Source organism: Cupriavidus sp. 10L43_2 (assembly GCF_056395265.1).
The window spans coordinates 55558-110075 of record NZ_JBFTJE010000015.1 but is presented as its reverse complement, the minus strand read 5'-3'; the positions used below and the strand labels follow the sequence as shown (position 1 = coordinate 110075).

56 protein-coding genes, 1 tRNA gene and 2 riboswitches (1 of these 59 running past the window's edge) are annotated in these 54518 nt (G+C 68.2%); of the genes, 36 read left to right on the top strand and 21 right to left on the bottom strand.

The features are described from left to right. Positions 1 to 102: 102 nt before the first annotated feature. Both gcvT and AC1DEL_RS20170 read right to left on the bottom strand, forming a co-directional pair. The gene (gene gcvT, locus AC1DEL_RS20175; RefSeq protein WP_092300279.1) at positions 103 to 1230 is read right to left on the bottom strand and encodes a glycine cleavage system aminomethyltransferase GcvT; all 1128 of its coding nucleotides are present in this window, start codon (positions 1228 to 1230) and stop codon (positions 103 to 105) included. 92 nt (positions 1231 to 1322) lie between these two features. Beyond that, a riboswitch (glycine riboswitch) is annotated at positions 1323 to 1445 on the bottom strand. Between the two features lie 21 nt (positions 1446 to 1466). Beyond that, positions 1467 to 1554: riboswitch (glycine riboswitch) on the bottom strand. A 120-nt stretch (positions 1555 to 1674) separates the two neighbouring features. Further along, positions 1675 to 1896, bottom strand: coding sequence for a glycine zipper 2TM domain-containing protein (locus AC1DEL_RS20170; RefSeq protein ID WP_092300425.1), 222 nt, complete (start codon positions 1894 to 1896; stop codon positions 1675 to 1677). 253 nt (positions 1897 to 2149) lie between these two features. Here AC1DEL_RS20170 and AC1DEL_RS20165 point away from each other — a divergent pair, with 253 nt between their 5' ends. From AC1DEL_RS20165 to AC1DEL_RS20155, 3 genes are all read left to right on the top strand, one after another. Beyond that, positions 2150 to 4258: a UvrD-helicase domain-containing protein gene (locus tag AC1DEL_RS20165; RefSeq protein ID WP_092300276.1), complete on the top strand. Its 2109-nt coding sequence runs from the start codon at positions 2150 to 2152 to the stop codon at positions 4256 to 4258. A 349-nt stretch (positions 4259 to 4607) separates the two neighbouring features. Next, positions 4608 to 5339 (top strand): response regulator, encoded by a 732-nt coding sequence (locus AC1DEL_RS20160; protein WP_092300273.1) that lies wholly within the window; start codon positions 4608 to 4610, stop codon positions 5337 to 5339. Positions 5340 to 5399: 60 nt separating this feature from the next. Further along, positions 5400 to 6596 (top strand): ATP-binding protein, encoded by a 1197-nt coding sequence (locus tag AC1DEL_RS20155; protein WP_255370965.1) that lies wholly within the window; start codon positions 5400 to 5402, stop codon positions 6594 to 6596. A gap of 24 nt (positions 6597 to 6620) precedes the next feature. Here AC1DEL_RS20155 and AC1DEL_RS20150 read toward each other — a convergent pair whose 3' ends face one another. Then, positions 6621 to 7781 (bottom strand): ABC transporter substrate-binding protein, encoded by a 1161-nt coding sequence (locus AC1DEL_RS20150; protein WP_477108231.1) that lies wholly within the window; start codon positions 7779 to 7781, stop codon positions 6621 to 6623. Between the two features lie 200 nt (positions 7782 to 7981). Between AC1DEL_RS20150 and hemN the strand changes: the two genes are divergently transcribed. After that, positions 7982 to 9421: an oxygen-independent coproporphyrinogen III oxidase gene (hemN, locus tag AC1DEL_RS20145; RefSeq protein ID WP_441593521.1), complete on the top strand. Its 1440-nt coding sequence runs from the start codon at positions 7982 to 7984 to the stop codon at positions 9419 to 9421. Positions 9422 to 9546: 125 nt separating this feature from the next. Here the strand turns inward: hemN and AC1DEL_RS20140 are convergent, their stop codons facing one another. Then, positions 9547 to 10458, bottom strand: a complete 912-nt coding sequence (locus tag AC1DEL_RS20140; protein WP_441593522.1) for a c-type cytochrome — start codon at positions 10456 to 10458, stop codon at positions 9547 to 9549. A 323-nt stretch (positions 10459 to 10781) separates the two neighbouring features. Here AC1DEL_RS20140 and AC1DEL_RS20135 point away from each other — a divergent pair. Then, positions 10782 to 10857, top strand: a tRNA-Arg gene (locus AC1DEL_RS20135). A gap of 111 nt (positions 10858 to 10968) precedes the next feature. Here the strand turns inward: AC1DEL_RS20135 and AC1DEL_RS20130 are convergent. Further along, on the bottom strand, positions 10969 to 11880 hold the full coding sequence (locus tag AC1DEL_RS20130; RefSeq protein WP_477126168.1) for an SDR family oxidoreductase: 912 nt from the start codon (positions 11878 to 11880) through the stop codon (positions 10969 to 10971). Positions 11881 to 12118: 238 nt separating this feature from the next. Here AC1DEL_RS20130 and AC1DEL_RS20125 point away from each other — a divergent pair, with 238 nt between their 5' ends. The 5 genes from AC1DEL_RS20125 (at position 12119) to AC1DEL_RS20105 (ending at position 19928) form a co-directional block, all read left to right on the top strand. Then, positions 12119 to 13510, top strand: coding sequence for an FAD-binding oxidoreductase (locus AC1DEL_RS20125; RefSeq protein ID WP_477126167.1), 1392 nt, complete (start codon positions 12119 to 12121; stop codon positions 13508 to 13510). Positions 13511 to 13581: 71 nt separating this feature from the next. Continuing rightward, a complete protein-coding gene (arfB, locus tag AC1DEL_RS20120; RefSeq protein WP_092300419.1) occupies positions 13582 to 13986 on the top strand; it encodes an alternative ribosome rescue aminoacyl-tRNA hydrolase ArfB in 405 nt (134 codons plus the stop codon). Positions 13987 to 14172: 186 nt separating this feature from the next. Further along, positions 14173 to 17376, top strand: a complete 3204-nt coding sequence (locus AC1DEL_RS20115) for a bifunctional cytochrome P450/NADPH--P450 reductase (RefSeq protein WP_477126166.1) — start codon at positions 14173 to 14175, stop codon at positions 17374 to 17376. 262 nt (positions 17377 to 17638) lie between these two features. Then, a complete protein-coding gene (locus AC1DEL_RS20110) occupies positions 17639 to 18850 on the top strand; it encodes an MFS transporter (RefSeq protein WP_477159163.1) in 1212 nt (403 codons plus the stop codon). 52 nt (positions 18851 to 18902) lie between these two features. Beyond that, positions 18903 to 19928 (top strand): GlxA family transcriptional regulator, encoded by a 1026-nt coding sequence (locus AC1DEL_RS20105; protein ID WP_477110524.1) that lies wholly within the window; start codon positions 18903 to 18905, stop codon positions 19926 to 19928. A gap of 27 nt (positions 19929 to 19955) precedes the next feature. On the opposite strand, the gene htpX is transcribed toward AC1DEL_RS20105, so the two are convergent. Together htpX and AC1DEL_RS20095 are read right to left on the bottom strand one after the other, a co-directional pair. Then, entirely contained in the window at positions 19956 to 20834 is an 879-nt protein-coding gene (gene htpX / locus AC1DEL_RS20100) for a protease HtpX (protein ID WP_477126165.1), read from the bottom strand. Positions 20835 to 20954: 120 nt separating this feature from the next. Continuing rightward, positions 20955 to 21290 (bottom strand): hypothetical protein, encoded by a 336-nt coding sequence (locus tag AC1DEL_RS20095; protein ID WP_092300244.1) that lies wholly within the window; start codon positions 21288 to 21290, stop codon positions 20955 to 20957. A 176-nt stretch (positions 21291 to 21466) separates the two neighbouring features. Between AC1DEL_RS20095 and AC1DEL_RS20090 the strand changes: the two genes are divergently transcribed. The 4 genes from AC1DEL_RS20090 (at position 21467) to AC1DEL_RS20075 (ending at position 23384) form a co-directional block, all read left to right on the top strand. Further along, complete coding sequence (locus tag AC1DEL_RS20090) at positions 21467 to 21901, top strand: Cd(II)/Pb(II)-responsive transcriptional regulator (RefSeq protein ID WP_092300241.1); 435 nt, start codon at positions 21467 to 21469, stop codon at positions 21899 to 21901. Positions 21902 to 22026: 125 nt separating this feature from the next. Continuing rightward, complete coding sequence (locus tag AC1DEL_RS20085; RefSeq protein WP_177220001.1) at positions 22027 to 22173, top strand: hypothetical protein; 147 nt, start codon at positions 22027 to 22029, stop codon at positions 22171 to 22173. Positions 22174 to 22336: 163 nt separating this feature from the next. Then, positions 22337 to 22765, top strand: a complete 429-nt coding sequence (gene rnk, locus AC1DEL_RS20080; protein WP_092300238.1) for a nucleoside diphosphate kinase regulator — start codon at positions 22337 to 22339, stop codon at positions 22763 to 22765. Positions 22766 to 23030: 265 nt separating this feature from the next. After that, a complete protein-coding gene (locus tag AC1DEL_RS20075; protein WP_092300235.1) occupies positions 23031 to 23384 on the top strand; it encodes a hypothetical protein in 354 nt (117 codons plus the stop codon). Between the two features lie 146 nt (positions 23385 to 23530). On the opposite strand, the gene ypfJ is transcribed toward AC1DEL_RS20075, so the two are convergent. From ypfJ to gcl, 6 genes are all read right to left on the bottom strand, one after another. After that, positions 23531 to 24415: a KPN_02809 family neutral zinc metallopeptidase gene (gene ypfJ / locus AC1DEL_RS20070; protein WP_092300232.1), complete on the bottom strand. Its 885-nt coding sequence runs from the start codon at positions 24413 to 24415 to the stop codon at positions 23531 to 23533. Positions 24416 to 24550: 135 nt separating this feature from the next. After that, entirely contained in the window at positions 24551 to 26035 is a 1485-nt protein-coding gene (pyk, locus tag AC1DEL_RS20065; protein WP_477126164.1) for a pyruvate kinase, read from the bottom strand. Between the two features lie 61 nt (positions 26036 to 26096). Beyond that, a complete protein-coding gene (locus AC1DEL_RS20060) occupies positions 26097 to 27428 on the bottom strand; it encodes a glycerate kinase type-2 family protein (RefSeq protein ID WP_477126163.1) in 1332 nt (443 codons plus the stop codon). Between the two features lie 89 nt (positions 27429 to 27517). Next, positions 27518 to 28441 carry a 2-hydroxy-3-oxopropionate reductase gene (gene glxR / locus AC1DEL_RS20055; protein WP_092300223.1) on the bottom strand — a complete coding sequence of 308 codons (924 nt, stop codon included), beginning with the start codon at positions 28439 to 28441 and terminating at the stop codon, positions 27518 to 27520. Positions 28442 to 28498: 57 nt separating this feature from the next. Next, a complete protein-coding gene (gene hyi / locus AC1DEL_RS20050) occupies positions 28499 to 29281 on the bottom strand; it encodes a hydroxypyruvate isomerase (protein WP_092300220.1) in 783 nt (260 codons plus the stop codon). Between the two features lie 17 nt (positions 29282 to 29298). Beyond that, positions 29299 to 31083, bottom strand: a complete 1785-nt coding sequence (gene gcl, locus AC1DEL_RS20045) for a glyoxylate carboligase (RefSeq protein WP_092300216.1) — start codon at positions 31081 to 31083, stop codon at positions 29299 to 29301. A gap of 295 nt (positions 31084 to 31378) precedes the next feature. On the opposite strand from gcl, the gene AC1DEL_RS20040 reads away from it, so the two are divergent. Then, complete coding sequence (locus AC1DEL_RS20040; protein ID WP_092300213.1) at positions 31379 to 32059, top strand: hypothetical protein; 681 nt, start codon at positions 31379 to 31381, stop codon at positions 32057 to 32059. A 63-nt stretch (positions 32060 to 32122) separates the two neighbouring features. Next, positions 32123 to 33040 (top strand): LysR family transcriptional regulator, encoded by a 918-nt coding sequence (locus AC1DEL_RS20035; RefSeq protein ID WP_092300210.1) that lies wholly within the window; start codon positions 32123 to 32125, stop codon positions 33038 to 33040. Between the two features lie 183 nt (positions 33041 to 33223). Here AC1DEL_RS20035 and AC1DEL_RS20030 read toward each other — a convergent pair whose 3' ends face one another. Further along, positions 33224 to 33916: a GntR family transcriptional regulator gene (locus AC1DEL_RS20030; RefSeq protein WP_477126162.1), complete on the bottom strand. Its 693-nt coding sequence runs from the start codon at positions 33914 to 33916 to the stop codon at positions 33224 to 33226. 62 nt (positions 33917 to 33978) lie between these two features. Beyond that, entirely contained in the window at positions 33979 to 35400 is a 1422-nt protein-coding gene (locus AC1DEL_RS20025) for a C4-dicarboxylate transporter DctA (protein ID WP_477105914.1), read from the bottom strand. Between the two features lie 290 nt (positions 35401 to 35690). On the opposite strand from AC1DEL_RS20025, the gene AC1DEL_RS20020 reads away from it, so the two are divergent. Together AC1DEL_RS20020 and AC1DEL_RS20015 are read left to right on the top strand one after the other, a co-directional pair. Next, a complete protein-coding gene (locus tag AC1DEL_RS20020) occupies positions 35691 to 36959 on the top strand; it encodes an allantoate amidohydrolase (protein WP_092300202.1) in 1269 nt (422 codons plus the stop codon). A gap of 84 nt (positions 36960 to 37043) precedes the next feature. Next, positions 37044 to 38294, top strand: coding sequence for a M20/M25/M40 family metallo-hydrolase (locus tag AC1DEL_RS20015; protein ID WP_477105938.1), 1251 nt, complete (start codon positions 37044 to 37046; stop codon positions 38292 to 38294). 89 nt (positions 38295 to 38383) lie between these two features. Here the strand turns inward: AC1DEL_RS20015 and AC1DEL_RS20010 are convergent, their stop codons facing one another. Next, positions 38384 to 38890: a MarR family winged helix-turn-helix transcriptional regulator gene (locus tag AC1DEL_RS20010; RefSeq protein ID WP_092300196.1), complete on the bottom strand. Its 507-nt coding sequence runs from the start codon at positions 38888 to 38890 to the stop codon at positions 38384 to 38386. 90 nt (positions 38891 to 38980) lie between these two features. Here AC1DEL_RS20010 and AC1DEL_RS20005 point away from each other — a divergent pair, with 90 nt between their 5' ends. Genes AC1DEL_RS20005 through AC1DEL_RS19995 form a run of 3 tightly spaced genes read left to right on the top strand, consistent with a single transcriptional unit; the run spans position 38981 to position 40539 of the window. Continuing rightward, a complete protein-coding gene (locus tag AC1DEL_RS20005; protein WP_092300416.1) occupies positions 38981 to 39445 on the top strand; it encodes a carboxymuconolactone decarboxylase family protein in 465 nt (154 codons plus the stop codon). Next, positions 39442 to 39897, top strand: a complete 456-nt coding sequence (locus AC1DEL_RS20000; protein WP_092300193.1) for a GNAT family N-acetyltransferase — start codon at positions 39442 to 39444, stop codon at positions 39895 to 39897. The genes AC1DEL_RS20005 and AC1DEL_RS20000 overlap by 4 nt, the downstream gene beginning before the upstream one ends. A 3-nt stretch (positions 39898 to 39900) precedes the next feature. Further along, positions 39901 to 40539 carry an FMN-dependent NADH-azoreductase gene (locus tag AC1DEL_RS19995; protein WP_477159162.1) on the top strand — a complete coding sequence of 213 codons (639 nt, stop codon included), beginning with the start codon at positions 39901 to 39903 and terminating at the stop codon, positions 40537 to 40539. On the opposite strand, the gene AC1DEL_RS19990 is transcribed toward AC1DEL_RS19995, so the two are convergent. Beyond that, positions 40540 to 41097 (bottom strand): GNAT family N-acetyltransferase, encoded by a 558-nt coding sequence (locus AC1DEL_RS19990; RefSeq protein ID WP_255370964.1) that lies wholly within the window; start codon positions 41095 to 41097, stop codon positions 40540 to 40542. It lies immediately after the preceding gene. A 123-nt stretch (positions 41098 to 41220) separates the two neighbouring features. Here AC1DEL_RS19990 and arsC point away from each other — a divergent pair, with 123 nt between their 5' ends. Then, positions 41221 to 41580, top strand: a complete 360-nt coding sequence (arsC, locus tag AC1DEL_RS19985) for an arsenate reductase (glutaredoxin) (RefSeq protein WP_441593532.1) — start codon at positions 41221 to 41223, stop codon at positions 41578 to 41580. A 97-nt stretch (positions 41581 to 41677) separates the two neighbouring features. Here arsC and AC1DEL_RS19980 read toward each other — a convergent pair whose 3' ends face one another. From AC1DEL_RS19980 to AC1DEL_RS19970, 3 genes are all read right to left on the bottom strand, one after another. Next, a complete protein-coding gene (locus tag AC1DEL_RS19980) occupies positions 41678 to 41905 on the bottom strand; it encodes a hypothetical protein (RefSeq protein WP_092300182.1) in 228 nt (75 codons plus the stop codon). Between the two features lie 105 nt (positions 41906 to 42010). Next, the gene (locus tag AC1DEL_RS19975; RefSeq protein WP_441593533.1) at positions 42011 to 42682 is read right to left on the bottom strand and encodes a 3'-5' exonuclease family protein; all 672 of its coding nucleotides are present in this window, start codon (positions 42680 to 42682) and stop codon (positions 42011 to 42013) included. A 10-nt stretch (positions 42683 to 42692) separates the two neighbouring features. Next, positions 42693 to 43343: an MBL fold metallo-hydrolase gene (locus AC1DEL_RS19970; protein ID WP_477113452.1), complete on the bottom strand. Its 651-nt coding sequence runs from the start codon at positions 43341 to 43343 to the stop codon at positions 42693 to 42695. Between the two features lie 408 nt (positions 43344 to 43751). Between AC1DEL_RS19970 and AC1DEL_RS19965 the strand changes: the two genes are divergently transcribed. Further along, complete coding sequence (locus AC1DEL_RS19965) at positions 43752 to 44417, top strand: septal ring lytic transglycosylase RlpA family protein (protein ID WP_454757482.1); 666 nt, start codon at positions 43752 to 43754, stop codon at positions 44415 to 44417. A gap of 77 nt (positions 44418 to 44494) precedes the next feature. On the opposite strand, the gene rsmI is transcribed toward AC1DEL_RS19965, so the two are convergent. Further along, complete coding sequence (rsmI, locus tag AC1DEL_RS19960; RefSeq protein ID WP_092300173.1) at positions 44495 to 45430, bottom strand: 16S rRNA (cytidine(1402)-2'-O)-methyltransferase; 936 nt, start codon at positions 45428 to 45430, stop codon at positions 44495 to 44497. A gap of 15 nt (positions 45431 to 45445) precedes the next feature. Here rsmI and AC1DEL_RS19955 point away from each other — a divergent pair, with 15 nt between their 5' ends. From AC1DEL_RS19955 to soxB, 13 genes are all read left to right on the top strand, one after another. Continuing rightward, the gene (locus AC1DEL_RS19955; protein WP_092300170.1) at positions 45446 to 45847 is read left to right on the top strand and encodes a YraN family protein; all 402 of its coding nucleotides are present in this window, start codon (positions 45446 to 45448) and stop codon (positions 45845 to 45847) included. 30 nt (positions 45848 to 45877) lie between these two features. After that, a complete protein-coding gene (locus AC1DEL_RS19950; protein WP_092300167.1) occupies positions 45878 to 46465 on the top strand; it encodes a phosphoheptose isomerase in 588 nt (195 codons plus the stop codon). A gap of 186 nt (positions 46466 to 46651) precedes the next feature. After that, positions 46652 to 47467 (top strand): BON domain-containing protein, encoded by an 816-nt coding sequence (locus AC1DEL_RS19945; RefSeq protein ID WP_255370963.1) that lies wholly within the window; start codon positions 46652 to 46654, stop codon positions 47465 to 47467. 21 nt (positions 47468 to 47488) lie between these two features. Next, positions 47489 to 47893, top strand: a complete 405-nt coding sequence (locus AC1DEL_RS19940; RefSeq protein WP_255370962.1) for a c-type cytochrome — start codon at positions 47489 to 47491, stop codon at positions 47891 to 47893. Positions 47894 to 47903: 10 nt separating this feature from the next. Beyond that, positions 47904 to 49196 (top strand): FCSD flavin-binding domain-containing protein, encoded by a 1293-nt coding sequence (locus tag AC1DEL_RS19935; RefSeq protein WP_477126161.1) that lies wholly within the window; start codon positions 47904 to 47906, stop codon positions 49194 to 49196. Positions 49197 to 49246: 50 nt separating this feature from the next. After that, entirely contained in the window at positions 49247 to 50140 is an 894-nt protein-coding gene (locus AC1DEL_RS19930; RefSeq protein ID WP_477126160.1) for an EamA family transporter, read from the top strand. Positions 50141 to 50366: 226 nt separating this feature from the next. Then, positions 50367 to 50693, top strand: a complete 327-nt coding sequence (locus AC1DEL_RS19925; protein ID WP_092300152.1) for a c-type cytochrome — start codon at positions 50367 to 50369, stop codon at positions 50691 to 50693. Between the two features lie 120 nt (positions 50694 to 50813). After that, entirely contained in the window at positions 50814 to 51269 is a 456-nt protein-coding gene (gene soxY, locus AC1DEL_RS19920) for a thiosulfate oxidation carrier protein SoxY (RefSeq protein WP_092300149.1), read from the top strand. Positions 51270 to 51345: 76 nt separating this feature from the next. Then, the gene (gene soxZ, locus AC1DEL_RS19915) at positions 51346 to 51657 is read left to right on the top strand and encodes a thiosulfate oxidation carrier complex protein SoxZ (RefSeq protein WP_092300146.1); all 312 of its coding nucleotides are present in this window, start codon (positions 51346 to 51348) and stop codon (positions 51655 to 51657) included. Between the two features lie 22 nt (positions 51658 to 51679). Beyond that, complete coding sequence (locus AC1DEL_RS19910; protein ID WP_477126159.1) at positions 51680 to 52153, top strand: DsrE family protein; 474 nt, start codon at positions 51680 to 51682, stop codon at positions 52151 to 52153. Positions 52154 to 52288: 135 nt separating this feature from the next. Beyond that, entirely contained in the window at positions 52289 to 53128 is an 840-nt protein-coding gene (soxA, locus tag AC1DEL_RS19905; protein ID WP_092300140.1) for a sulfur oxidation c-type cytochrome SoxA, read from the top strand. A 17-nt stretch (positions 53129 to 53145) separates the two neighbouring features. Beyond that, positions 53146 to 53841 (top strand): sulfur oxidation c-type cytochrome SoxX, encoded by a 696-nt coding sequence (gene soxX / locus AC1DEL_RS19900; RefSeq protein WP_477159161.1) that lies wholly within the window; start codon positions 53146 to 53148, stop codon positions 53839 to 53841. Positions 53842 to 53860: 19 nt separating this feature from the next. After that, positions 53861 to 54518, top strand: the start of a protein-coding gene (gene soxB, locus AC1DEL_RS19895; protein ID WP_454757400.1) for a thiosulfohydrolase SoxB. The gene runs 1064 nt beyond the window's last position; only the first 658 of its 1722 coding nucleotides appear in the window; the start codon lies at positions 53861 to 53863; its stop codon lies off the right edge, out of view.

Below are 54518 nucleotides of genomic sequence, written 5' to 3'. Positions count from 1 at the left end.
ACGGATTCTCCGGGAATGCAGTGTTTGTCTTGTTTCGGTTCGCCTGCCGGGGCCAGCCGGGCAGGCGTGATGGCGACCGTTGGTGTCAGCCGGGCGGATGCCTCAGCTCACGAGTGCCTTGCCATTGCGCACAAACGGCAGTTTAACCACAGTCGCGGTCAGTTTGCGGTCACGAATCTCGACCTGGACCTCGGTGCCGGGCACAACGCCCTGCGGCAGCCGGGCAAACGCAATGGATTGGGAGAGGGACGGGCTGAAGGTGCCGCTCGTGATCTCGCCGTCGCCGGCGGGGGTGATCACCTTCTGGTGCGCACGCAGCACACCGCCCTTGTCGCGCAGGATCAGGCCGGCAAATGTCTTATGTTGTCCGGCCGCCAGCAGCGCCGACTTGCCGATGAAATCGCGCTCGCTCTGCAGGTCGACGGTCCAGGCCAGGCCGGCGTCGAGCGGCGAGGTGTGGATATCCATGTCCTGGCCGTACAGGTTCATGCCGGCTTCCAGGCGCAGCGTGTCACGCGCGCCCAGTCCGGCCGGGCGCACGCCCACGGACTGCAGCTTTTCCCAGATGCCGGCCACGTTCTCGGCCTCCACCACCAGCTCGAAGCCGTCCTCGCCGGTGTAGCCGGTGCGGGCCACCATCAGCTCGCCGACCATCGGGTCCCGCACCACCACCGCGTTGAACGGCTTGAGTGCGTCGGCCGGCTGGGTCGACGGGAAGGCCTCATGCACCTTGGCGCGCGCGTTCGGGCCCTGCACGGCGATGATCGCCAGCTTGCCCACGCCGGCCGGCGCCACGTCGCCCCGGCGCGGGGTGATCGTCACGCCGCTGCCGGTGGCCGCGTTGCGGGCCGTGATCCATTCGATGTCGCCCAGCGCCGTGCTGGCGTTCACCACCAGGCGGAAGCGGTCTTCGGCGAAGAAATAGACGATCAGGTCGTCGATGACGCCGCCCTTTTCGTCGAGCATGCACGCATACAGGGCCTTGCCCGGGGTCTGGAGCTTGTCGACGTTGTTGGCCAGCAGGCCGCGCAGGAAGGCGCGCGTGTTGGGGCCGGACAGGTCCACCACGCACATGTGCGAGACATCGAACATGCCGGCATCGCCGCGCACCGCGTTGTGTTCCTCGATCTGGGAGCCGTAGTTGACCGGCATGTCCCAGCCGCCGAAATCGACCATGCGGGCACCGAGCGAGCGGTGGATGGCGTTAAGGGGCGTGGCCTGGAGCGTCATGGGAAATCCTCTGGAGCGAATACGGCAGCGAAAACGAAAAAAGGGTCATCCGCCGTGGGGATCGATGGCAATGCCACCAATCCGCCGCGGCGGATGACCCCTCTGTCCTCGATACCTGAGAGATTACGATGCAGCTTGCCGCATCGCGCGCCCCTTCGGTGGACACGCTCGCCATGCGTTGGCACGGGCGGGTGTCGCTCTCCAGAGTGCGGCATGCATCGTGTGCATGTTGCATGCCGATCCGACCGGTCCGTGGTGCCTGAGAGTTTTCGGGTGATACCCCTTCGGCGGCGCAATGGCTGCGCGCTCTCCCGGTTGGATGCGCGTGAATGTACGGGACGGGTTGACCTTTGTCAACGCGGCGCCGACGCCACCTTGCTAGGCGCCGGGGAGGGGGCTGGCTGTAATTCCTGCCGCCTGAGGGTAAGGACTACCCGCGCCGGATCAACGATCCTTCGTGACGACGTTACCCACCACGCCACCCACCGCCGCGCCACCCACCGTGCCGAGCGCGCTGCCGTTGGTCAGCGCCGCGCCGCCGAGCGCGCCAACGCCCGCGCCAATGGCGGTGTTGCGGGTCTTGGGGCTCATGTCCGCGCAGCCGCCAAAGGCCGCCAGCGTGACACCGATCAGCGTGATTTTCGCCAGGGTTCGCATTGTTTTCATGATCGCCTCCGAATGTGCCGAATTTGTCATCAGGACGGCGTCGCCGCCGGTCCCGCATGACCGTATGAGGCAATCTCCATGCCCCGGATGTCCCCTCGGACGTCACTTTTACGAAGTGTTACCGCGATGAAACACTGGTAGCACTCGCGTCCTTGATGTCCGTCATCAGGCACCGGCGCAGGCCACCCTGCGTGTTAACATCGACGCCTTTCGCGCGCCTGCCAAGCGTGCGCCATCCGGCACCCGCCCACCCATGACCCACGGACTCAACGCCGCCCAATCCGAAGCCGTTCGCTATCTGGACGGGCCCTGCCTCGTCCTCGCGGGCGCCGGGTCCGGCAAGACGCGCGTCATCACGCAAAAGATCGCCCACCTGATCGAGGACAAGGGCTTCGAGCCGCGTCACATCGCCGCCGTCACCTTCACGAACAAGGCGGCGAAAGAGATGCAGGAGCGCATCGGCAAGCTGATGGAGGGCAAGACCACGCGCGAGGGCAAGCGGATTCCGCTCAAGCAGCTCACCGTCTGTACCTTCCACTCGCTCGGCGTGCAGATTTTGCGGATGGAGGCGGAGCACGTCGGCCTGAAGCCGCAGTTCTCGATCATGGATTCGGACGACTGCTTCGGACTGGTGCAGGAGCAGCTCGCCACCACGGACAAGAAGCTGATCCGTAGCGTGCAGGGCACGATCTCGCTGTGGAAGAACGGCATGATCGATCCGGAGACCGCGCTGGCCCAGGCCGCCAATGCCGACGAGCACCAGGCCGCCATGGTCTACCGCAACTACGTGGCCACGCTGCACGCCTACCAGGCGGTGGATTTCGACGACCTGATCCGCCTGCCCGCCGAGCTGTTCGCGCGCGACGAGGCCGTGCGCCTGAAATGGCAGAACCGCCTGCGCTACTTCCTCGTCGACGAATACCAGGACACCAACGCCTGCCAGTACGCGCTGCTCAAGCTGCTGGCCGGCGGCTCGCACCTGCGCGCGCCGGCGTTCACGGCCGTGGGCGACGACGACCAGGCCATCTACGGCTGGCGCGGCGCCACGCTGGACAACCTGCGCGGCCTGCAGACCGATTTCCCGGACCTCAAGGTCGTCAAGCTCGAACAGAACTACCGCTCGACGGTGCGCATCCTGGAGGCGGCCAACGCGGTCATCGCCAACAATCCCAAGCTGTTCGACAAGAAGCTGTGGTCGGAGCACGGCATGGGCGACCCCATCGCCATCCATCCGATGAACGACGAGGAGCACGAGGCCGAGTCCGTGGTGTTCCGCCTGTCCGCCCACAAGTTCGAGCGCCGCGCGCAGTTCCGCGACTACGCCATCCTGTATCGCGGTAACCATCAGGCGCGGCTGTTCGAGCAGATCCTGCGGCGCGAGCGGATTCCGTACGTGCTGTCCGGCGGCCAGAGCTTCTTCGACAAGGCGGAGATCAAGGACATCTGCGCCTACCTGCGGCTGATCGCCAATCCGGACGACGATCCCGCGTTCATCCGCGCCATCACCACGCCCAAGCGCGGCGTGGGCAACACCACGCTGGAGGCGCTCGGCACGTTCGCGGGGCAGGCCAAGGTGTCGCTGTTCGAGGCCGCCATGATGGGCGGCATCGAAGGCAAGCTCCAGCCGCGCCAGCTGGAGCCGCTGCGCGTATTCTGCGAGTCGATGGTGCGCCTGGCGGACCGCGCCAAGACCGATCCGGCCACCGTGCTGCTCGACGACATGATGGCCGGCATCCACTATGAATCGTACTTGTACGATACCTTCGACGAGCGCCAGGCCCAGTCGCGCTGGACCAATACGCTTGAATTCCTCGACTGGCTCAAGCGCAAGGGCACGCGCCCGGAACCCGAGGCCGGGGAGGGCGAGGCCACCGGCTTCGACAACGCCGACGGCTTTGGCGACGAAGGCAAGAACCTGCTCGAACTGACACAGACCGTGGCGCTGATGAGCATGCTCGAAGGCCGCGAGGAAGACCCGGACGCGGTGCGGCTCTCCACGCTCCACGCGTCCAAGGGCCTCGAATATCCGCACGTGTTCCTGGTGGGCGTGGAGGAGGGCATCCTGCCCCACGCGCGCGAGGACGAAGACATGAGCGACGAGAAGATCGAGGAAGAGCGCCGGCTGATGTACGTTGGCATCACCCGCGCCCAGCGCAGCCTCCAGATCAGCTGGTGCAAGAAGCGCAAACGCGCCCGGGACACCTACTCCTGCGAACCCTCGCGCTTCATCGCCGAAATGAAACTCGAAGAAGCGCCGGCTCCCGTCGACGAGACCCCGGCCATGAGCCCCAAGGACCGGCTGGCCAATCTCAAGGCGCTGCTGGGTACGCCGGGCGCACCCGGCAAGCCGGTGACGGGTTGAGTCGCATCCCCTACCAAGCATCACCGCCGATACAAGGCAGACAAGACCGCGCGCCTCGCGCTTTCTAATATGGCGACGCGTCAGACGCCTCGGCGACTGGCGCCGTGCCGCGCCTGCCCTTCGGTTAGCGGTGCGGCTGGGTACGCTTGCGTGCCTGGCTCTTCCCTGTTGAACGCTCCCGGCGCGGCAGTGCCGGGGGCGTCGTTTTGTCAGGCGAAGTTATCCACAGCGCACGTATCGAACCTGATACAAAGCCGCCACAGCGCGAATATTGCAAACTGGTACAGTTGACCGCCGGTCGTTGCGCAGGCCGTCGCCCGCCGGCGTTTCCCATCCCTCCCGCTTTGCCATGGACCTCACTCCCGCCTTGCCTACCCGCCTGCTGATCGTCGACGACGATCCCCAGATCCGCGCCATGCTGGCCGAATACCTGGCCACGTTCGGCATGGCGGCCGATGGGGCCGAAGGCGGGGCGTCGATGCGCACGGCCATGGCGCAGCATCACTATGACCTGGTCATCCTGGACCTCTCGCTGCCCGGCGAGAACGGCCTGACGCTGTGTCGCGAGATCCGCGAGCGCACGGACATCCCCGTAATCATGCTGACCGCCCGCGCCGAACTGGCCGACCGTGTGGTCGGGCTCGAGGTGGGGGCGGACGACTACGTGACCAAGCCGTTCGAGATGCGTGAACTGGTGGCGCGCATCCACACGGTGCTGCGGCGCAGCCGGGCCGATGTGCGTCGTTCGGCACCTACCCCGGCGGGGCACGAGGTCAAGTTTGGCGCGTGGCGGCTCAACACCACGCTGCGCCAGTTGCTCGACGAGGAAGACACGGTCGTGCCGCTGTCGAACGCCGAGTTCCGCCTGTTGCTGACCTTCATCGAGCACCCGAACCGCGTGCTGGATCGCGAACTGCTCATCAACCAGGCACGCGGTCGCGACCTCGACGTGTTCGATCGCAGCATCGACCTGCTGGTCTCGCGCCTGCGCCAGAAACTGCGCGACGATCCGCGCGACTCGGCGCTGATCCGCACGGTGCGGGGCGAGGGCTACGTCTTCACGGTCAACGTGGATTCCTGACGCATGGCCGCGTCCCCCCCGCCGCCGAACGCCACCGCCGGCGTCCGGACAGACCCCACCATGCGGCGCCACCTTTTCGATTCGATGTTCCTGCGGCTGTTCCTGGTCATGGCCGCGATCATGGTGGCCGTGCACGTGCTTGGCGTGACCGTCATCGAGGGCCTGTTCCCGCGCCCCGGCTCGCCGCGCTGGGAGGAACGCATGCGCGAGGCGGCCTCGGAGGCCGCCGCCGCCGGCAAGCCATTCCACCGCCCCGAGCCGTCGCAGCGCGGCCCGCGTTTCGAGGAAGACGAGGAGGCGGGCGAGGGCGGCCCGGCCGGGGAGCGCGGCATGTTCCGTCCCGGCCATCCCGACCGGCGCGGGGAGCCGCCCGGACCGCAGCGCCACTTCCCCCCCTGGCACGGACTCTGGCCCCTGCATCCTGGCCTGATCTTCCAGTTCATCGCCATCGTGATTTCGTCGTGGGTGGGCGCGCGATTGCTCGCGCGGCCGGTGCAGCGGCTGGCCACCGGTGCGAACCGGCTGGCCCAGGATGTGCACGCCCCGCCACTCGACGATGATGCGGGTCCGGCCGAAGCGCGCGCCGCCACCAAGGCGCTGAACCTGATGCAGCAACGCATCCGCACGCAGCTGGCGCAGCAGTCGCGCTTCCTGGCGGCAGTCTCGCACGACCTGCGCACGCCGCTCACGCGCATGAGCCTGCGCATCGAGCGCATCGAGGACAACGACGTGCGCTACCGCCTGCGGCAGGATCTGGCCGAGATGAACGGGCTGATCGACGCCACGCTCTATTACCTGCGTGACCGCGACGACGGCACCGGCCCGCGCCAGCGCGTGGACGTGCAGGCGCTGCTCCAGGCCATCGTCGACGATGCCGAGGAACTGGGGCAGGACGTGCGGCTCTCCGGCACCGCCGCGCCGCTGCTGGCCTACCCGGCGGAGTTGCGCCGCGCCGTGGTCAACCTCGTCGAGAACGCGCACCGCTACGGCGGCGCCGCGCATATCGTGCTGACGGACAGCCCCGAGCGCGTGCAGATCGACGTCTGCGACAACGGCCCCGGCATTCCGCCGGCCGAGTTGCAGCGCGTGCTGGAGCCGTTCTATCGCGTGGAGTCGTCGCGCAGCCGGGCTACCGGCGGCGTGGGGATGGGGCTGTCGATTGCCGCCGATATCGTCAATCGCCATGGCGGCGAGCTGACGCTGGACAACCGCGTCGAAGGCGGCCTGCGCGTGCGCATCACGCTGCCGCGCGACTAACTAATAGATATAGCGGCGCGCGGGTCAGGCGCGCTGCGGCACGCCCGACTTGCCGATCGGCGCCAGTTGCACGTACTGAGAGCCGCGCAGCCCGCGCGTGAAGTCGAGCGTGAAATCGCCCACGTCGATGCGCGACTGCAGCGCGCGGCGCAATTCCAGCGCACCCGGCGCCTTGGCCGCGCCGGCAGCGCGCACCAGCCAGGCGGCGCCGATGTAGCCGGCCAGCGTGGCCGGGGAGGGCGGTTCGTCGAGGTACTGCTTCATCCGCGCCACGTGTTCCTTGACCACGCGCAGCGTGGATTCCTGCGGGCCGGGCGCCACCTGCGTGACCACCACGCCCCCCGCGTAGTTGCCGCCGAGAATCTCGCGCGCCGAGGCCGGGCTCACGGCCGACAATCCCACCAGAAAACCGTACCAACCCTGCGAGGCCAGCGCGCGGCCAAGGCCGCCGTAGGCAAGCGTGTCGCCGGCCACGATGACCGCGCCGGGCCGCGTCGCGGCGATGCGGCGCGCGCCGTCATCGACACTGCCGGTCAGCGTCACGGCGCGCGTACCGAGGTCGCGCTCCATCCGATCGAGCCACGGCGAGCCCGCCGCGAGCGTGCCGGCGGCGAAGTCGGGCGACACGGCCAGGACGATGTTCTTGAGGCCGTAGCTGCGCAGCTGCCGCACGGCGGCGTCCAGCTCGGCCTGATAGTCGGCGCGCGTGAACCAGATGTTGTCGGCGGCAAGCGAAAGCCCGGAGAGCGGGGCGACGATCTGCACGCCGCGCCGGCTCAGTTCGGACGACGTGGCCAGCGCGGGCAGCAGGGTGTCGCCGGGGCCGAACAGCACGTCGATATGGTCCGACTCGGCCATGCCGATGGCCTGCGAGGTGGCGATGCGCGGGCTGGCATCGGCATCCCGCACCACGTGTACGATGCGCGGCCCCTGACCCGAGGCGTTCGCCGCATCGAACAGCACCTTGGCGCCGGCCAGGTAGTCGCGCGCCAGATCCGCCTGCGGCCCCACGCGGTCGAGCAGATGGCCGACCACCAGCGCCCGGCGCTGCGAGGAGGGCTGCGGTTGCGGCTGGGCGAACGCAGCCGGTGCCGCGAGCATCGCGGCCAGCGTGCCGAACGACCGGAGCATGCGGCGGCGCGCCGGCGCGGCGGGCGACATCGTTCTGGGCGAGGCTGGGCGCATGGTCGGCGGGCGTTGGAATCGGGTGGAGGAGGGGACGGCGGGCAGAGCCTATCGGCCGTTCGTGACGCTCGGATGACGCCAACGCCCCACGGTGGCGGGGCTGCGGGCGCAAGCGCGGCGTGCGCTTGATGCGCGTCAAGGTGAGCGACGGCGCAGGGGCATAGCATCGTGACCATCTTCGCCCGCAAAAAGAGCGCACCATGTCCGCCCCCACCCTCCCCAGCATGCCTGCCGCCACGGCGTTCGACCGCCGCGCACTGGCCGACTTCCGCAGCCTGGCCGGCCGCATCGACGGCAACGGCCCCCGCTACACCTCCTACCCCACCGCCGACCGCTTCGACGCCGAAGTGGACGACGCCCGCTACCTCGCCGCGCTCGACGCCTGCCGCGCCGACTCCCCCGCGCCGCTCTCGCTCTACCTGCACATCCCGTTCTGCGAGAACATCTGCTACTACTGCGGCTGCAACAAGATCATCACCAAGGACCACGCCCGCAGCGCGCGCTACGTTGACTATCTCGCCCGGGAAATGGCAATGGTTGCCGGCCGGCTCGGCGAGCGCCGCGCGGTCATGCAATCGCACTGGGGCGGCGGCACGCCGACCTTCCTCGACCCCGACGAAATGCGTCGCGTAATGGCGGCGCTGACGCAACACTTCCACCTGCTGCCCGAGGGCGAGCACGCCATCGAGATCGATCCGCGCCGCGTGACCGATGCGCGCATGGCGCTGCTGGCGGAACTCGGCTTCAACCGGATCAGCCTCGGCGTGCAGGACTTCGACCCGGAGGTGCAGGAGGCAATCCATCGCGTGCAGTCCTATGAGGAAACGCGCGATGTGGTGCTGGCGGCGCGCCGGCTCGGCTTCCGCTCGGTCAGCATGGACCTCATCTACGGGCTGCCGCACCAGACCACCGAACGCTTCGCAGCGACCATCGACCGCGTGCTGACGCTGCGGCCGGACCGGCTCTCGGTCTACAGCTACGCGCACCTGCCGCATGTGTTCAAGCCGCAGCGGCGCATCGACGAGGCGGCGCTGCCGCCCGCCGGCGAGAAGCTCGACATCCTGGTGTCCACGATCGAGCGCCTGACCGCCGCCGGCTATGTCTATATCGGCATGGATCATTTCGCGCTGCCGGACGACGACCTCGCCATCGCCCAGCAGGCCGGGCGGCTGCAACGCAACTTCCAGGGCTACGCCACCCACGCGGGGCACGATCAACTGGGCTTCGGCGTCTCGGCGATTGGCGCGGTGGCCGGCCACTACGCGCAGAACGCGCGCACCACGGACGAGTACTACGACGCGCTGGACGCCGGCCGGCTGCCGGTGGCGCGCGGCTTCGGCATGTCCGCCGATGACCATCTGCGCAAGGCGATCATCGGCGCGCTGATGTGCCACGGCACTTTGGACATTGCGGCGGTGGAGGCGGCGCACGGCATCGACTTCGCCCGAACCTTCGCGCCGGAATTCGCCGGGCTGGACGCGCTGGCGGCAGAGGGCCTGTTGCGGCGCGACGCGTCGCGGATCGACATCACCCCGCTGGGCCGGCTGCTGGTGCGCCGCGTGGCGATGGTGTTCGACCGCTACCTGCGCCAGGACGGCGCGCGCGAGGTGCCGCTGGTGCGCTATTCACGCGTGGTCTGACCCGCTGCCTATATATATATCTAGTGGGGCGCCGGCCCCATCGACCCCATCGACCCCATCGAAACAAAAAAGCCCGCGAGGATCGTCGCGGGCTTTTTTGCGTGGACTGAAAGGTGCGCTTGGCGTTACTTCGCAGCGTTGACCATGTAGTCGGCGGCGGCGATCACGTCGGCGTCGGCGCCGGCATAGCCACCCTTGGGCGGCATCACGCCCTTGCCCTTGAGCGCGAAGTTGTGGACGGCGTCCATGCCTTCCTTGATGCGCGGTGCCCAGGCGGCCTTGTCGCCGAACTTCGGCGCACCAGCCACACCGGCGGCGTGGCAGGCGGCGCAAACCTGGTCATAGACCTTCTTGCCGGTTTCGGCCGATGCAGCGGCCGGGGCGGCAGCCGCCGCAGCAACGGGTGCGGCGGCAGCGGGTGCCGGTGCAGCAGCCGCCGGGGCAGCTGGCGCGGCAGGAACCGCCGGGGCCGCGGCCTGTGCGTCAGGCGCCGAAGCCGCAGCCTGGGCCGGTGCCGCCTGGGCAGGCGCGGGCGGTTCCGGGAACTTGGCGCCGCCGGCGTCGGCCAGGTGCACCACGGCACGGGCCAGTTCGTAGTCGGTGTAGTCGTCCGGCGAGGTGCCGGCGCGGGGGGGCATCGCGCCCTTGCCGTTCATCACGGACTTCAGCAGGCCGTCAAAGCCCTGGCCGATCCGCGCGGTCCAGTCGCCGGGTGTGCCGTGCTTGGGCGCTCCGGCCGCACCGGTGGCGTGGCAGGCGGCGCAGACTTCCTTGTAGACCTGCTCGCCGGTCTTGAAGACGCGCGGCGCGTTCGGGTCCTTGATTTCCAGGGAAGCGACGGGTTGGATGCGATGGTTGACGGCTTCGGCCGTCTGGGTGGAGCCGGCGCCCTCGTGGGTGCCGTGACCAACAAAACTAACCAACAGGACGATCACGAGAATCGGCACCACGAAGGCGGCGATCACGACAGCGATCAGTTGTTTCGGGGTCTTGATGGGAGACTCGTGGTGGTCGTTTTCTTGGTGGACGTCACTCATACAGAACTCTCGATTTTGCAGGGAAACCTAGTGCAGCGCGTTGGGGGCGGCTTGCTTTGTTGGCCCTTGTCGGGGATGGGTCTGTTTTCGCCTTTCGGCTATCTGCGTCCGGGCCATGTCTCGTGTCCCGGGTACGTCTCGTTTCGACGCAAATAGCTGGCGATTATAGACCCAAGCCGTGGCGTCCGGGGCCAAAAGCGGCGGCTGCGAGACCTGCCGGAACCCTTCCCGGCGCAACCCGCATGGACGCCGCCCGACAAACGAGGTATCCTATGCGACTTTCCGACGCCGGCCCTCGTCCGACGTCAATCGCAGCTCACATCGCGCCCGTAGCTCAATGGATAGAGTACTGCCCTCCGAAGGCAGGGGTTGCTGGTTCGATCCCAGCCGGGCGCACCAATAGACTGGCTTGCAGTCAGTCCACGCTAGTCAATCCCGCACACGCGAATTTCCAACAGTTTGTGGTCCGAAGCCAGGTCGACTTCCGAGCAGCGGACGCTTGCGCCCGTCTCACCGATACCCCGTGATATCCGCCGGCTTGCCCGCATCGACCACTTCGGTCATGTAGCGCCAGGCGTCGGGCTGGCTGCCGTCGAGGTCGGTGAAGCCGTAGACCTGCGCCAGTTGGCCGCTGGATAGCGTCTGGCCGTTCCAGCGGGCCAGCTCGGGGTCGGCGGCGAGGGCTGCCACGGCGCGGCCTACGTAGGCGGGGGTTTCGGAGATTGCGAAATGGGGTTGCCGTGCGGTGGCGTCGCGCCAGTTGGCCTCGGTGACGCCGTAGGCGTCCAGCATGGCCTCGGCGCGCAGCCAGCCCGGCGTCAGTGCCACGGCGGTGGCGCCGTACGGCCCCAGTTCATGCGCGAGGGCGAAGGCCATGCGCAGCACGCTGGCCTTTGCCAGATCGTAGAAGAACGACACGCGGTAGTTGGTGGCGTTGTAGGCCGCGGTGCCGTCGGTCACTTCCACCACCAGCCCACCCGGCGATTCGATCAGTAGCGGGATCGCAAAATGGCTGGTAATCACATGGGTATGCACGCCCAGTTCGAGCGTGCGCAGGCCAATGTCGAGCGACGATTCCCACACGGTCTTATTCCACTCCATGACCGTGGCGCCCCAAATGTCGTTGACGAGGATGTGCAGCGCGCCGTGGTCGGCGCGGATGCGGTTCACCAGCGCGCTGACCTGGGATGGCACCGTGTGATCCACCCGCACGGCGATGCCCCGGCCGCCTGCCGCCGACACCAATTCGGCAGTTTCCTCGATGGTCTCCGGGCGATCCATCTCGGAGCGCTGTGCGCGCGTGGAACGCCCGGTCACGTAGACCGTGGCCCCGGCCGCCCCCAGTTGCACGGCGATGCCGCGTCCAGCGCCACGGGTGGCACCGGCCACCAGCGCGACGCGGTCTCTGAGCGGAGCAGTCATGGGAACGATGCTAGGCAACGGGCGCGCGTGCCGCAAGGTACGCCGCCGCGCGCGAGGCGTCTCCGGCGCCGCCTCACCGCTGTAACCGATCGGTCGATTTCCGGCCCCCGGCGCACGCGGCGCGGCCCGGCGGTAGCCGGCAGGCCAGCGTGGATGCCCCCTCCGCGATTGTGGCGCGCGCCTTGCAAGGAGAAGAGGTTCCGTCGCCCGCATCGCGCACACCGTGGAGGAAACCGCCATGCCAACCCTGACCCCTGCCCATCTCGACATGCTGCGCCAGTCCGTGCGCGGCAAGGTCCTGCTGCCCGCCGACCCCGGCTACGACACGGCCCGCACCGTCTGGAACGCCACCGTGGACAAGCGGCCGGCCGTGATCGTGCAGTGCACGGGCACCGCCGACGTGATCCAGGCCGTCAACTTCGCGCGGGACCGGGGCCTGGTGCTGGCCGTGCGCGGCGGCGGACACAATATCGCAGGCAGTGCGATCTGCGCCGACGGGCTGGTCATCGACCTCTCCGCGCACCGCAGCGTCCAGATCGATCCCAAGGAAAAAGTGGCCTGGGTCAGCGGCGGCGCCTTGCTGGCCGATTTCGACCACGAGGCGCAGGCGCTCGGGCTGGCCACGCCGCTCGGCATCAACTCCACCACCGGCGTGGCCGGGCTGACGCTCGGCGGCGGGTTCGGCTGGCTGACGCGCCAGTACGGCATGACTGTGGATAACCTGCTCGGCTGCGAGGTCGTCACCGCCGATGGCCAGCGCCGCTGGGCCAGCGCCACCGAGGAGCCCGACCTGTTCTGGGCCTTGCGCGGTGGCGGCGGCAACTTCGGCGTGGTCACGCTGTTCCAGTTCAAGCTGCACGATGTCGGGCCGATGGTCACCACCGGGCTGCTCGTCTTCCCGGCCGCCGAGGGCAAGTCGGTGCTGCGCCAGTACCGCACCTTCGCGGAAAACACGATGCCGGACGACCTGAACGTGTGGGTCGTGCTGCGCAAGGCGCCGCCGCTGCCGTTCCTGCCTTCCTCCGCGCATGGCAGCGACGTGATGATCCTGGCCGTGTTCTACAACGGCGATCCCGACAAGGCCGACGCGGCCATCGCCCCGCTGCGCCAGTTCGGCCAGACCGTGGGCGAGCACGTGGGGCCGGCGCCGTACGCAGCGTGGCAGCAGGCGTTCGATCCGCTGCTCGGCCCGGGCGCGCGCAACTATTGGAAATCGCACAATTTCTCGCGCCTGGACGACGCCGCCATCGACGCGATGACGGACTTCGCGCTGCGCCTGCCGTCGCCGCTGGCCGACATCTTCATCGGCCAGGTGGGCGGGGTGGCCAACCGCGTGGCGCCCGATGCCACCGCCTACGCGCACCGCGACGCCCGCTACGTGATGAACGTGCACGCGCGCTGGGAGCGCAATGACGAGGACAACGCCTGCATCGCCTGGGCGCGCGACTTCTTCCGCGCGACCGAGCCGTACGCCACGGGCAGCGTCTACGTGAATTTCCTGACCGAGGAGGAAACCGCGCGCGTGGGCGCCGCCTATGGGCCGAACTACGACCGGCTGGCGCGCATCAAGCGTCAATACGATCCGCACAACCTGTTCTGCACGAACCAGAACATCGCCCCGGCGCCGTAGCGGCATTGCCCGACTGTGGCGGACACGTTCCGCCACACATCGCCGGCGCATGCGTTGCTATGATGGCGGCCATGGCCGGCGACTTCCTCATCCCTCATCACGAATACGAGATCACCGCGATCCGCGCCCAGGGCGCGGGCGGGCAGAACATCAACAAGGTGTCCAACGCGGTGCACCTGCGCTACGACGTACGCACGGCGTCGCTGGCGGCCGATCACAAGGAGCGGCTGCTGGCCCTGCACGACCACCGCATCACCCGCGACGGCGTGATCGTCATCAAGGCGCAGCAGCACCGCAGCCTGGAGATGAACCGCGAGGAAGCGGTTCGGCGCCTGCACGAGCTGGTGGAGAGCGTGGCCACGCCGCCGCGCACCCGGCGCGCCACGCGGCCCACGCTGGCATCGCGCAAGCGGCGCATCGAGGCCAAGACCCAGCGCGGCCAGATCAAGGCGCTGCGCGGGCGGGTGGTCGATTAGTCGTTAGTCACCCAGTCAACGCCAGTCACCGATCGGTCACTTTATTCGAACGTTTATTTCAAACGCACGGCGGATGCCTCGCGGCGGCGGGAATTGGAGGGCATGCTCGGTGTCCGCGCGTTGACTTCGCCCCCGAAACTCGGCGATTGTCTACGGCAGCCACGATCAGCCCCCACAGCCGCCCCCATGTCCATCGTCCAGCCCGCCGTTGCCCTCCAGCCCATTCCGCGCGACCCGGGCTGGCCCATCGTCGGCAATCTGTTCCAGATCACGCCGGGCGAGGTCGGGCAGCATCTGCTGGCGCGCAGCCGGCACCATGACGGCATCTTCGAGCTGGACTTCGCGGGGCGGCGCGTGCCGTTCGTGTCGTCCGTGGCGCTGGCCAGCGAGCTGTGCGACGCCACGCGCTTCCGCAAGATCATCGGCCCGCCGCTTTCCTACCTGCGCGACATGGCCGGCGACGGCCTGTTCACCGCGCACAGCGACGAGCCGAACTGGGGCTGCGCCCACCGCATCCTGATGCCGGCGTTCAGCCAGCGCGCGATGAAGGGCTATTTCGACGTGATGCTGCGCGTGGCCAATCGCCTCGTGGACAAATGGGACCGTCAGGGCCCGGACGCCGATATCGCCGTGGCCGACGACATGACCCGGCTCACGCTGGACACCATCGCGCTGTCCGGTTTCGGCTACGACTTCGACTCGTTTTCCAGCGAACGGCTAGACCCGTTCATCGTGGCGATGGTCGGCGCGCTGCAGGAGGCGATGAACAAGCTCACGCGGCTGCCGATCCAGGACCGCTTCATGGGCCGCGCCCACCGCCAGTGCGCCGCGGACATCGCCTATATGCGCAACCTGGTGGACGATGTGATCCGCCAGCGCCGTGCCGCGCCCACCGCCGGCATGGACCTGCTGAACCTGATGCTGGAGGCGCGCGACCCCGAGACCGACCAACGCCTGGACGACGCGAACATCCGCAATCAGGTCATCACCTTCCTGATYGCCGGGCACGAGACCACCAGCGGCCTGCTGACCTTCGCGCTCTACGAACTGCTGCGCAACCCCGGCGTGCTGGCGCAGGCCTATGCGGAGGTGGACGCCGTGCTGCCCGGCGATGCCGCGCCGGTCTACGCCGACCTCGCCCGGATGCCCGTGCTGGACCGCGTGCTCAAGGAGACGCTGCGGCTCTGGCCGACCGCGCCGGCGTTCGCCGTGGCGCCGTTCGACGATGTGGTGATCGGCGGGCGCTACCACCTGCGCAAGGATCGGCGCATTTCGGTGGTGCTGACCGCGCTGCAGCGGGACCCACAGGTGTGGGCCCACCCGGAGCGGTTCGATATCGACCGTTTCCTGCCCGAGCACGAGGCGCGGCTGCCGGCGCACGCCTACATGCCGTTCGGGCAGGGCGAGCGCGCGTGCATCGGCCGGCAGTTCGCGCTGACCGAGGCCAAGCTGGCGCTGGCGCTGATGCTGCGCCACTTCGCCTTCCACGACCCGTACGACTACCAGTTCAAGCTCAAGGAAACGCTGACGATCAAGCCCGACAACCTCGTGCTGCGCGCGCGGCGGCGCCGCCCGCACGAGCGCATCGCGGCCCAGCCCGTGGCGGCGGAGGCCACGCCCGCCGCGCAGGCCGAGGTACGCGGCCACGGGCAGGCGCTGACCGTGCTGTGCGCGTCGAGCCTGGGCACCGCGCGCGAGCTGGCCGAGCAGATCCACGCCGGGGCGGTGGGCGCGGGCTTTGCGGCGAAGCTGCAGGATCTCGACGACGTCGTCGGCGCGCTGCCGACGTCGGGCATCGTGGTGATCGTCGCCGCTACCTACAACGGCCGCGCGCCGGACTCGGGCCGCCGCTTCGAGGCGATGCTGGACGCGCACGCGGCGGCCGGCTATCGCGCCGACGGCCTCCGGCTGGCGCTGCTCGGCTGTGGCAATTCCCAATGGGCGACGTATCAGGCGTTCCCGCGCCGCGTGTTCGACTTCTTCACGTCGGCGGGCGCCGTGCCGCTGCTGGCGCGTGGCGAAGCCGATGGCAACGGCGACTTCGACCAGTCCGCCGAACGCTGGCTGGGCCAGCTCTGGCAGGCCTTGCAGGCCGATGGCGTGGACCCGGGCGGGGCGGGCACGGGCGGCATCGTCGCGGAGGTCCGCAGTCTGGCGGCGATCCGCGCCGAGACGCTGCCGGCCGGGACGCAGGGCTGCACGGTCTTGTCGAATACCGAACTTGTGAACGATCCGAGCGGCCTGTGGGATTTCTCTCTTGAGGCGCCGCGCACCTCCACGCGCGACATCCGCCTGCAACTACCGCCCGGCGTGACCTACCAGACCGGCGATCACCTCGCCGTCTGGCCGCAAAACGACGCCGCGCTGGTGGAGGCGCTGTGCGAACGGCTCGACCTCGACGCGAACGCCATGGTCACGCTCTCCGCGCCGCAAGGCACCGGGCGGGGCCTGCCGATTGGCCAGCCGCTCCCGCTGCGGCAGTTGCTGACACACTTTGTTGAATTGCAGGACGTGGTTTCCCGGCAGACGCTGCGCGGGCTGATGCGCGCCACGCGCTGCCCGTTCACGCAGCAGGCGCTGGCAATGCTGGCCTCGGACGATGCCGAGCGCGGCTACGCGGCGCAGGTGGCGGCGCGGCGGCTGGGTCTGCTCGACGTGCTGGTGGCGCACCCGGCGATCACGCTGTCGCTGGAGGGCCTGCTCGGTTGCGTGGTGCCGATGCGGCCGCGTTTCTATTCGATTGCCTCGTCGCCGCTGGTGTCGCCGGACGTGGCGACGCTGCTGGTCGGCACGGTCTGGGCGCCGGCGCTGTCCGGGCGCGGGCAGTTCCGGGGCGTGGCCTCGACGTGGTTGCAGGGGCTGGCGCCGGGTGCGCGCGTCGCGGCGTCCATCCGCACGCCGAACCCGCCGTTCGCGCCCGAGGCCGACCCGCGCGTGCCGATGCTGCTGATCGGCCCGGGCACCGGCATCGCGCCGTTCCGGGGCTTTATCGAGGAACGGGCGGCGCAGCGCGCGGCGGGGCAGGCCGTGGCGCCGGTGCAACTCTACTTCGGCTGCCGCCATCCTTCGCACGACTGGCTCTACGGCGACGAGATCGCCGCCTGGGCCGGGCAGGGCGTGGCCGAGGTCCATGTCGCCTATTCGGTGGTACCGGAGGCGCCGCGCTATGTGCAGGATCTGCTCTGGCAACGGCGCGACGCCGTCTGGGCGCAGATCGAAGCCGGCGCCACGGTCTACGTCTGCGGCGACGGCCGACGCATGGCGCCGGCGGTACGCCAGACGCTGATCGACATCGGCACGCAGGTAGGCGGGATGGACGCCACGCAGGCGTCCGACTGGTTCGCCGGGCTGGTGGCGCAGGGGCGGTACCGGCAGGACGTGTTCAACTGACGGCGCGTATTGAGGGGCTGTCCCTCTCCCCCGGCCCCTCTCCCGCAAGCGGGCGAGGGGAGACCCCACTCGGTTTGCCAACCGGCGAGGGAGACGACCCTTCGGTTTGCTCCCCTCTCCCTCTGGGAGAGGGGCCGGGGGAGAGGGCAGGCGCCTGCCGGAGCCCCACCGCTTCCTGGCAGAAATCGACGGATCATTGTCCGTCAGCCGCCCCGCGTCGCCCGTACGCTGGTAGCCATCCCACTCTTATCCGGAGAATCCGATGGCTACCTCCGCCATGCGGCAGGCGCGCGTGCTGGCGCTGTGCCAGGCGCTTTACACCGCCGCGCTGTCCGTTGACCTGACGCTGACCGGGCTGGTCGGCTACACGCTCGCGCCGGACAAGGCGCTGGCCACCTTGCCGTTCGCGCTGATTACCGTGGCCTCGGCGCTGACCGCCATCGCCGCCGCATTCCTGATCGAGCGCTTTGGCCGCCGGCTGGCGTTCTCGCTCGGGGGGCTGGCCTGCGCGTTGGGCGGCGTGGTCTCGGTCTGGGCGATCTATACCCATCACTTCGTGTTGTTCTGCGTCGGCACGGCGCTGGTCGGCGTGTTCCAGGCGTTTGCGCGCTTCTACCGGCTCGCCGCCGCCGATGCCGCGCCCGCGCCGGACAAGCCGCGCGCCATCTCGGCCGTGCTCACCGGTGGCGTGGTCGCCGCCGTCTGCGGGCCGGCCATCGCCGCGTGGAGCGCGGACATGATGCAGCCGCTGCCGTTCGCGGGCTCGTACGCGGTGGTCGCCGTGTTCGGCGTGCTGACCATGCTGGTGCTGGCCTTCGCCTACCGCGAGCCGGCCTCGCTGGCCGCCGGCAGCGCCGCCAGCGATGGCCTGCCCGCGCGCCCGCTSGGCGAGATCGTGCGCCAGCCGRTSTTCSTMGCCGCRTTYGCCAACAACGGCATCGGCAACGCGGTGATGATGTTCGTGATGACGGCCACGCCGATTGCCGCCGTGGCGTGCCAGCACACGATCACGCAGGGCGCGCAGATCATCGAATGGCACCTGGTCGGCATGTACGCGCCGTCGTTCTTCTCGGGCTGGCTGCTGCAACGCTTCGGCAATCCGGCGATGCTGGCCAGCGGCATTGCGCTGTCGGCGCTCGCGGCGGTGGTGGCACTGTGCTCGACCGCGCTGCCGGCCTTCTACCTCGCGCTGCTGTGCCTCGGCATCGGCTGGAATTTCATGTTCGTGGGCGGCACCACACTGCTGGCGGGCAGCTACCGCACCGCCGAGCGCGCGCGCACCCAGGCGACGGCCGAGTTTTCCGCCGCCGTGCTGACCGCGCTGGCCACGCTGGCGGCGGGGCAGGTGCTCTATCACTGGGGCTGGCAGGCCGTGAACCTGGCCGTACTGCCGGCGCTGGCGCTTGCGCTGGTCATCACGCTGCGCTGGCAGCGGCATGCGCGGCGGGTGGGGGCGATGGCGGCACCCGCATGATCGGCCGGCGTATGATCGGGGCCACCTCATCCGTTCCAATCGCTCGATTCCCATGCCCACCGACCTCCATCTCATCGCCGCATCGCCCCGCGTGGTGGTGATCGTGGCGCCGGACCCGGCGCAGGAGCTTGACGTCACCGGGCCGACCGCCGTGTTCGGCGCGGCCAACAAGCTGTGCGGGCAGGCCGAGCCGTTCTACGACGTGCGCGTGGTCAGCGTCAGCGACGACGCCATCGTGCGCACCGAAAGCGGCGTGCGGATGCTGGCCGACGCGCCGTACCACCAGATCGCCGACGCCATCGGCCAGCCCATCGACACCCTGCTGATCTCGGGCGGCTCCGGCCACGCGGCGGCGTCTGACGACGCGCGGTTGATCGGCTGGATCCGCGAGCAGGCGCCCCGGGTGCGGCGGCTCGGCGCGGTCTGCACCGGCGCCTTCGTGCTCGCCCGCACCGGGCTGCTGGACGAAGCGCGCGTGACCACGCACTGGCGCCACGCGGACCGCCTGGCCACGCGCTACCCCCGGCTGACCGTCGATGCGGACCCGATCTGGATTCGCGCGGGCCGCTACTACACCTCGGCCGGCGTGACGGCGGGCATGGACCTGTCGCTGGCGCTGGTGGAGGAAGACCTCGGGTACGCGGTGTCGCTCGAAGTGGCGCGCGAACTCGTCCTGTTCCTGCGTCGACCGGGCAACCAGGCGCAGTTCTCCACCTCGCTGCGCGCGCAGGCGGCCGAGAGCGTGGAGTTGCGGGCCTTGCAGGGATGGATGGCGGATCACCTCGACCGCGACCTCTCGGTAGCCGTACTGGCCGAGCGGGTGGCGATGAGCCCGCGCAACTTCGCGCGCGTGTTCGCCAAGCAGGTGGGGGAGACTCCGGCGCGCTACGTGGAGCGGCTGCGGGTGGAGGCGGTGCGGCGGATGCTGGAGGCCAGCGACCGCCGGCTGGAGAGCATCGCCCACGCCACCGGCTTCGCCAACGCGGACGTCATGCGGCAGGCCTTCCTGCGGCATGTCCAGACCACGCCCGAACGCTACCGGGCGGCCTTCCGGGCGGAACGGGGCGCGGCGGCCTAGCGACCGCCGACCCGCGCCCTTATCCCATTAACGGCTGGATTGCAGCGCCGCGATGCGCTGCTCGATCGGCGGATGGCTCGAGAACATCGCCAGCCACTTGCGGCCGCCCGAGATCCCCATCGCCTGCATGTTCTGCGGCAGGCCATCGGCATCGAGGCCGCCCAGGCGGCGCAGCGCCGAGACCATCGGCGTGGGCGTGCCCATCAGGCCGGCCGCGCCTGCGTCCGCACGGAACTCGCGCTGGCGCGAGAACCACGCCACGATCACGCTGGCCAGGATGCCGAAGAGCAGCTCGCAGATCACCACGGTGATCATGTAGCCGATGCCGGGGCCGCTCGACTCCTCGTCGTTGCGGCGCAGCCACGAATCCACGAAGTAGCCGACCACGCGTGCCATGAAGATCACGAAGGTGTTCACCACGCCCTGGATCAGCGTCAGGGTGACCATGTCGCCATTGGCGATGTGGGCCACCTCGTGCGCCAGCACGGCTTCCACTTCGTCGTGGGACATCGACTGGAGCAGGCCGGTGGACACCGCCACCAGCGAGCTTTTCTTCGACGCGCCCGTGGCGAAGGCATTCGGCTCGCCGTCATAGATCGCCACTTCGGGCATCGGCAGGCCGGCCCGGGTGGCGAGTTTCTCGACGGTCTGCATCAGCCACAGCTCGGTGCTGGTGCTCGGATGGGTGATGACCTGGGCACCGACCGACCACTTGGCGATGGTCTTGGACATCAGCAGCGAGATGAACGAGCCGCCGAAGCCCATCAGCGCGGCGAACGCCAGCAGCATGCCGAGGTTGAGGCCGTTGGATGTCAGGTAGCGGTTCACGCCCAGCAGGCTGGCCGCGACGCTGAGGACGAGCATGACGGCGATGTTGGTCGCCAGGAACAGGAAAATACGTTTCATGGTGTGTGGGGCAAGGATAAAGACGCGGACGAGCCGCAGGCGCGCACGGCGCTGACTGGGCGCCGCACGACAAACGGAACGCGCACGGCCGGCCAGTGGCGGCCACGCGCGCAATGGGGATCAGCCGCGCGGCGGGCGCGGCAAGCGGGGAAGGTGGGGGTCCGGCAGCGTGATGCCGGCATAGCGCGGCAAGGCGCCGCGCACAGAGGGGGCGGCCACACGCGGCATCGGCGCGGGCAACAGCTGTTCGGCGAAGTCGGCGCCCGGCGGCGAGGGCTCGGCGCTATCGGCCGGCATCGGCAGGCCTGGCTCCGCCGGCGCGGCGAAGTCGGCCTGATCGGCCAGCACCGGGTCGGCGGCAATCATCACCGCCTGCATCGACGTCTCCACCTGGGCCACCGGCGTGCTGACGCCTGCCCAGGCCTGCAACGGCAGGAAGGCAAGCAGCACGATCATCAGCAGGAGCCGAAGCGGTTGCACGGAGCGGTGTGACGAGGGGGACGACATTGGCGTCGATTCTACCGCAGGGGGCTGGCGGCCGTTGCCCCGCAGCAAGCTGACGGCAAATCGCCTACACTCCCTCCGTAACCCTGTAATTGCTACAGGGATTTCCGAACCCGGAGAACCAGACCATGCGTATCGGCGAACTGTCCCGCCACAGCGGTTGCGACGTCGAGACCATCCGCTATTACGAGCGCGAGGGGTTGCTCGATGCCCCGCAGCGGGAAGACAACGGCTATCGCCGGTACGGCGACCCGCATCTCGTGCAGCTCAACTTCGTGCGCCATTGCCGTTCGCTGGGGATGAGCCTGTCCGATGTGCGCCGGCTGCGGGATTTCCAGCGCAATCCGTCGCTGGCGTGTGGCGATATCGACACGCTGCTCGACCGCCAGATCGACCAGATTCACGCCCAACGCGTGGCGCTGGAAGCGCTGGAAGGGCAGTTGCGTGCGCTGCGGCATACCTGCGAGAACCCGAACCCGCATCCGGCCAGCGAGTGCGGCATTCTCCAGAACCTCCAGCAGGCAGCCGAAGGGGCGGCCTGCGAATGTCATCCACGGCATTGATGTAATGCGCTCGATTGTATAAGAGCGTATCAATGCGGCGCATAGGGTACACCCTCAGCCCGCGCCATCGGACGGCTGTGCTAGCATGGCCGTTCGTTTTCCCTGCATCTCAGATCATTCTCACGATGTCCCGTCATCTGCCGTTCACCGCATTCGCCATGGTCCGCTTCCAGCGGCCGGCGGGCGCGTGCGTGCGGGTGACGCGCATCGCCATGCGCAGCATCGACCGCCGGATCAACGCCCCGCTTGATCCCGCCCGGTTCCCGGCCTGACCGATCCCCACCAAGCGGGCCCGGCGCCGAACCGGGCCCGAGTCACCGCAGTTTCCATCCTGCCGGCGTCGCCCCATTGCGCCGGCCATTGAATTCCTGACACCCTGGCCGCCGCGCGCCTGAATCTGCGCTCGGCTGCCGCCTTGCGAGAGAGACCTTTGCCATGGCCAAGTCCAACGGCGTTTCCAGCAACGCCCCCACCCTGTACCTGACCGAACTGGACGTGACGCGCCTGGAAGGTATCGCCAGCCGCGCCGCCACCGCCGAACTCGACGAAATGCTGGACGCGCTGCTCACCCGCGCGGCCATCGTGCCGCCGGACGCGATCCCCAAGGACGTGGTGACGATGAACTCGCGCGTGGTCTGCGCACTGGAAGGGGAGCCGGCGCCGCGCGACTGGACGCTGGTCTATCCGGACGATGCCGACCTGGCCGGCGGCCGCCTCTCGGTGCTCTCCCCGGTGGGGCAGGCGCTGCTCGGCGCCCGCGCCGGCCAGACCGTGGACTACCGCCTGCCGGACGGCCGCCAGCAACGCGTGACCGTGCTGGAAGTGGCCTTCCAGCCCGAAGCCAGCGGCCAGTTCACGCTCTGATCTCGCGCTGATTCCCCCGGTCATCCGCCTGGATTGACCGGTCAACGCGGCTGGCACCCCGCCAGTCGCGCCCCCGCGGCCACCGTTCATCGGCAGGTCCAGCGTTTCACGGCGTGCAACGCACCATTCGTCGCAGCGGTATTTCTCGTTGGCGGCCGACCCACTAACCTTCACTCCGTGCTCAGATGGCAACGCAGATTGTTCATCCGGGCAGCAGTTCAGCTGTCTACATAAAAAAGCAGTGAATCAGTTGAAGGAGTCCCAGATGAACGCCAAACGTATCCTTGGCGGCGCCCTTGTGTTCGCCGCATTCGCAGCGTCAGCCGCGGCCATGGCCGCGCCGGCCGCCACCAGCAAGGCTGGTAAGTTCGACGTCTATGCCGATGCCTTGCGCACCGGCAGGTTCGATGTCTACACGGACGGTGCAAAAACCGGCCCGTTCGACACCTATACGGATGGCGCCCGCCAAGGCCCGTTCAACCCGTTCGGCGAAGGCACCCGGCAAGGCAAGTTCGACAGCTTCAGCGAAGGCAGCCGCACGTTCAGTGGAGAGATCTCCGCGACGCCGGTCGACAACTCGCGCAATGGCGACTTGTACGGCTACAACTATCGCGTCTGAACCTAGCTCGTCCTGACGGACAACGCGGCCACTTAGGTGGCCGCGACAGTTTTCTCTCCCACCTGCCCGGCCGACCTCCTCCTTCTCTCTCTCCGCCCGGCAGGTGATTTTTCCTTCCGCTGTTCCCGCCGTTCCCGCTCCCCCGCTTACAGCTTCTTCGCCGCAAACGTATCGCATTTGCGGATATCCCCCGTGGTCAGCCCCTGCCTGAGCCAGCGCACACGTTGTTCGCTCGTGCCGTGGGTGAACGCCTCCGGCACCACGTAGCCCTGCGCTTGCCGTTGCAGCCGGTCGTCACCAATCGCGGCGGCGGCTTTCAGTCCTTCCTCCACATCGCCCGGTTCCAGCAGTGCCTGATTGGCCTTTTGCGCCGTCGCGGCCCAGACGCCGGCCAGGCAGTCGGCCTGTAGCTCCAGACGCACGGATAGCTGGTTCGCCTGCGCCTCGCCCATGCGGCGGCGCGCGGCGTCCACCTTGGCGGACACCCCGAGCAGGTTCTGCACATGGTGGCCAATCTCGTGGGCAATCACGTACGCCTGGGCGAAGTCGCCGCTGGCGCCGAAGCGCTTGCGCAGCTCGTCATAGAAGGCCAGGTCGATATAGACCTTCTGGTCACCCGGGCAGTAGAACGGCCCCATCGCCGACTGACCGGTGCCGCACGCCGTGGGCGTGGCGCCCGAGAACAGCACCAGCGTGGGCGGCGCGTAGCGGCGGTTCAGGTCGGTTTCGAAGATGTGCTCCCATGTCCGCTCGGTATTGCCGAGCACCTTGCGCGTGAACACGGTGAGCTGGTCGGTGGCCGGCGGGCGGTGCGCCTGGGACTGCGGCGCCTGCTGCGGCTGGCCCTGGATGACCGAGGCGCCCTGGAAAATCACCGACGGATCGACCCCAAAGAAATACGAGGCGGCCAGCGCGATAACGATGGTGCCGATACCGATCGATTTGCCGCCGATGGGGAAGCCGCCGCCGCCAAATCCGCCGCCACGGCGGTCTTCCACATTCTGGCTTTCGGCTTCGTCGTCGAGACGCATGAGGGCTCCGTCATAGCTTGTAGATCGGCGGCCACGTGGGGCCGCCATATGTCGGAGCAGTATAGCAATGGCGCCCGACGGTAGATGTCAGCCATCCACCGTCAGGTACATCCCTTAGTGGCCCTCAGCGGGCCCTCAGACCGCCGCCGGCTGGCGCAGCGCGCCGCCGATGCCGAGGTCCGCGTCCAGGCTGCCCGCCACTTTGGTGCCGACTTCGGCCACGCGCAGCAGGTTGGTCGTGCCGCCCTGGCCGAACGGCATGCCGGCCGCAATGGTGATCTGGTCGCCCGGCGCCGCGTAGCCTTCCACCAGGGCCGCGCGGGAGGCGGCTTCCACCATCTCGTCCACGCTCTGCACATCCGGGCTGACCGTCGAATGGATCCCCCAGGCCATGGCCAGCCGCCGCGCAATCTCAAGATTCGGCGTGATGCTGACGATGGGCGCGCACGGCCGCTCGCGCGCGGCACGCAGCGCTGTGGCGCCGGACGACGTGTACGTCACCGTGGCCACCGCGCCGATGATCTGCGTGACCTCGCGCAGCGCCGCGCAGATCGCATCCTGGCGCGTGGAGAGCGGCGCCTCGTGCTGCGCATCGATCATATTGCGGTACAGCGGGTCCTGCTCCACCTCGGTGATGATGCGGTCCATCATCGATACCGCCGGTACCGGATGCCGGCCGTTGGCCGATTCGGCGGACAGCATCACGGCATCGGCGCCGTCGTAGATGGCGCTGGCCACGTCGGAGGCCTCGGCGCGCGTGGGCACCGGCGAGTCGATCATCGATTCCAGCATCTGCGTGGCGATGACGATGGGTTTGCCCAACTGGCGGCAGATGCGCAGGATGCGCTTCTGCACGCCGGGCACGCGCTCGGGCGGCAGTTCCACGCCGAGGTCGCCGCGCGCCACCATCACCGCGTCGGACACGCGCACGATCTCTTCCAGCTGCTGCAAAGCCGCCGGCTTCTCGATCTTCGACAGCACGCCTGCGCGCGTGCCGATGATCTCGCGCGCCTCGGCGATGTCCGAGGGCCGCTGCACGAAGGACAGCGCGATCCAGTCCGCGCCCAGCTCCAGCGCGAAGGCCAGGTCGCGGCGGTCCTTCTCGGTCAGCGCGGGGATGGGGATCACCGCGTCCGGCACGTTTACGCCCTTGCGGTCAGACAGCGTGCCGTTGTTGGCCACGCGCGTGGTGATGCTGCCGCTCGCCACGGCCACGATGTTCAGGCGCACCTTGCCGTCATCGATCAGCAGGGACTGCCCGGCACTGGCCGCGCGGAACAGCTCCGGGTGCGGCAGGTAGACGCGCGTGGCATCGCCGGGCGTGGGGTCGCTGTCCAGCACGAAGGTGTCGCCGGCCTTGACCGCCACCTTGCCCACCGCGAAGGGGCCGATGCGCAGCTTCGGGCCCTGCAGGTCGGCCAGGATGGCGATGGGGCGGCCGGTCTCGGCCTCCACCTGGCGCACGGCGTCGTAGCGCGCGCGATGGTCCTCGTGCGTGCCGTGGCTGAAGTTCAGCCGGAACACGTCTGCGCCGGCATCGAACAATTGGCGGATGACCGCGATGTCCGAGCTGGCGGGTCCGAGCGTAGCAACGATCTTGGCTTTGCGCTGGCGTCTCATGATGTCTCCTTCCTGTTTCCGTGGGGCTCTTGTGCGTCTTGTGGGGCGGCGCGATCCGGGATCAGACGATCAGGATCGCGCGGAAATCGTTGACGTTGGTACGGGTGGGGCCGGTCACGACGAGGTCGTCGAGGCCGGCGAAGAACCCGTAGCCGTCGTTGTTGTCGAGGTGGGCGCGGGCGGACTGGCCACGGGCGCCGGCCCGCGTCAGCGTGTCCGGGCCGAGCAGGGCGCCGGCGTTGTCTTCGGAGCCATCGATACCGTCCGTATCCCCGGCGATGGCGTGCACGCCGGGCAGGCCGTCGAGCGCCACGGCCAGCGCCAGCAGGAATTCGGCATTGCGCCCGCCGCGCCCGTCGCCGCGCACGGTGACGGTGGTTTCGCCGCCGGACAGGATCACGCACGGCTTCTGGAATGGCTGGCCGCGCGTGGCGACCTGCCGGGCGATGGCGGCGTGCACTTCGGCCACATCGCGCGCTTCGCCCTCGATGCAATCGGACAGGATGTGCGCGGTCAGGCCCAGCTCGTGCGCGCGGGCCGCGGCGGCTTCGAGCGACTGCTGGGCGCTGGCCAGCGTGACGCTGCGGTGGCCGGCAAAGCGCGCGTCGCCGGGCTTGGGGGTTTCGCCGGCGCCGCTCTCCAGGTGCCGGCGCACGTTGGCGGGCACCTCGATCTGGTATTTGGCGATGACTGCGAGCGCGTCGGCGCAGGTGGTGGCGTCCGGCAGCGTGGGGCCGCTGGCGATCAGGGTCGGGTCATCGCCGGGGATATCGGAAATCAGCAGGGTCTCGACGCGTGCCGGCGCGCAGGCCAGCGCCAGCCGGCCGCCCTTGAGCGCGGAGAGATGCTTGCGCACGCAGTTCATCTCGCCGATGTTCGCGCCGCTGCGCAGCAGCGCCTTGTTGACCGCCTGCTTGTCTTCCAGTGTCAGGCCCGGGGCCGGTGCCGCCAGCAGCGCGGAGCCGCCGCCGGAAATCAAGCAAAGCACGAGGTCATCGGCGGTCAGTCCCCGCACGGCTTCCACCATGCGTTGGGCGGCGCGCTGGCCTGCGGCGTCGGGTACCGGGTGGGCGGCTTCCACGACCTCGATGCGCCGGCAGTCGGCGCCATGGCCGTAGCGCGTGACCACCAGCCCCGACAGCTCGCCTTGCCAGTGCGCCTCCACGGCCTGCGCCATCGCGGCGGCAGCCTTGCCCGCGCCAATCACCACGGTGCGGCCCTTGGGCGGCGACGGCAGGTGCGGCGGCAGGCAGTGGGCGGCGCTGACGGACGCCACGGCCGTGTCGAACAGGTCGCTCAGCAGCGCGCGCGCGTGGCGGGGATCGCGGAAGTCAGGGAGGCTGCCCTGTCGCTGGGGCGACAGCAGGGCGGCGGTGGCGTCGGTGGAAAGCATGTGGGGTCCGGAAGGCAAGGCAAGACCCGGGCACGGGGCCCGGGCGGGTGAGGCTAGGTACGCTTACATCGCGCTATTACATCGCGCTATTACTTCGCGCTTTTTGCGATCTCATGGTTCGACATGATCTCGATCGCCCGGCACAGCGCCGAGTGGTCGAGCTTGCCGAAGCCGTTGGCTGCGCATGCGTTGAACAGCTCCTGCGCGGTGGCCGTGTTCGGCAGCGACACGCCCAGCGTCTTGGCCCCTTGCAGCGCCAGATTCAGATCTTTCTGATGGAGTTCGATGCGGAAGCCGGGGTCGAACGTGCGCTTGACCATCCGCTCGCCGTGCACTTCCAGAATGCGCGACGCCGCGAAGCCGCCCATCAGCGCCTGACGCACCTTGGCCGGGTCGGCGCCAGCCTTCGACGCGAACAGCAGCGCCTCGGACACCGCCTGGATGTTCAGCGCCACGATGATCTGGTTGGCCACCTTGGTGGTCTGGCCGTCGCCGTTGCCGCCGACCAGCGTGATGTTCTTGCCCATCAGCTCGAACAGCGGCTTGACCTGATCGAACGCCTCGGCCGGGCCGCCCACCATGATGGTCAGCGAGGCCGCCTTGGCGCCCACCTCGCCGCCGGAGACCGGCGCGTCGAGGTAGGAGGCGCCGAGCTTGTTGATGCGCGCCGCGAAGTCCTTGGTGGCGATCGGCGAGATCGAGCTCATGTCCACCACGATCTTGCTGTAGCTGGCTTCCTTGCCGGCCGTCTTGAGCGCCGCCGCCACGCCCTTGTCGGCGAACAGCACCGCCTCCACGTGCGGGGTGTCCGGCACCATGATGACGATGATGTCCGCGCGCTTGGCGACTTCCTCGGCGCTGGTGCACACGGTCACGCCGGCATCGACCAGCGCCTGCGGCGCCGGATTGACATCGTGCACGAACAGCGTGTGCCCGGCGGCGCGCAGGTGGCCCGCCATCGGCGCGCCCATGATGCCAAGGCCGATAAAGCCGACGTTTCGTTGATCTGCCATGCAATGTCTCCTCTCTAATCTATCGAAAAATTCTTGAATGTCTGCGGGGCGCGCGGCTTACTGCACGCCCATCGCGGCGCGCCARCCCAGGCCGGCCTCGGTGGTGGTCTTCGGCTTGTACTCGCAGCCGATCCAGCCGGTGTAGCCAATCTCGTCCAGGTAGCCGAACAGGAACGGGTAATTCAACTCGCCCGTGCCCGGCTCGTTGCGGCCCGGGTTGTCCGCCAGCTGCACGTGGCGGATCTTCGGCAGGTTGGCCTTGAGCGTCGCGGCGATCTCGCCCTCCATGCGCTGCATGTGATAGATGTCGTACTGCACATACAGATTCGTCGCATTGACTTGACCGATCAGGTCCACCGCCTGCTGGGTGCGCGAGAGGAAGAAGCCGGGGATGTCGAAGGTGTTGATCGGCTCGATCAACAGGTCGATCTGCTCCTTCGCCAGCGCGGCAGCCGCGAAGCGCAGGTTCTCCACCAGCGTCTCGTTGGCCTGCTCGCGCTTGACGTCCTGCGGCAGCTTGCCGACCAGGCAGTTCAGCTGGCGCACGCCGAGCACCTTCGCGTACTTGATCGCCTCGCCCACGCCTTCCTGGAACTCGCCCACGCGGTCCGGGTGGCAGGCGATGCCACGCTCGCCGGCCTCCCAGTTGCCGGCGGGCAGGTTGTGCAGCACGAGGTCCAGCTGGAACCGGCTCAGCCGGTCGGCAATCTGGTCCGCATGGAACGCGTACGGGAACAGGAACTCCACGCCCCGGAATCCGGCGCGGGCGGCGGCCTCGAAGCGGTCCAGGAAGGCCACTTCGTTGAACAGCATGGTCAGGTTGGCGGCGAGCTTTGGCATGTGTGTCTCTCTCCCGGTCAGGCGGTGGCCACTTCTTCGGACAGGATGGCCTCGTCGGCGTCCTCGATGTCCTCGATCGGCTCGAACTCGTTGATGTTGTCGATCTCGGTACCCATCGCGATATTGGTCACGCGCTCCAGGATCACTTCCACCACCACCGGCACCGAGAACTCGGCCATCAGGTCACGCGCCTCGGCGAAGGCCGGCGCGATGTCCTCGGGCTTGTGCACGCGGATCGCCTTGCAGCCGAGCCCTTCCACCACCTTGACGTGATCCACGCCATAGCCGTCCAGCTCCGGCGCGTTGACGTTGTCGAACGCCAGCTGCACGCAGTAATCCATCTCGAAGTTGCGCTGCGCCTGACGGATCAGGCCGAGGTAGGAGTTGTTCACCACGAGGTGGATGTACGGCACCTTGAACTGCGCGGCSACGGCCAGTTCCTCGATCATGAACTGGAAGTCGTAGTCGCCCGAGATGGCCACCACGTCCGATTCCGGCGAGGCGGTCTTCACGCCGATGGCGGCGGGGATCGTCCAGCCGAGCGGGCCGGCCTGACCGCAGTTGATCCAGTGGCGCGGCTGGTTCACCGACAGGAACTGCGCAGCGGCGATCTGCGACAGGCCGATGGTGCTGACGTAGCGCACGTCGCGCGGGAAGTACTGGTTCATCTCGCGGTACACGCGTTGCGGCTTGATGGGCACGTTGTCGAAGTCGCTCTTGCGCTTCATGGTGCGGCGGCGCTTCTGCACATCGGCCACCCAGGCCTTGCGGCACGGCAGGCGGCCGGCCATCTTCATCTCGCGCGCCACTTCCACGAACAGCTCCAGCGCGGCCTTGGCGTCCGAGACGATGCCGAGGTCCGGGCCGAACACGCGGCCGATCTGCGTCGGTTCGATATCGACGTGAACGAATTTCCGACCCTTCGTATAGACATCGACGCTCCCCGTGTGGCGGTTGGCCCAGCGGTTGCCGATGCCCATCACGAAGTCGGACGCCAGCAGCGTGGCATTGCCGTAGCGGTGCGAGGTCTGCAGGCCGACCATGCCGGCCTGGAGCGGATGGTCGTCGGCGAGCACGCCCCAGCCCATCAGCGTCGGCACCACCGGCACGTTGACCAGTTCGGCGAACTGCACCATCAGGTCGGCCGCATCGGCGTTGATCACGCCGCCGCCGCAGACGATCAGCGGGCGCTCGGCCGCGTTGAGCATGGCGATGGCCTTTTCGATCTGCGCGCGCGAGGCGGCCGGCTTGTACGGCTGGAGCGGCTGGTAGGTCTCCGGGTCGAATTCGATCTCGGCCACTTGCACGTCGAACGGCAGGTCGATCAGCACCGGACCCGGGCGGCCCGAGCGCATCAGGTGGAACGCCTGCTGGAACACCTGCGGCACCAGCGCCGGCTCGCGCACGGTCACGGCCCACTTGGTCACCGGCTTGGCGATCGATTCGATATCGACGGCCTGGAAATCTTCCTTGTACAGCCGGGCGCGCGGCGCCTGGCCGGTCACGCAGAGGATGGGGATGGAATCCGCCCAGGCCGAGTACAGGCCCGTGATCATGTCCGTGCCGGCGGGGCCCGAGGTGCCCACGCACAGGCCGATATTGCCCGGCTCGGCACGCGTATAGCCCTCGGCCATATGCGAGGCGCCTTCCACGTGGCGGGCCAGCAGGTGCTTGATCGAACCGGCCTTGCGCATGGCCGAGTAGAACGGGTTGATCGCGGCGCCGGGCACGCCGAACGCGGTGGTGATGCCTTCCTTCTCCAGCACGGCGATGGCCGCGTCAACTGCTCTCATCTTCGGCATGTCTGTCTCCAGGGATCGAATTGAAATGGGTGAAATGTCCGCTGGCGTCGATCCTATGCCCGCAGCGGGGCGCGGATAAACAGAAGGGCGATCAGTTGATTCGATACCTGGGGTATGCAATGACCTCGCCGGCGCCGCTATGAAGTGACGAATTCAATACGTTGCAGTGCGGAATCCGCGTCCCCCACAAGCGTGGGGGTTGGGTCGATTTGGGGTGGATTGGGTGCAATTCGGGCTTTCGGTAGCAGGCCGCCCCAGCCAAAATAGCGGGCTCTGTTCTCGCCATCGCCTTGCCATGTACACGCGGCTGCCGTCCACCTATGAATTGATCGAAGCGCTCCAGGCCGGACCCACCGAGCGCGCGCCGGACAGCCGGCTCGCGGGCGTGCTCTGGGCCGGCTTCGTGCTCGCGCTGGTGCCGGCGCTGGTGGCCGGGGGCGGGCTGGTCTGGTGGCACGAGATCCTCGGCCAGGCGCCGCCCGTGTGGCTGCCGCAGGTGTTCCACGGGCTGCTGGCGGTGTGCGGCGTGTTCTACGTGGGCGCGTGGCTGGTGCGCCTGCTGGTGCGGCGCGATGCGCTGCGGCATCCGCTGCGCTGGCTGTCGCGCCGGGTGGATGTGGAGAGCGATGCCGAGGACGCGCTGGTGCTTCGGCTCGGGCGTGTTCCCGCGCTCCAGTTGCGCGCGCGCCAGCGGCGCATCGTGCTGCAGGCGCGGCTCTGGGAAGGCGCCGCCCGCACGGTAGCGCTGGTGCTGGCGCTCGGCCCAGCGGCGGCCGTGCTGGCCGATGGGCTGGTCGTGGCGGCGCCCGACAAGGGGCCCGCGCTGGTGGCCGTGTACGGCGCCGTGCTGGTGGCCGGCGCGGCGTTCGCCCTGTTCGCCCAGTTGCAGTGCTGCGCGCCGCTGCGGCGGCTGGCCCACGTGCTGGGCGAGGCCGCCGAGATCAGCGACGCGCTGTTGCGCAGCCGCCCCAGCTGACCCGCCGGGGCTGCGAATGCCTCACAATGTGCCAGCAGGAGACAACCGGCTTGACTGGCCCATATGGATAAACTCAAACAAATCGAAGCCTTCATCGCCGTGGTGGAACATGGCAGCATGGCCGCCGCCGCGCTCACGCAGAACGTGACGCCGGTGATGATCGGCCGCCGCATCAACGCGCTCGAGGCGCGCATCGGCGTGAAGCTGCTGCACCGCTCCACACGCCGCATCGTCGTGACGGAGCAGGGCGCGGCGTTCATGGAGCAGTGCAAGAAGGCGCTGTCCGACCTGGACCGCGCCGAGATGCTGATTGCCGAAGGCAAGCACAAGGCCACCGGCCACCTGATCGTGTCCGCCCCGGCCGCGTTCGGCCGCAAGCATGTGGCGCCGCACGCGCCGGCGTTTCTGCGTGCCAATCCCGAAGTGCAGATTTCGTTCAACCTGACGGACCGCGTGGTGGATCTCGTGCGCGAGGGCTACGACGTCGGCATCCGCATCGGCGGCGCCATCGACCCGAATTTCGTGGCGATCAAGCTCGCGACGAACAAGCGGGTGGTCTGCGGCACGCCGGCCTACTTCGCCAAGCATGGGGTGCCGCACACGCTCGAGGATCTGGAGCGGCATAACTGCCTGGCCTTCAACCTGCAAGGCGGGCAGCAGCGCGGCTGGTATTTCCAGCAGAACGGCAAGACGGTGACGGTGCGCGCGCGTGGCAACCTCGATTGCAACGACGGGGAATTGCTGCACCGCTGGACCGGCGAGAGTCTGGGACTGGGCTGGCGCTCCACCTGGGAGATCCTGCCGCAGCTGGAGAGCGGCGAGTTGATCACGGTGCTCGACGAATACGCGCTGCCGGACTACGACATCCTCGCGGTGTATCCGCAGCAGCGGCCGGTGCCGGCCAAGATCCGCTTCTTCATCGAACACCTGAAGACGGCGTTCGCAAAGCCCGGCTACTGGACCGGGCGCGCCGAAGCGTAAAACAGGGCCGTAAACGAAAAAGCCCGCAGCCGTTGCGGTCTGCGGGCAGCCCTTCTTGCGAAGGGCGGGGAGAGCTCATGAAGTGCGCCCCCGCAACTTCATGGCGAGAGGAATGATGCGCCTCCCGCCGCGTTTTGGACTTGATCGCCGTCAAGCGCCAGGCATTCCCTGACGATGCAGTGATCAGGCCAGCAACGCCGTCACCAGATCCTTGCCGCGCGACGCGCCCGGAACTTCCTCGAAGTGCAACGCCGCCTCCACATGCGCGAGGTGATCGACCATCAGCGTGACTGCCCGATCCGCATCGCCCGCGCGCGCGGCGTCGATGAACTCGCGATGCTCGTCGGAGGAACACGTGGCATCGCGCCGGCTCTGGTACAGCATGGTGATGACCGCGCTGCGCATGGACAGCTCGCGCATGATCTCGGTCAGCACGTTGTTGCCAACCACCTCCGCCAGCACGATGTGGAAGTCGCCCAGCAGCCGGGTGCGCACCTGCGCGTCGTTGCCGCCCAGGGACTTGCGCTCGGCGGCCAGATGCTTGTCGATGCGCTTGTAGTCCGCCGCTGTGGCCTTCGCCACGAACTCGCGCGCCAGCGCGGCCTCCAGGATGCGGCGCACCGCGAAGACTTCACGCGCCTCCTCGGCACTCGGCTTGGCGACGAAGGCGCCCTTGTCCGGCACGATCTGGATGACCTTGTCCTTGGACAGCATCAGCAGCGCGGCCCGCACCTTGGTGCGGCTGACGCGATAGACGCTGGCCAGCGCCTCCTCCCGCAGCTTGGTGCCGGGGGGCAGGCGGTGCGAGACGATGGCGGCGACGATGTCGTCGGCAATCGCCTCGGCGGTCATGTCTGGATCGATGTGCTCGGGCATGGTGTCGCGCCTCTCGCCTCTGGGGGCGGACCGGCGCGGTGCGGGATTGGGAATGCGTGATTCTAGCGCCCCGCGACCGTGCCAGGCAGCGGCGCACCCACGGGGACTTTCCCGGTGTCCGCGCCGAGGCTGTCGCCCAGCGCCTCCAGGCCCGCGTCGAGATCACCCGCCGGAATCGTGCCGTTGAGCACCGCGTGGGCACGCTCCCGGTCGATATCCTTCTCCCAGGCCGCCACCACCACCGTCGCCACGCAGTTGCCGATCAGGTTGCCCACGGCGCGCGCGATGCCGATGAACCAGTCGACGGACAGCACCAGCACCAGGCCGATGGCGGGAATCGCCGGATGCGCCGACAGCGTCGCCGCCAGGATCACGATGGCCGAGCCCGGAATGCCGTGCGCGCCCTTCGAGGTGACCAGCGCCACGGCCAGAATGCCGAGCAGGTCGCCCAGCGCAAGCGGCGTATTCGTGGCTTGGGCGATGAAGACCGCCGCGAGCGTCAGGTAGATCGAGAACGCATCGAGGTTGAACGAGTAGCCGGTAGGAATCACCAGCCCGACCACCGACTTGCGCACGCCCATGAATTCGAGCTTCTTCATGACCTGCGGGAGCACGCTGTCCGAGGACGCCGTACCCAGCACCACCAGCAGTTCAGCCTTCAGATAGCGGATCAGCTTGATTACCGAGAACCCGCAGATCCGCATGATGGTGCCGAGCACCACGAGCACGAAGATCGTCACCGCGCCGTAGAACAGGATCACCAGGAAGCCGAGCTGCTTGAGCGAGCCGATGCCGTACTTGCCCACCGTGAACGCCACCGCGCCGAGCACGCCCAGCGGGGCCAGCTTGATGATGAAGCCCATCATCTTGAACAGCGTGTGGGAAAAGGTGTCGATCAGGCGCACCAGCGGCTTGCCCGGCTCGCCCACCAGCGACAGCGCGCAGCCGAACAGCACGGAGACCAGCAGCACCTGGAGCACGTCGCCGTTGGTGAAGGCGCCCATCACCGTGTTCGGGATCAGCTTGAGCAGGAAATCGACCGTGCCGGCGCTTTTCACCTTCTCGGCGTTGTCGATATAGGCGGCCATGGCCGAGATATCGAGCGTGCGCGGGTTCACGTTCATGCCCGTGCCGGGTTGGAACACGTAGGCCAGCACGATGCCCAGCGCCAGCGCGATGGTCGTGACGATCTCGAAGTAGATCACCGCCTTGATGCCGACCCGGCCCACCTTCTTCAGCTCGCCGGCGCCGCAGATACCGGCCACGACCACGCAGAACACGATGGGGCCGATCAGCATCTTGATCAGCTTGATGAAGGCATCGCCAAGGGGCTTGAGCTTGGCGGCGAACTCGGGAAAGCAGAGCCCGAGCAGGGTGCCGAGCACCAGGGCGATCAATACCTGGCCGAATAGCGAGCGAGTCAAGCGGCTAAAACTGCGGGCATGCAGGCGAGGGGGGCGCTGCGCGGGAAGGGATTGCTGCATCGTTGTCTCCGTGCCGGGCGGGTCCGGAATGGCCTGCCCTGATCTGGGTTTGGGAACGCCACGCCACCCTCGGCCGGGCTCGACAGGATTGTCGATAAACGATTGTCCGGGCGGGATTGTCGGTGCGTGCAGGCCAATATAGTGCATATCATTTTTGTATGCAATTTTTGAATTCACTGTGCTAACATGAATCGCAGAGAATAGAGCTTCGGCACCGGGCGCCCGCCCGGACTGGCGCCCCCGCCAGGACCCTCAGCGCCGGGCTACATGTAGATCGCAGGAGACCCGCTATGGCAGTAACCCCGGCAGCAACCCCGACGACTTTGGCCCCGGAGGCCGGCGCCCGCATCATGGCCTGGGCCGACGCCCTGGCCGTCCACACCGAGCAGCCCGGGCTGCTGACCCGCACCTACCTGACCGACGCCCACCACGGCGCCGCCGCACAACTAGCCGAATGGATGCGCGAAGCCGGCATGACCGTGCGCCGCGACGCCGCCGGCAACGTCATCGGCCGCTACGAAGGCACCTCGCCCGACGCTCCCGCGCTGCTCACCGGCTCCCACTTCGACACTGTGCGCGATGCTGGCCGCTATGACGGCAACCTCGGCGTGATCCTGCCGATTGCCTGCGTGGCCGAGTGGCACCGCCAGGGCAAGCGCTTCCCGTTCGCCATCGAGGTGGTCGGCTTTGCCGAGGAGGAGGGCGTGCGCTTCAAGGCGACGCTGCTGGGCAGCCGTGCGATTGCCGGCACCTTCGACACCAATGTGCTCGACAACGTCGATGACTCCGGCAAGACCATGCGCGAGGTAATGCGCGCGGCCGGCTTCGACGCTGCCGAGCTACCCGCCGCCGCCCATGACCGCCAGCGCGTGCTGGGCTTCGTCGAGGTGCATATCGAGCAGGGCCCGGTGCTGCTGAACGAGGGCCTGGCCGTGGGCGTGGTCACCGCCATCTCGGGCGCCACGCGCTTTATCGTCGAACTGGAAGGGCTGGCCGGCCACGCCGGCACCGTGCCGATGGACATGCGCCGCGACGCCGCGATGGCCGGCGCGGAGATCGGCCTCTATATAGAGAAGCGTTGCAGCGGCAAGCCGGGCCTGGTCGGCACGGTCGGCCAGTTCAACGTGCCCAATGGCGCGACCAACGTGGTGCCGGGCCGCGCCGTGTTCTCCATCGACATCCGCGCCGGGCAGGACGCCGAGCGCGAGGCCGCCGTCAACGACGTGCTGGCCGAGATCGAACGCATCGGCGCGCGCCGCAACGTGCGCGTGCAGGTGCGCAAGACCCACGAAGCCAAGAGCGTGCCGTGCGCGCCGTGGCTGCAATCGCAATGGGCCGCCGCCGTCGAACGGCAGGGCGTGCCGGTGCGGCACCTGCCTTCGGGCGCCGGCCACGACGCCATGGCGATTTCCGCGATTGCCGATGTGGCGATGCTGTTCGTGCGCTGCGGCAACGGCGGCATCAGCCATCACCCCACCGAGACCATGACCCCCGAAGACGCGCAGACCGCCGCGCGGGTGTTCGCCGATTTTGTCGAGCACTTCCAGCGGCAGCAGTAAGCCCCGGCGGTACCACGCAGCGCGCCCAAGCCATTTATCGAACAAATCCGAATCCAGAGCCAGAACATGACCGCACGAGACAACATGAACCCCATCGAGACCACGCTCACGCAGACCATCGACGCGCTGCGTCCGCAGCAGGAGGCCTTCCTGGCCGAGCTGGTCAAGGTGCCGTCCGACAACCCGCCTGGCGACTGCGACGCCCACGGCAAGCGCGCCAGGACGCTGCTCGAGGGGCTGGGTTTCCAGGTGGAAGCGCACAAGGTGCCCGAGGACAAGGTCCGCGCGGCGGGCATGATCAGCGCCACCAACCTGCTGGTGCGCAAGACCTTCGGCAAGGGCGGCCCGACCATCGCCATGAACGCCCACGGCGATGTGGTGCCCCCGGGCCTGGGCTGGACCAAGGACCCGTACGGCGGCGAGATTGCCGACAGCGAGCACGGCCCGGTGATGTATGGCCGTGGCGTGGCGGTGTCCAAGTCGGACTTCGCCACCTACGCCTATGCGGTGCTGGCGCTTCAGGAAGCCGAGAAGCAGGGCGCCAAGCTCAACGGCACGGTGGAACTCCAGTTCACGTACGACGAGGAAACCGGCGGCGACATCGGCCCGAAGTTCCTGCTCGACGAAGGGCTGACCAAGCCTGACTACGCGATTTCGGCCGGCTTCTCGTACGGCATCACCTCGGCCCACAACGGCTGCCTGCACGTGGAAGTGACCGTCAAGGGCAAGCAGGGCCACGCGGCGATGCCGCACACCGGCGTGGACGCCATCGAGGCCGCCACCCACATCCTGCAGGCGATCTACGGCCTGCGCGCGGAGCTGGCCACGCGCAAGAGCAAGGTGCCGGGCATCGACACGGCCACGCTGAACGTCGGCCTGATCAAGGGCGGCATCAACACCAACGTGGTGCCGGACCTGGTCACCTTCCGCGTGGACCGCCGCATGATTCCGGAAGAGATCGGCTTCGATGCCGAAGGCGAACTGCGCGCCGTGGTGGAGCGTGCCGCCAAGGACCGCCCGGGTATCGAGGTCAAGGTGGAACGCATCATCCTGGCCGAGCCGCTGTCCGAGCTGCCCGGCGTGGAGAAGCTGATCGGCGCGCTCAAGAGCCGTGCCGAGGCCGTGTTCGGCGTGGAGATCCCGGTGCAGGGCGTGCCGCTCTACACCGACGCCCGCCACTACACCAGCCACGGCATTCCCACGGTGCTGTACGGCGCCGGCCCGCGCACGCTGATGGAGGCGCGCGGCCACAACTCGGACGAGAACCTGCGCCTGAACGACCTGAACCGCGCGACCAAGGTGGTGGCGCTGGCGCTCTCGGACCTGATGGCCTGATTCCGATGGTCTGAGCGCCTGTAAAGAACCCTTTGTTGTGACTTGCGGCCCGCGCGACTTCCGTCTCGCGGGCTTTTTTCATGGCCCGGCTAGGCGGTCAGGCCCTCTTCGGGCGATGCCAGGCTGACCAGCCAGCGCCGCACCACCTGTTCTTCCTCGGACGTCAGCCCAGCGCGCAGATCCTCGTCGACCTTTGTCGCACGCGCCTTGCAGCCCGCCAGCAAGGTGCGGCCGGCCTCGGTCAGGGCGATGGTCTGGATGCGCCCGTGCACCGGATGCGGCGTGCGGGCGATGGCGCCCACCTTTTCCAGGTTGTTCATGATCACGCTCACGGTCTGCGGCGTCAGCAGCGCCAGCCGCGCCACGTCCGCGCCCGAGATGCCCGGGTAGGCGCCTAGCATCGTCAGCACGAAGAACTGCGGCACGGTCACGCCGAGGTCGTCGAGCGCGCGTTCCATGCGCAGCCGGTTGGCGGCGCTGGCCTGCCGCAGCAGGTAGGCCAGATAGCCGCTCTCGCCGCGCTTGCCTTCGCCGGGCGCCGGAAGGCGTGACGCCTCCGCCGCTGATGCCCCTACCTGCGCTGTGGTCTTAGCCATAATGTCAAAGCTCTTATATCATGTTCGAACTCTTACATCTTACCTCAACCGACCGACCGGGCCAACCGGACCAAGGAGCACGACATGACGATGGATTTCCAACAATTTACGGCGACAGCCCCCGATGTCTACGCCGCACTGGGCGGCGTGGGACGCGCGGTGGACGCGTCCGGCCTGGACAAGGCGCTGACCGAACTGGTGAAGCTGCGGGTCTCCCAGCTCAACGGCTGCGCGTTCTGCCTGCAATTCCATCTGAACATCGCGCGCAAGCTCGACATCGACCCGCGCAAGTTCGATCTGCTGGCCGGATGGCGCGACGCCGGCATCTACACCGTGCGCGAGCAGGCGGCCCTGGCCTTGGCCGAAGCGCTCGTCCGCATGACCGACCACGCCGCGCTGGACGCCGCGCAGGCGCAGGTCAAGGCGGTCTTCACGAAGGAGGAACGCGTGTTCCTGGCCACCGCCATTGCCGCCATCAACGCGTGGAACCGCATCGCCGTGGGGCTGCACTTCCCGCCGCCGGCCGCCACGCCCGCCACCGGGAGCCGCGCATGAGCACCGTCGTCAAAGAAATCGACCTGATTCAGATTCGTCGCATCGACACCGGCGGCGAAGTGGCGGCCTGTTTCCCGCTGATGCACCAGCTCCGGCCGCATCTGGCCGATGCCGATGAACTCGTGGCGCGCTGGCGGCGGCAGGCCGACGTGGGCTACCGCCTGGTCGGCCTGTGGGATGACGGCCAGCTCGTGGCGCTGGCCGGGTACCGGATGCAGGAGAATCTCGTCTACGGCGATTTCCTGTATGTGGACGACCTGGTTACCGACGCCAACATACGCAGCGCCGGGTACGGCCGGATGCTGATGGACTGGCTCAAGGAAGAGTCCCGCGCGCTCAATGCCCGCCTGCTGGTGCTGGATACGCCACTCACCAACGTGCTGGGCCATCGTTTCTATTACCGTAACGGTCTGCTGGCCCAGACGCTGCGCTTCAAATATCAATTGGACTGAGACATGACGACATTGCTCCACCTGAACGTCAGCCCCCGGGGCGAGACGTCGCACAGCCGCCGCGCGGCCGACTGGATTCGCCAGAAGCTGGCCGCGCAACACGCGCCGCTGACCGTGCTCGAACGGGACCTCGCCGCCGACCCGCTGCCACCCATCGGCGCGGCGTTCACGGAAGCCAACATGGCCGGCGCGGCCGGGCTGCTGAAGGAAGGGGAGGTGCCGCCGGCGCTCGCGCTGTCCGAGACGCTGATCGCGGAACTCGAGGCGGCCGACATGGTGCTGCTGGCCACGCCGATGCACAACTTCACGGTGCCGGCCACGCTGAAGACCTGGATCGACCTCGTCGTGCGGCCCGAGCGCACCTTCCGCAGCTCGCGGCAGGGCAAGATCGGACTGCTGCGCGACCGGCCCGTGCTGGCCGTGGTGGCCTGCGGCGGCCCGGTCCGCGAGGGCCCCGGCAGCCAGCAGGACTTCCTGACGCCTTACCTGAAGTACRTGCTCGGCACGATCGGCCTCACCAGTGTGGAAGTGCTGCGCATGGACAACACCGCCCGAGGTCCGGAGTACATCGCCCACGGGCTGGAGCACCTGCAGACCTGGGCCGATGCCACGCTGCCGGGGTTGGCGGTGGCTGCCGCCTGATCAGCCGGGCACCGAGGCGTCGCCCACCCCCAGCGGGCGCTGCATCAGCACCGTGTCGATCCACTGGCCGTGCTTGAGTCCGACCGATTCGAGCCGGCCCACCGTCCGGAAGCCCAGCCGCTCGTGCACGGCCACGGACCCGGCACCCTCGCCGCTGGCGGTGATGGCCACCACAGCCACCATCTGGCGCCACGGCCCGGCCTCGCAGCGGGCAATCAGTTCGGCCAGCAGCGCGCGGCCCAGGCCCTCGCCGGTATGGCGATGACCGATATAGATCGAATCCTCGATAGCGAAGCGGTAGGCGCTGCGCGCGCGGTAGGACGACGCGTAGGCGTAGCCCAGCACCTCGCCATCCCGCTCGGCGACGATGTACGGCAGGTGCTTCTTGAGTACCTCGCCATACCGCAGGCGCATGTCGTCCACGGACGGGATCACTTCCTCGAACGAGGCGCGCCCGTGCTCGACATGATGGGCGTAGATGGCATGGATGGCCGGCACGTCGTCGGGCGTGGCATCGCGGAGGTGGAAGGGCTTGCGGGGGGCGGATGATTCGGACACGGTGTTTCGGAGGCAGTCAGACCAGTCAGGGAAATCTTGTGCGAAGCACATTCCGTACCTTACCGCGTCGCGCGCGCAGGCGCTTGTATATAGTGCGGTGATATTTATCCGGAGACCGCCACCATGATCACGATCTACCACAACCCCCGTTGCTCGAAGTCGCGCGAGACGCTCGCGCTGGTCGAGTCGGCGGCGCAGCGTCTGGGCGAGCCGGTTGAGGTGGTGGAGTACCTGAAGCAGCCGCCCACGCTGGCCACGCTGCGCCAGCTCCATACGATGCTGGGCCTGCCGGTGCGCGAGATGCTGCGCAGCAACGAGGATGTCTACAAGGAGCTCGATCTGGCCGACCCCGGCCTGACCGACGGCGAACTGCTGGCCGCCGTAGCCGACAACCCGATCCTGCTGCAACGCCCGGTGGTGGTCCGCAACCGCCAGGCCGCCATCGGCCGCCCGCCCGAAGCCGTGTCGGCCCTGCTGGACTGACCGGCTGCACCAATTCGGGGCCCGAAATAGAACCGGCCTCCCGCAAGGGGAGGCCGGCCGGTCAGACAGGCGATCCGCGTCAGGCGAGTCGTCGTAATCAAACACCCAGCCAGTGCAGGGCCTCCTGACCGAAAGCGATGGCGGCGAGCACCACCAGCAGCGTCACCAGCGTGACCGTGCTGACATAGACCGTAGCCTTGGCGATTTCCGCATCCTCGCTCGGAGAATGCATCCGGGTGATGGCGGAAGTGCGCGCGTGGGTGCGGTGTGGCCAGTGCAGTCTGCCGCTCAGGTCCTTGAAATGGAGATCGGGATGGAATCGCATGGCACACCTCCTCGGGCGTCGGTAGCCGCTTCAACAGCCACTTCTACTATAGGCAAACGCCACGGGAAACGCGCCGTTTCCTGCGACCGCCGGGGCGTACCCAGTTCAGCGTTCGACGGTTGGATGTGAGCTATCGCTATCGTTGGAATCCGCGCCAGCAGCAGAATTTGCCGAAGCGACCGTCGCCAGCGTCGCTTCCCGCGCGCGCAGCTCGGCCAGCATGTTGCAGAACAGGGCGCCCTGCTCGAGGGCGTCGTCCAGGGCGATGTGGGTGTGTGGCAATGGGTCGTGCCAGTGGGCCGGGAAGGCCGGCTTGACCGACTTCCGGTACGGCCGCCCGGTCAGCGCGAAGCCGAGCGTCTTGATGTCCAGCGCCGCCCAGCCGAAGGGCGAGCGGCCGGCGTACCGCATCATGTACCAGAACACCCAGGTGAAATCGAAACCGGCCGGAAAGGCGATGAACACCGGCTTGCCCGGCAGGCTTTCCACCCATTCCACGTAGCGCGGCATCACATCCTCGGGGCGTTCGAGGTCGCGCCGGCACGCCGCCCAGGCCTCAGGCTGGGTCTTCCACCACTGCATCTGCACCGGATGGCCGGCGGCGCCGGGCAGGGTTTCGAGGTTGGCGGAGAAGGTGCCGAGCACGGTCTTGTCGGCCAGCATCGCCGCCGAGGCGAACGAGAGCATCGAATGCGGGCCCGGGATCGGGCCGTCGGCCTCCACGTCGGTGCTGACGTAGATCTCGGGACGGGTATCGGGTGCCTGCTTCTTCGCCATCGGGGTGATTTCAGGCCGCGTCGATCAGGTGATCGGCCACGTAGGGGTTGTTGCGGCGTTCCTCGCCGAAGGTAGACACCGGGCCGTGCCCGGGCACGAAGGTCACGTCCTCGCCCAGCGGCCACAGCCGCGTGCGGATCGAGCGGATCAGGTCGGCGTGGTTGCCGCGCGGGAAATCGGTCCGGCCGATTGAGCCCGCGAACAGCACATCGCCGACGATCGCCAACTGGTTGGCGCGCGAGAAGAACACCACGTGGCCCGGTGTGTGGCCGGGGCAGTGGTAGACCTCGAGCGTCTCGCCGCCGAACGTCACGGTGTCGCCGTTGTCCAGCCAGCGATCCGGCTCGAACGCCTCCGCATGGCCGAAGCCGAAGCGGCGCGTCTGGTCGGGCAGTTGATCGATCCAGAACCGCTCGGCCTCGTGCGGCCCCTCGATCGGGATGTCGAGCTGGCGCGAAAGCGCCGCTGCGCCGGCGCAATGGTCGACGTGACCGTGCGTCAGGAAGATCTTTTCCAGCGTCACGCCTTGCTCCGTGACGGCGGCCAGGATGCGGTCGAGGTCGCCGCCGGGGTCGCACACGGCGGCACGGCCGGTGGTCTCGTCGATCCACAGCGAGCAGTTTTGTTGGAACGGGGTGACGGGAATCAGGAGGACTTTCATGGGTCGATGCGGGCGCTTTGTCGTGTGCGCCACGGCACGGTCTGGCCGAGGCGGTCATTGTAACGTCGCCCCATGGCCCCCCGTCTCAAACGGGTGTCAGACGGGTTGAGACGATTCTGAAAGTGAATTTTAAGACACTCATAAATGCGCTTGTCATATTCGGCGCAATCCCTTGTCAGGCTTTGGATTGCGGGGATTCGTGCCGATCTTCAAAGCCACTTGATTAAATTTCGTAACAAAATCAAGGATGTAGCGCTCGGACACCGATGTTAGACTGCGCCCATGTTCAATTTGCCCGTATCTCGTCCGGGGTTTGGCCTCGCACGCGCGACGCAACGCGCGACCCCCGCCAAACCGGAAACTAACCGCTTGCTGCGTCGCTGCGCGATCCTCGTATCGGCGTTGGTGATGGCCGCCTGCGCGACGCCGCCGGAGAGCGACTCCCAACAAAACGCCGACGCCAATGGCGCGGTGCCCACGCGCGCCGCCAAGGCGAAGCTCGACAAGTCCGGCGCTCGCCCCGATGAGCGGGGCAACTGGGATTTGTTTGGCTGGGGCAAGGATGACAACGCGCCGTCGCAATCGTCGCTGGACGGCCTGCGCCCGGATCTGGGCACTTTCGAGCAGCGCGGTACGGCGTCCTGGTACGGCAAGGGCTTCCATGGCCGCAAGACCGCCAATGGCGAACGCTTCGACATGCGCGCGATGACTGCCGCGCACCCGTCGCTTCCGCTCGATAGCTGGGTACTGGTGCGCAATCTGCGCAACGACAAGGTGGCAGTGGTGCGGATCAATGACCGCGGCCCTTACCACGGCGGGCGGGTGCTCGATCTGTCCTATGCGGCGGCCAAGCGGCTGAGTTTCGTCGAACGTGGCGCCACGCAGGTGGAAATCCGCCGGCTGTCGCGCACGGAAGTCGCGGCGCTGGGTCCGCAGCTTGAGGCGGGCGGCAACGAAGCCGGTGACGGCAGCGGCGCCGACGACCTGCCCGAGACCGCCAACACGCTGGTCCCGGCCAAGTCCAAGGCCAAAGCGCGGACGGTCAAGACGACCACCAAGCGCAAGCCCCGGTAGGCACCCTGATGCGGCCTGGCGTGATCGACTCCCGTTCCACCGCCAGCCCGCTCCCCCCTCTCCCTTTCAGACTTTTCTCATTCCTCGCTGTCGCTGTCGTCACCCGCGTCAGTCTCGGCGGCGCGTTGCGCCAGCGCCAGCCGGTAGAGCGCATCGGTCTTCGCACCGGTGATCGCCGCCGCCAGCTTGGCGGCGCGCTTGGCCGGCAGCTCGGCCACCAGCAACTTCAGCACGCGCTGGGCCTCGGCATCGGGCGCATCGGCATCGGCATCTTCGGCGCGCCCCGCGCCTTCCACCACCAGCACGAACTCCCCCTTGCCGCGCGATGCCTCGGCGGCCAGCCACGCCGGCGCCTCGGCCACGGTCAGCACCGGCGTCTCCTCGAACAGCTTGGTCAGCTCGCGGCCCACCAGCAGCCGGCGCGTGCCGGGCAGGGCGGCGGCCAGTGCCGCCAGCGTGTCGGCGATGCGGTGCGGCGCCTCGTAGACCACCCAGGCGTGGTCCAGGGCGGCCAGTTGCGCAATGGCGTCAGCGCGGGCCTTGGGTTTGCCGGGCAGGAAGCCGATGAACGTGAAGCGGCCTTCGCCGGCTTCGAGCATGTCGCCGGCCACGGACAGCGCGGTCACGGCGGCGCTCGGCCCGGGCAGCGGCACCACGCGCAGGCCGGCCGCCCGCACCGCTTCCACCAGCCGGGCGCCAGGGTCGGAGATGCCGGGCGTGCCCGCATCGGACACATAGGCAATGCGCTCCCCGGCGGCCAGCCGGGCGACGATCTTCACCGCCGCTTCGCGCTCGTTGTGCTCGTGCACGGCCACCAGCGGCCGCTGCAGGCCCACGCGCGAGAGCAGTTGGCCGGTGTTGCGGGTGTCTTCGCAGGCGATGGCGTCGGCCAGCCCGAGCACATGCAGCGCACGCAGGGACAGGTCGGCCACGTTGCCGATGGGCGTGGCCACCACGTACAGCGTGCCGGGCGGGTAGGTCTGGCCGGCGGCCAGCGAGGTCCAGTCACTCATGCTTGAGAACTTCCGTTGATTCGCTCATTCAAAACCACCACGACCGCGCGCGGCGCGGCGGCCGAGGATCGCGCGCTGGCCTATCTGCTCAGGCAGGGGCTGGCGCTGGTGGTGCGCAATTATCGCTGCAAAGGCGGCGAGATCGACCTCGTGATGCGCGCCGCCGATGGCACGCTGGCGTTCGTCGAGGTCAGGCAGCGCAGCGGGCGTGCCTTCGGCGGTGCGGCGGCCAGCGTCACGCCGGCCAAGCAGCGCCGCGTGCTGCGGGCGGCCGAACACTACCTTGGCACGCTGGACCACACGCCGCCGTGCCGCTTCGACGTGGTGGCGCTGGAGCCGGGGCACCTGGCCTGGCTGCCGAACGCATTCGATCAAAACACCGGGAGTGACGATGGCGCGTCTTGGGCTGCGTCATAATGCGCGGGATTGGGCAGAAGTCAAAGAGCCATGAGTATTGAAAGTATCGAACAGCATTTCCTGGACAGCGCGGACACCAAGCGGCAGGCCGCCACGCTGATGGCGCCGCATATCGACGCGGCGGTGGAGCGCATGGTGGCCGCGCTGACCAGTGGGAACAAGATCCTCGTCTGCGGCAATGGCGGGTCGGCCGCCGACGCCCAGCACTTCGCCGCCGAACTGATCGGCCGCTTCGAGCGGGAGCGGCCCGGGCTGGCGGCGATTGCCCTGACCACGGACAGCTCCATCCTGACCGCCATCGGCAACGACTACGATTTCACGGTGGTGTTCTCCAAGCAGGTGGAGGCGCTGGGCCAGCCCGGCGATATCCTGCTGGCGCTCTCCACCTCCGGCAATTCGGCGAATGTGATCGCGGCCATCCAGGCGGCGCGCCAGCGCGACATGAGCGTGGTGGCGCTGACCGGCAAGGGCGGCGGCAAGATCGCCACGCTGCTGGACGAGTTCGACATCCACCTGTGCGTGCCGAGCGACCGCACCCCGCGCATCCAGGAAGTGCACCTGCTGACGCTGCATTGCCTTTGCGACGGGATCGACGAGGCGCTGCTGGGCGAGGCATAGGGCCTGGCGGATAGGGAGCGGGGAGGTTATCCCGCGTTATCCACAGGATTTGCCCAAGATATTCACAGGAATTGCGGCGTCATCCACAGAGTCATCCACAGCGCCGCGCCGGTTTCGTCATATTTCCGCATCATTCCGTATCCAGCCAAGGACCGCATGACTAACGTAACGACCGCAACCACCGCAATGACCCAGAAGACCACTCCGGCGCGCGTGGCGCGCACGGCCATCACCGTGGCCGCACTGCTGGTGTCGGCCACGCAACTCGCCGGCTGCTTCCCGGTGCTGGCCGGCGCGGTCGGCACGGGCGTGGTCATGGCCACGGACCGCCGTCCCACCGGCACCCAGGCCATCGACCGTGGCCTGCAGCTCGAGATCGACAACACGCTGGACGCCAAGTACAGCGGCCAGGCCCGCGTGGACGCCGCCGTGTTCAACCGCAAGGTGCTGCTGGTGGGCGAGGCCAACAACGCCAATACCAAGCAGCAGGTGGAGCAGTACGTGAAGAGCCTGCCGAATGCGCGCGAGGTGATCAACGAACTCGAAGTGGCTTCCACGCCGGGCTTCATGGCTCGTAGCAACGACGCCTACCTGACCAGCAAGGTCAAGACCTTCCTGGTGACGGCCGATGGCGTGCCGGCCAATTCGATCAAGGTGACCACCGACAAGAGCGTGGTCTACCTGATGGGCGTGGTCACTGCCGCCGAGGGTGACCGCGCCACCGACGTGGCCCGTAACGCCAGCGGCGTGCAGAAGGTGGTCAAGGCATTCGACTACGTCAGCGAGGCCGAGCGCGCCCGCCTGGACGCCACCGCCAGCTCGCAGAATCCGGATTCGGGCAGCCAGTCCGTGGGTACGCCGGCGCCGGTGCAGACCGTGCCCGGTACCGCGCCGAACGCGCCGGTGACCTCCGATGCGCCGGCTGGCACCGTTACGACGGCGCCGGTCGCGGCCCCTGTATCGTCCCCGACGGCGCTGCCGCCGGGCCGCAACCTGCCGTAGGTCTCCCCAAGGAGCTGAACCATGCGCCCCCTCCCTCGCCACAAGATGTCCACCGCACGGCTGGCCTTCTGGATTGGCGGATGGGTGGCGCTGGCGGCCATCGCCACGATTGGGGCGGCGTTCGCCCAGACCGGCACGTCCGGCCCGGCCAGCGAGGCGCGCACCACAGTGGAGGCGCAGTCGGCGCGCATGCAGCAGGCACGCAACCAGGCCGCCTCGTGCGCGGCCTGCCATGGTCCCGACGGTCGCGCGCCGGCCGATAGTCCCGTCCCGGGACTCGCCGGCCGGCCCCGCGCGGAACTCGTCGAACTGATGCTCAACTACAAGAACGGCAAGCTGCCGGGCACCGTGATGCCGCAGATCGCCAAGGGCTATAGCGATACGGAGATCCTCGGCATCGCGTCCTGGTTCGCCGATCAAAAATAAGAAGAACCTCATGCGCCGACGCGCCGCTTTGGGAATATTGGGATCGCTCGGCGGCGCCGCCGCGCTGGGCATGCTGACCCCGCGCCAGGCCCGCGCTGCCGCGCCGGCTCGGGTGGTGGTCATCGGCGGCGGCTTTGGCGGGGCAACGGCCGCGCGCTACCTGCGCCACTGGAGCCGGGGCGCCGTGGATGTGACGCTGGTCGAACCCGACGCGGCGTTCGTCTCCTGCCCACTCTCGAATCTCGTGGTCGGCGGCCAGCGCGGCATGGCCGACATCACACTCCCCTATGACGCGCTGGTACGCCGGCATGGCGTGCGACATGTGCGCGATACGGCGCTTGCGATCGACCCCGCTGCGCGCACCGTGCGGCTGGCCCGCGGCGCCACGCTGCGCTACGACCGCCTCGTGCTGTCGCCCGGCGTGGAGATGCAGTCCAGTGCGATTCCCGGCCTGGCGCAGCCCGGCGGGGACCAGATCCTGCACGCCTGGAAGGCCGGCCCGCAGACCGACGCGCTGTTCCGCCAGTTGGCGGCGATGCGCGACGGCGGCACCTTCGCCATCACCATTCCACTCGCCCCGTACCGCTGCCCGCCCGGCCCGTACGAGCGCGCCTGCCTCGTCGCGGACTACCTGCGCACGCACAAGCCGCGCAGCAAAGTGCTGATTTTCGACGCCAATCCGGACATCACCTCCAAGGGCGCGCTGTTCCGGCAGGTCTGGAAGACCCGCTACCGGGGCATGATCGACTATCGCCCCCAGCACGAGACCGTGGACGTGGACTCCGCCACGCGCACCCTCAAGTTCGAGGTCCAGGACGACGAGCGCGCCGACGTGGTCAACCTGATCCCGCCGCAACGCGCCGGGGCCATCGCGGTGTCCACCGGGCTCGCCACGGCCAATGGCCGCTGGTGCGAGGTCGATTTCCTGACCATGGCCTCGCGCGTGGCGCCCGAGATCCACGTACTGGGCGATGCCGTGCAAATCGCGCCGCTGATGCCGAAGTCCGGCACCATGGCCAACCAGCACGGCAAGGTGGCCGCCGCCGCCATCCTCCAGCTGCTGGCCGGGCAGGCGCCCGACCCGACCCCACTGTATACAAACACCTGCTACAGCTTCACGTCCGCCGACGAGGCCATCCACATCGCCAGCGTCCATCGCTACGACGCGGCCGAGCGGACGATGGTCACGGTGCCCGGCGCCGGCGGGTTATCCACAGCCCCGAATGCGCTCGAAGGGCGCTACGCATGGGCCTGGGCGCGCAGCATCTGGTCCGACATGCTGGGCGAGGTGCTGGTAGGCTAGCGGGTTCCGGTGTGTTGCGCCTCCGTGACACGCCGCCCCCGATACTGACCATGCAAGCCAAAGACCGCCTTCTAGCCCTCGCCATCATCGTGGTGTGGGGCGTCAACTTCGTCGTCATCAAGGTGGGCCTCGCCGGCGTGCCGCCGATGCTGCTGGGCACGCTGCGCTTCGCCCTGGTGGCATTCCCGGCCGTCTTTTTCATCCCGCGCCCGCGCATTCCGCTGCGCATGCTGCTGGCCTATGGCGGGTTTATCAGCCTCGGCCAGTTCGCCTTCCTGTTCTACGCGATGGCGGTGGGCATGCCGGCCGGGCTGGCGTCGCTGGTGTTGCAGTCTCAGGTGTTCTTCACCGTGGCGATTGCCGGGATGTGGCTGGGCGAGCCGGTGCGCTGGCACAACGTCGCCGGCATGGCGATTGCGGCTGGCGGGCTGGCGCTGATCGGCAGCGGCGCGGCGCACGGCCCGGGCGGCATGAGCGTGGCGGGCTTCGGGCTGACGCTGTGCGCAGCGTTCTGCTGGGCCTCGGGCAATATCGTCAGCAAGAAAATCGGCCCGGTGGACCTGCTCGGGCTGGTGGTCTGGGGCGGGTTGGTGCCGATCGTGCCGTTCGCGCTGCTCTCGTACTGGTTCGAAGGCCCGGCGCGGATCATGGTGGCGCTCGGCCAGATCCCGATGATGAGCGTGCTGGCGATCTGCTACCTGTCCTTCGCGGCCACGCTGTTCGGCTACACCATGTGGGGCCGGCTGCTCACGCGCTATCCGGCCAGCAAGGTGGCGCCGCTGACGCTGCTGGTGCCGGTGGTGGGGCTGATCTCGGCCCACGGGCTGCTGGGCGAGGACTTGTCGCTGGCGCAATGGCTCGGCGCGCTGGTGGTCATGGGCGGGCTGCTGCTCAACGTGTTCGGCGGGCGGCTCGGGGCAGGGCGGCGGCTGGCGCGGCGTTGATATCCGGGGGTTAACCCTTGATTCGACAGCGATTTCCCGTGGTTTTGTGAATACCCTTATCACTGCCGCATCCGTAGGCCGATGGATTATTGAGGCAAAATAGCGGACTGGCCGCACCTGCCCGCAGAGGCATCGCCCCAACGGCGGCCGAGCGTGCCGCGCCGCCCGACCGATGAAGCGCGGCCTTTGCCGTCCCCACGGCTCAATCCGTTTGGAGCAACACAAAATGAAGCAGTTTGTCATCGCCGCCGCGCTGTTCGCGGCCGCTGCCTCGGCGCACGCCGTGGACGCCGCCCGTGCGCAGGAGATTGCCAACAAGAACGCCTGCATGGGCTGCCATCAGGTGGACAAGAAGCTGGTGGGCCCGGCCTACAAGGAAGTGGCCGCCAAGTACAAGGGCGACAAGGGTGCCCTGGCCAAGTTGTCGGCCAAGGTGAAGAGCGGCGGTTCGGGCGTCTGGGGCCCGGTGCCGATGCCGGCGAATGCCGGTGTCAGCGACGCCGATATCAAGACGGTAGTGGAGTGGATCCTGGCCGGCTCACCGGCCAAGTAAGCCCCATCAGGTATCGCGGGCCGTCCGGCAGCGCCGGCGGCCCGCGCTGTTTCCGGCAGACCCGGAAGCGGCGGGCAGTATGAGTACCGGGGTCGGCAGCAAGCAAGTACGGGACAGAGCATGAATCAAAAACGACGACAAGTATTGCGGGTATCCGCGGTGCTCTCGCTGATGGCGGCCACGGGCCTGATCAGCGAGGCGCAGGCCGCGGAGTGGAACAAGACGGCTTTCGACGGCAAGAGCGTGGCCGATGTGATCAAGGCGCTGGGCGGCAGCGGCACCGAGAAGAGCGGCGCCATCACGTTCAATGCACCGGATATCGCCGAGAACGGCGCCGTGGTGCCCGTGGCCGTGACCAGCACGCTGCCGGACACCGAGCAGATCGCCATCCTGGTTGAGAAGAATCCGAATACGCTGGCGGCCGATTTCACCATCCCGGCCGGCACCGAGCCGTTCGTCTCCACGCGCGTGAAGATGGGCCAGACGTCCGTCGTGTACGCGGCGGTCAAGGCTGGCGGCAAGTGGTACGTGGCATCGAAGGAAATCAAGGTCACGCTGGGCGGCTGCGGCGGCTGACGCCTGCGCCCCCCATCGGACCGATTTCCGCGATTTATCCCAAGCCACCCCGAACCACCCCGAGCAGGAGAGCCAGATGGCAGACCCGATGCGCGTCCGCGCCACCGAGAACGGCGGCGTCGTAGACGTAAAGATTCTGATGAAGCACGACATGGAAACCGGCCAGCGCAAGGATGCGGCCGGCAAGACGATTCCGGCCTGGCACATCCAGACCGTGATCGCCACGTACAAGGGGCGCGAGGTGTTCAACGCCCAGTTCGGCCCGGCCGTGTCGAAGGACCCGTTCCTGAACTTCAAGTTCAAGGGCGGCGCCAAGGGTGACAAGGTCACCGTGACCTGGGTCGACAACCGGGGCGACAAGCGCACCGACGAGGCCACCATCGCCTGATCGGGCGAAGCGAGGAAGCAGCATGCGGCGAGCATTCATTCGGGCCACGGCGGCGTTGGCTGCCATCGGCCTTTCGGCCAGGGCGGCGGCACAGCAGGCCCCGGCCCCGGCAGGCACGGCAGCCAAGGGCGCCAAGGGCGGACGGGTCAAGGTGGTGTACCAGTTGTCCGAGGGCATCGACCAGGCCGTGCGCGCCATGGCCAACCTGCGCAATCACCTGAACGCGGCGCCGGACACCAAGATCGTGGTGGTGGCGTTCGGCTACGGCGTGGACTTCCTCGTGGAAGGCGCCAAGGATTCGCGCGGCAACACGTTCGAGGCCGCCGTGGGCGCGCTGGGATCGTCGGGCGTGGAGTTCCGCGTCTGCCGCAACACCCTGACTGCGCGCAAGATTTCCGAGCAAAGCCTGCTGATGGACGCCAAGATCGTGCAGGCCGGCGTGGTGGAAATCGCCCGCCTGCAGTTCGACGAAGGCTACGCGTACCTGAAGCCCTGATCGTTTTGCCTGACATCCGGCCAGAAGCCAAAGTAGCCGGATGCCATTCGGACAGTGCAATAGAACAGTGATGCACCGCCCAGCCTCTTGATGAAGGGCTGACGCCGGCGGCGCCATCGCGAGGAGAAGCCCCCAATGCGCAATACCCGTCGCCGCCTGCGCGGCACCGTGGCGCTGGCCGCCATGGCCACCGCCGCCGCCTCGCTGGCCGGGCTGGCCCAACTGGCGCAAGCCCAGGGCAGCACCGCCGAGGAAATCGCCAAGTATCGCCAGATGCTGGCCGAAGGCAATCCCGCCGAACTCTGGGAAGCCGCCGGCGAGGAACTGTGGAAGAAGCCGGCCGGGCCGAAGAACGCCTCGCTCGAACAGTGCGACCTGGGCAAGGGCCCGGGCGTGACCAAGGGCGCCTACGCCGAGCTGCCGCGCTACTTCAAGGACGCCAACAAGGTGATGGACCTCGAGCAACGCCTGGCCTGGTGCCGGGTGACGCTGCAGGGTCTGACCCAGGAAGAGGCGACAAAGCAGCCGTTCTCGGCATCTGGCAAGTCGTCCGACATCGAGCGGCTGGCGTCTTACCTGACCGGCGAGTCGCGCGGCGTGAAGATGAACGTGCAACTCACGCACCCCGAGGAAAAGCGCGTCTACGCGCTCGGCCAGAAGATGTTCTTCTACCGGGGCGGCGCCTACGACTTCGCTTGCGCCACCTGCCACGCCGTGGACGGCCAGCGCATCCGCCTCCAGGACCTGCCGAACCTGCTGGAGTCGAAGGGCGCCCAGGCCGCGTACACCACGTGGCCGGCGTACCGCGTCTCGCAGGGCGAGGTCCGCACCATGCAGCATCGGATTTATGACTGCCTGCGCCAGCAGCGCTTTCCCGAGCCCGCCTATGGCTCCGACGTGATCACCGCCCTGTCGATGTTCCTGGCGAAAAACGCCAACGGCGGCACGTACGACGGTCCCAACATGAAGCGCTGAGGCACGGAGAGCACACGATGACGCGATACCAATCGATGGCGCTGACCGCCGTCGCTACCCTGGCCCTGGCTGCCATGGCCACGTTCAGCCTGTCGGCCCTGGCCCAGGAGGCCGCCAAGCCCGCCCGCGCCACCAAGTCGGCCAGCGCGGCCACCACCGCCAAGGTCACCGACGCCGACGTGCGCCAGATGATCGAAAGCTCCTTCACCTCGAAGGGCCCGGCCACGGTGGAGGGCGTGATCAACCAGGATGGCGCCCAGAAGGCCTGCAGCCAGTACCCGGACCGCACGCGCGTGCCGGCCRCCATCGCCAAGAAGGTGGAAGCGGCCGAGCTGAAGCAGGTGAAGTATCCGGCCGACAGCAACTGGATCGGCGACTGGAAGGAAGGCGAGAAGATCGCCCAGAATGGCCGTGGCATGCAGTTCACCGACCCGGTGGGCGGCGTGAACGGCGGCAACTGCTACGCCTGCCACCAGATGACCAAGGCCGAGATCTCATTCGGCAATATCGGCCCGTCGCTGTACCAGTACGGCAAGCTGCGTGGCAATTCGCCGGAGGTGGTCAAGTACACCTGGGGCAAGATCTGGGACTCCAACGCCTACAGCGCCTGCTCCAACATGCCGCGCTTTGGCCACAAGGGCATCCTGACCGAGCAACAGATCCGCGACGTGATGGCGCTGCTGCTGGACCCGGCATCGCCGGTCAACCAGTAAGGCCGGCGCGGCTCCGGGCATGAATCGACGCGAATTCCTGCAGGTGCTGGCCGTGGCCGGCGCGGGCGGCATGGCCTTGCCCGCCGGCGAGGCCCAGGCCGCCCGCGCCGCCCAGCAGTTCTACGACGTGCCGCGCCACGGCAACGTCCACCTGCTGCATTTCACCGATTGCCACGCCCAGTTGCGGCCCGTGCACTTCCGCGAGCCGAGCGTGAACCTCGGCGTGGGGCCGTGGGCGGGCAAGCCGCCGCATCTGGTGGGCGAGGCGTTCCTGCGCCAGTACGGCATCCGCCCGGGCACACCGGCCGCGCACGCGTTCACCTCGATCGATTTCACCGAGGCCGCGCGCCGCTACGGCAAGGTCGGCGGGTTTGCCCACCTCGCCACACTGGTCAAGCGCCTGCGCGCCAGCCGCCCCGGCGCGCTGCTGCTGGATGGCGGCGACACCTGGCAGGGCTCGGCCACCGCGCTGTGGACCCAGGGCCAGGACATGGTCGATGCCGCGCTGCAACTTGGCGTGGACGTGATGACGCCGCACTGGGAGATGACGCTCGGCGCGGACCGCGTGAAGGAAATCGTCGGCAAGGATTTCAAGGACCGCGTGTCCTTCCTCGCGCAGAACGTGAAGACCAACGATTTCGGCGATCCGGTGTTCGATCCGTACGTGATCCGGCACA

What these genes read in the sequence shown, in the direction of transcription:
- rsmI (WP_092300173.1), bottom strand. Translation starts at nt 45,430, where the DNA reads ATGAGTGACTGGACCTCGCTGGCCGCCGGCCAGACCTACCCGCCCGGC.
- AC1DEL_RS20015 (WP_477105938.1), top strand. Translation starts at nt 37,044, where the DNA reads ATGAACCCCATCGAGACCACGCTCACGCAGACCATCGACGCGCTGCGT.
- soxA (WP_092300140.1), top strand. Translation starts at nt 52,289, where the DNA reads ATGCGCAATACCCGTCGCCGCCTGCGCGGCACCGTGGCGCTGGCCGCC.
- AC1DEL_RS19975 (WP_441593533.1), bottom strand. Translation starts at nt 42,682, where the DNA reads ATGGCGAAGAAGCAGGCACCCGATACCCGTCCCGAGATCTACGTCAGC.
- AC1DEL_RS20020 (WP_092300202.1), top strand. Translation starts at nt 35,691, where the DNA reads ATGGCAGTAACCCCGGCAGCAACCCCGACGACTTTGGCCCCGGAGGCC.
- AC1DEL_RS20025 (WP_477105914.1), bottom strand. Translation starts at nt 35,400, where the DNA reads ATGCAGCAATCCCTTCCCGCGCAGCGCCCCCCTCGCCTGCATGCCCGC.
- AC1DEL_RS20005 (WP_092300416.1), top strand. Translation starts at nt 38,981, where the DNA reads ATGGATTTCCAACAATTTACGGCGACAGCCCCCGATGTCTACGCCGCA.
- ypfJ (WP_092300232.1), bottom strand. Translation starts at nt 24,415, where the DNA reads ATGCGTCTCGACGACGAAGCCGAAAGCCAGAATGTGGAAGACCGCCGT.
- AC1DEL_RS20125 (WP_477126167.1), top strand. Translation starts at nt 12,119, where the DNA reads ATGCCAACCCTGACCCCTGCCCATCTCGACATGCTGCGCCAGTCCGTG.
- AC1DEL_RS19940 (WP_255370962.1), top strand. Translation starts at nt 47,489, where the DNA reads ATGCGCCCCCTCCCTCGCCACAAGATGTCCACCGCACGGCTGGCCTTC.
- soxY (WP_092300149.1), top strand. Translation starts at nt 50,814, where the DNA reads ATGAATCAAAAACGACGACAAGTATTGCGGGTATCCGCGGTGCTCTCG.
- AC1DEL_RS19945 (WP_255370963.1), top strand. Translation starts at nt 46,652, where the DNA reads ATGACCCAGAAGACCACTCCGGCGCGCGTGGCGCGCACGGCCATCACC.
- AC1DEL_RS20000 (WP_092300193.1), top strand. Translation starts at nt 39,442, where the DNA reads ATGAGCACCGTCGTCAAAGAAATCGACCTGATTCAGATTCGTCGCATC.
- AC1DEL_RS20010 (WP_092300196.1), bottom strand. Translation starts at nt 38,890, where the DNA reads ATGGCTAAGACCACAGCGCAGGTAGGGGCATCAGCGGCGGAGGCGTCA.
- AC1DEL_RS20165 (WP_092300276.1), top strand. Translation starts at nt 2,150, where the DNA reads ATGACCCACGGACTCAACGCCGCCCAATCCGAAGCCGTTCGCTATCTG.
- soxZ (WP_092300146.1), top strand. Translation starts at nt 51,346, where the DNA reads ATGGCAGACCCGATGCGCGTCCGCGCCACCGAGAACGGCGGCGTCGTA.
- pyk (WP_477126164.1), bottom strand. Translation starts at nt 26,035, where the DNA reads ATGAGACGCCAGCGCAAAGCCAAGATCGTTGCTACGCTCGGACCCGCC.
- AC1DEL_RS20155 (WP_255370965.1), top strand. Translation starts at nt 5,400, where the DNA reads ATGCGGCGCCACCTTTTCGATTCGATGTTCCTGCGGCTGTTCCTGGTC.
- AC1DEL_RS20085 (WP_177220001.1), top strand. Translation starts at nt 22,027, where the DNA reads ATGTCCCGTCATCTGCCGTTCACCGCATTCGCCATGGTCCGCTTCCAG.
- gcvT (WP_092300279.1), bottom strand. Translation starts at nt 1,230, where the DNA reads ATGACGCTCCAGGCCACGCCCCTTAACGCCATCCACCGCTCGCTCGGT.
- htpX (WP_477126165.1), bottom strand. Translation starts at nt 20,834, where the DNA reads ATGAAACGTATTTTCCTGTTCCTGGCGACCAACATCGCCGTCATGCTC.
- rnk (WP_092300238.1), top strand. Translation starts at nt 22,337, where the DNA reads ATGGCCAAGTCCAACGGCGTTTCCAGCAACGCCCCCACCCTGTACCTG.
- AC1DEL_RS20040 (WP_092300213.1), top strand. Translation starts at nt 31,379, where the DNA reads ATGTACACGCGGCTGCCGTCCACCTATGAATTGATCGAAGCGCTCCAG.
- AC1DEL_RS20170 (WP_092300425.1), bottom strand. Translation starts at nt 1,896, where the DNA reads ATGAAAACAATGCGAACCCTGGCGAAAATCACGCTGATCGGTGTCACG.
- AC1DEL_RS20060 (WP_477126163.1), bottom strand. Translation starts at nt 27,428, where the DNA reads ATGCTTTCCACCGACGCCACCGCCGCCCTGCTGTCGCCCCAGCGACAG.
- AC1DEL_RS19925 (WP_092300152.1), top strand. Translation starts at nt 50,367, where the DNA reads ATGAAGCAGTTTGTCATCGCCGCCGCGCTGTTCGCGGCCGCTGCCTCG.
- AC1DEL_RS20090 (WP_092300241.1), top strand. Translation starts at nt 21,467, where the DNA reads ATGCGTATCGGCGAACTGTCCCGCCACAGCGGTTGCGACGTCGAGACC.
- AC1DEL_RS19910 (WP_477126159.1), top strand. Translation starts at nt 51,680, where the DNA reads ATGCGGCGAGCATTCATTCGGGCCACGGCGGCGTTGGCTGCCATCGGC.
- AC1DEL_RS20140 (WP_441593522.1), bottom strand. Translation starts at nt 10,458, where the DNA reads ATGAGTGACGTCCACCAAGAAAACGACCACCACGAGTCTCCCATCAAG.
- AC1DEL_RS20160 (WP_092300273.1), top strand. Translation starts at nt 4,608, where the DNA reads ATGGACCTCACTCCCGCCTTGCCTACCCGCCTGCTGATCGTCGACGAC.
- AC1DEL_RS20075 (WP_092300235.1), top strand. Translation starts at nt 23,031, where the DNA reads ATGAACGCCAAACGTATCCTTGGCGGCGCCCTTGTGTTCGCCGCATTC.
- AC1DEL_RS20150 (WP_477108231.1), bottom strand. Translation starts at nt 7,781, where the DNA reads ATGCGCCCAGCCTCGCCCAGAACGATGTCGCCCGCCGCGCCGGCGCGC.
- arfB (WP_092300419.1), top strand. Translation starts at nt 13,582, where the DNA reads ATGGCCGGCGACTTCCTCATCCCTCATCACGAATACGAGATCACCGCG.
- AC1DEL_RS20095 (WP_092300244.1), bottom strand. Translation starts at nt 21,290, where the DNA reads ATGATCGTGCTGCTTGCCTTCCTGCCGTTGCAGGCCTGGGCAGGCGTC.
- AC1DEL_RS20035 (WP_092300210.1), top strand. Translation starts at nt 32,123, where the DNA reads ATGGATAAACTCAAACAAATCGAAGCCTTCATCGCCGTGGTGGAACAT.
- AC1DEL_RS19965 (WP_454757482.1), top strand. Translation starts at nt 43,752, where the DNA reads ATGGCCGCCTGCGCGACGCCGCCGGAGAGCGACTCCCAACAAAACGCC.
- AC1DEL_RS20105 (WP_477110524.1), top strand. Translation starts at nt 18,903, where the DNA reads ATGCCCACCGACCTCCATCTCATCGCCGCATCGCCCCGCGTGGTGGTG.
- AC1DEL_RS19980 (WP_092300182.1), bottom strand. Translation starts at nt 41,905, where the DNA reads ATGCGATTCCATCCCGATCTCCATTTCAAGGACCTGAGCGGCAGACTG.
- AC1DEL_RS20130 (WP_477126168.1), bottom strand. Translation starts at nt 11,880, where the DNA reads ATGACTGCTCCGCTCAGAGACCGCGTCGCGCTGGTGGCCGGTGCCACC.
- AC1DEL_RS20030 (WP_477126162.1), bottom strand. Translation starts at nt 33,916, where the DNA reads ATGCCCGAGCACATCGATCCAGACATGACCGCCGAGGCGATTGCCGAC.
- arsC (WP_441593532.1), top strand. Translation starts at nt 41,221, where the DNA reads ATGATCACGATCTACCACAACCCCCGTTGCTCGAAGTCGCGCGAGACG.
- hemN (WP_441593521.1), top strand. Translation starts at nt 7,982, where the DNA reads ATGTCCGCCCCCACCCTCCCCAGCATGCCTGCCGCCACGGCGTTCGAC.
- glxR (WP_092300223.1), bottom strand. Translation starts at nt 28,441, where the DNA reads ATGGCAGATCAACGAAACGTCGGCTTTATCGGCCTTGGCATCATGGGC.
- AC1DEL_RS19950 (WP_092300167.1), top strand. Translation starts at nt 45,878, where the DNA reads ATGAGTATTGAAAGTATCGAACAGCATTTCCTGGACAGCGCGGACACC.
- AC1DEL_RS19970 (WP_477113452.1), bottom strand. Translation starts at nt 43,343, where the DNA reads ATGAAAGTCCTCCTGATTCCCGTCACCCCGTTCCAACAAAACTGCTCG.
- AC1DEL_RS19935 (WP_477126161.1), top strand. Translation starts at nt 47,904, where the DNA reads ATGCGCCGACGCGCCGCTTTGGGAATATTGGGATCGCTCGGCGGCGCC.
- AC1DEL_RS19930 (WP_477126160.1), top strand. Translation starts at nt 49,247, where the DNA reads ATGCAAGCCAAAGACCGCCTTCTAGCCCTCGCCATCATCGTGGTGTGG.